Below are 43,070 nucleotides of genomic sequence, written 5' to 3'. Positions count from 1 at the left end.
ACGCTCATCGGCGGGCTGGGCACTTTTACCGGCCCGGTGCTGGGGGCTTTTATCGTGGTGATGCTGGAGAACAAGGTGGGCGAGTTCGGGCGCTTCCTGAGCAATGCGACCGGGGTGCAGTGGTTCCAGGTGCTGGGGGAGTCGGTCACGATCGTGATCGGGCTGATCTTCATCATCTGCGTGATGGCTTTCCGCCGCGGCATCGTGGGGGAGTTGATCTATCGCTTCAAAAGCAAGAAGGCGTAGCCGCCAGGCGGCCTGGTTTCCAGGCCGCTACTCAAAAGGGCGCTGCGAAAACGGCGCCCCTTTTTTATTCTTTCATTCGATGGTTGTTTGCAATGGAGGTTTCGGTTGCTGCCTCTTTGTGTGGTTGATCTTCTTGACACGCCGCTGGGCTGCATCCCAGGTTTTGTATCTCTGCCGGGACGGGCTGGGTGCTTGGCATTCTTGCGTAATGGTTACGGCTGGCGAAAGAGCTTGTGCGCTCGCCCGGCGCGGGCCGCCAGCCGGCCCGCTTGGGCATCGGGGCAGGTCTGGCCAACGGTGTCGTTGGGCCGATGGCAGGCTTCAATGGTGCAGCTTCCAACGGTCCGCCCATGAAAGGCTCATTCAGCAACGGTACATCCAAATTATGCATATGCCAATAGGCCACCAGGAGCCGGCCCACGACAAAAGAAACGACAAAGCGCCAAAACTTGGCATCCGTCTTAAGAACAACAACGCACCAGACTTGGCACACGCCTAAAGAAACCTCAGAGCATCAGGACCCGGCCCACATCAAAAGAAACGACAAAGCGCCAAGACCTGGCGCGCGTCAGAAGAACCACAACAAACCACGACCCGGCACAGGTCTAAAGCCCTCTGCCACGGCGCCGGCGGCGAAATTCCCAATTGCCGGATCGCAGGGGCGGTCGCTCGCGCGCGCTTGGCCGGTTCACAAGCGCACTCCGCTGGACGAGGTATCGCGCTACCCGATGGAACCCGGCGCTTGCAGGCCATTGCGCGAGGCGCCCGCCATCTTGAGCTCCACCCGCTCGAGCATGGTATGGGCCGAGTACCACAAATGCTTTTGCATTGCCGCGTAGGCGGCATCCTGATCGCCCGCCAGGATGGCCTCGGCAATCGCCTCGTGCTGTGTTATCGAATTCTTGATGAGCTGGCCCGTGCCTATGACTTGCCGAAGCAGCGTCATGAATACGGCCAGCTGATACCTGTCTATCAGTTCGCCGAGTTCGGGGTTGCCGCTGAGCTTGACGATGGCCTGGTGGAACTCGCGGTTGTGCGTAATGAAGGGCTGAATGTCCTGCTGGCGTTTGTGCTCCAGGCCCTGGTCGACGATGGCCTGGAAAAACTTGCGGTTGTCTCCTTCGTCTATCTTCGCGGCGGCCAGGCGCGCCGCCTGGCCTTCCAGCGCCTCGCGTATTTGAAACAGATGAATGATTTCGTCGGGCGACAGGCGCCGCACCAGCGCGCCGCGGTTGGGTATCAGCTGGACCAGCCTGTCGGCGGCCAGGCGCCGGAACGCCTCCCGGAGAGGGCCCCGGCTGACCCCCAGTTCCTCTATGAGATCGCGCGAAATGAGGCGCTGCCCGGGCGCGAGCGTGCCTTCGAGGATTTGTTCTTTGAGAACGGCCGCTATCCGTTCGACCATGTCACCGCTGCGTAGCACATTCTCCGCTTCCGGGGGACTTGTGATGTTTCGTCGACTGTTCATTGACTGGAAATTTCCGTGACAAATGTAGGGATATACTTTAATCTAAAAGTGTAGGACAAAAATTACGATACCTATTCAGGAGACAAAAAATGAATCTCAAGCCTTTTCTTGCAAAGGCGCTGTGCGGCCTTTTCCTGCCAGCCGTGCTGGCCGGCGGCAGCGCGCGCGCGACCAATTTGACGGTCACGCACTGGGCCGACGGCATGTATGGCACACCTTTCGCTGTCGCCCTGGAAAAAGGCTTTTTCAAGGACGCCGGGGTCAATGTTACGGGATTCATCACGTCTCAGGGCGGCGGAACGACGGTGCGCAATGCCCTGGCTTCGGATATTCCCTATGGCGAAGTCGCGCTTCCGGCCGCCATCGCCGCGATCAAGCAAGGCGTGCAGCTCACTATCGTTCATGGGGGCGTCCTCAGCCTGGCGGACAATGTCTGGGTGGCGAAAAAAGACTCGCCCTTGAGCACCATCATGGACCTGAAGGGCAAGAAGCTGGGCTACAGCAGCCCGAAGTCGGTGACTGACATGGTGTCGACGATGGCCTTGAGCAACCGGGGCATCCTGGCCGATGTGGACCGCAAGGCCGTGGGCAGCCTCAGCTCGGCCTATACGGCGTTGCGCGAGGGGGCCGTCGACGCCATTTACATGACCGAGCCGGTGTTCAGCCGGGAAAGGGACAACATCAAGATCGTCTTCAAGTCCGGCGACGAAATACCCAGGGCGACCCAGACCGTGGGCATCGTCCGCAGCGATTACCTGAAGAAGAATCCCGCGACCATCAAGGCCATTATCGAAGGGCGCCGCAAGGGAGTCGAGTATCTGTTGAAAAATCCCGAGGAATCCGGCGACATCCTGGCCAAGTACTACAAGATCGATCCCAAGATCGCCAAGCTGGCGATCAACGACATCCTGGCGTCGAAAGGGGATTACTGGAGCGCCGGGAAACTGGATTATGAAGGCATGAACGCCATGCTCAAGGGGCTGATCCTGGTCAAGGCGATAGAACCCGGGCCTTTCGACTGGGCGGCCATCGTGGACGAAAGCCTGCTGCCCGCCGACCAGCGCAGCAAGTAGGAAGCGCCATGGCGAGCCCCCTGAAAATGATCAAGCAAACTCCCGGTCCGGCGCCGTCCTGTAAAGCCCATGTCGCGGTCAAAGCGGCTACGAAAATATTCGCCGCCCGCGACGAGGGTCCGCCCCTGCATGCGCTCGGGCCTGTCTCGTTCGATTTGCGGCAAGGGGAGTTTTTCTCGGTGGTTGGGCCGTCGGGCTGCGGCAAGTCGACATTGCTGGACCTGGTCGCGGGCCTGAGTCCGCCCACTGATGGAAGCATCCATTTTGAAGGCGCGGAAATCAAGGGCCAGGTGCCCGACGGGGTCGCCGTGGTGTTCCAGGAGGATGCCAGCTTTCCATGGCTGTCGGTCTTCGATAATGCGGCATTCGGCGCGCGCCGCGCGGGCCTGGCCGAAAACGAGGTCAAGGAAAGGGTGGACCACGCGCTGGCCTTCATGGGCCTGGCCGGCTTTGCCCGGACCTATCCGTCGCAGCTCTCGGGCGGCATGCGGCAGCGGGTTTGCATAGCGCGCGCCATGGTCCTGCGCCCGCGCCTGATGCTGCTGGACGAGCCTTTCGGGGCGCTGGACCAGCAAACGCGCTTGCTGATGGGCGAGGAAACGCTCAAGCTATGGCGCGAAACAGGCTCCACGGTCATGCTGATCACCCATTCCATCGACGAGGCGGTGTTGCTGTCGGACCGCATAGGCACCATGTCGGCCCGCCCGGGCACCTTCATTGATATCGTCGAGACCGGCTGGAGCCGCGAGCGCGGCAGTGAAACGGCGATGGACCCGCGCTACGGAGCGCTGCAGTCGAAAATCTGGGGCTTGCTGCGCAGTGAATCGCTCAAAGCGCTCGGGGCCTGACCATGGACAGCGCAACGATCCTGCCTGCCGATATCCGCCGCCGGGGCCGGGCTGGCGCGGCGTCCAGGCACCGCGTCGCCCTATTGCGATGCGCGGTCATCTTGCTGAGCATCGTCCTGCTTGAGATTGCCAGCCGGCTGGCGTGGATAGACCCGATATCTTTCATCCCGCCGTCGGAAATGGCATGGAGCGCGTGGCGGCTTCTACAGGAGGGAAGCTACCAGGAGGATATGCTTCTAACGCTGTCATCCGCGGCGGTTTCCATATTGATGGCCACCTCGGTGGGCTTTCTATTCGGCCTCGCGCTGTTCAAGCTGCCGCGCTTGCGGCGGGTGATAGACCCGCTGCTGCTGTCGTATTACGCAGTTCCCATTTTCATTTTCTATCCCATGCTGATAGTCCTGTTCGGGCTGAACAGATGGCCCCTGATCGTGCTCGGCTTTCTGTTTGCGGTGGTGGCGATGGCGGTCAATACGCTCAACGGCCTGGAGCGCGTTCCGAAAGTCCTGCTGCGCACCGCGAGAATGCTGCGCATGGGGCGCGCCCAGGAAGTCTTCCTGATCACCCTGCCGGCCAGCCTGCCCTTTGTATTCACCGGCATCAAGCTCGCCATTGTGTATTCCTTCATCGCCATCATCGGCGGCGAGTTCCTGCTGTCGGGCGCCGGCTTCGGCTATCAGATCGCATTCGCCTACAACAATTTCGACAACCCGACGATGTATGGCCTGATGTTTTTGCTGCTGGCCTTCGTCGGCGCCGTCAACCTGGCGCTGCACGCCATGGAGCAGCGGCTCTACCAGCGCCGGGTGCTCAAGGAGCTTGCATGAACGCGCATGAGAAATTCCAGGCCGGCATCCGCGGCCGGGCAGGGCAGTCCCGCGGGATGGATGGCTTGCTGCTGGTCGGCGGAATCCTGCTGTTGTGGCAGATCGCCAGCTGGAGCCTGGGCGTCGAAGTCTTGCCCGGCCCTTGGCGCACTGTGGCGCAATTGCGGCGCGAATTCGGCGACCCGGATTTTGGCGCCCATCTGGCCGAAACCAGCAAGGCCTTCTTTTCCGCCTTGCTCATCGCGGTGGTGGGCGGCACCGCGATAGGCCTGATTTTGGGCGCCCGCCGGCTGGCTGGCGACGTGATGGAGCCGATACTGATCGCCCTGTATTCCATCCCCAAAATCGCCTTGTATCCCATCATCCTGCTGATGTTCGGCCTGGGCATTTCGGCAAAGGTGGCGTTCGGCGTGATTCACGGCATCATTCCCATCGTGATATTCACCATGACCGCGGTGCGCAACATCCGTCCGGTCTATCTGCGTTCCATCCAGGCGCACCGCCTGACGCCGTGGCAAGGGGCCTTGCATGTCCTGATTCCCGCGACGGTCCCCGAAATCGTCGCCGGGCTGCGCATCGGCTTTTCCCTGACCCTGCTCGGCACCCTGCTGGGGGAAATGTTCGCCTCGCAGCGCGGCATAGGCCACCTGCTGATGCTGGCCATAGACCGCAACAATGCGCCGGCCATCATGGCCCTGGCCTTGATGCTGTTCCTGTTCGCGACGGCGGCAAGCATCGGACTGCTGCAGTGGGACCGCCATTTGCGGCGCGGCAGCTAACCCCTTGGAAAAACACCATGGCCAATACTCTTTTCGACAAGATCTGGGACGCCCACGAAGTGGCGCTGCTTCCCGGCGGAACCAGCCTGCTGCATGTGGACCGGCATTTGATGCACGAGCTCACGGGCGTCGAGGCCATCAGGACACTGGAGCGCCGGCGCGCGGCCATACGCAACCCCGGGCTCACCTTCGCCACGCTCGACCACGTGACCTCCACCCGGCCCGGCAGGCGCGCGGGGGATGAGCCATGGAGCACGGCCATGGTCGACGCCTTGCGGCGCCAGGCGGCCGACAAGGGAATCCGGCTGTTCGATATCGACGACGGCCGGCAGGGCATTGTGCATGTCATCGGCCCCGAACTGGGCCTGACCCTGCCCGGGCTGTCGATCGTGTGCGCCGACAGCCACACCTGCACGCATGGCGCGTTCGGCGCTCTCGCGTGGGGCATAGGTTCGTCGGAACTGGTGCATGTCCTGGCCACCCAGACCATCAGGCAGACGCGCCCCAGGACGATGCGTGTCAACTTCGCGGGCGCGGCGGGACTGGGGCTCACCGCCAAGGACATGATTCTTCACCTGATAGGTCTGCTGGGCGCCTCTGCGGGCACCGGCTACGCGGTGGAGTATGCCGGCCCGGCGATCGCCGCCCTGGATATGGAGGCGCGCATGACGCTGTGCAACCTGTCCATCGAGCTGGGCGCAAAGATAGGCATGATCGCTCCCGACGAGACGACCTTGCGCTATGTGCAGGGGCGCGAGTTCGCGCCCACGGGGGCGGCGCTGGAGCAGGCCATGGCATATTGGCGCAGCCTGCCCTCCGATGCGGGCGCCGTGTTCGACATGGAGGTGGAGGTCGACATCAGCCAGGTCAAGCCGCAAGTCACCTGGGGGACCAGTCCGGAACAGGTGGTGGCGGTCGACGGGGTGGTTCCGGATCCCGGCGCGCAAGCCGACCCGCAGCAGCGCTCGAACCTGGCGAGCGCGCTCGCCTATATGCAATTGCGGCCCGGCCAGCGCATGGACCAGATCAGGATCGACCGGGTATTCATAGGCTCGTGCACGAATAGCCGGATTTCCGACCTCCAGGCCGCGGCGGCCGTGCTCAAGGGCCGCCACGTCGCCGCCGGCGTTACCGCCTGGGTGGTGCCCGGGTCGTCGCAAGTCAAGCGGCAGGCCGAGCGCGAAGGCTTGCACCAGGTTTTCCTGGATGCGGGCTTCGAATGGCGCGAGCCCGGCTGTTCCATGTGCGTGGGCGCGAACGGCGACATGGTGGCGCCCGGGCAGCGCTGCGTATCCACGTCGAACCGGAATTTCGTCGGGCGGCAGGGGCCCGGCGCCATGACCCATCTGGCAAGCCCGGCGGTCGCCGCCGCCAGCGCCGTCATGGGGCGGATAGCCTGTCCTGAAATGATGGGGGGCCCAGCATGAAAGCCTTCACGATCTGCGAGGGCCACGCCGCGGCCTTGATGCAGGACAATATCGATACGGACCAGATCATCCGCATCGAACGCATTGCGCAACTGGCGCGCGGCGAATTTGCGCCATGGGCCTTCGAGGTGTGGCGCTACCTGGACGACGGCGCCGAGAACCCGGCTTTTCCACTGAATGCCGAACCCCACCGGCATGCCAGGATCCTGATCAGCGGCGACAACTTCGGCTGCGGCAGTTCGCGGGAAATGGCGGTATGGGCCATCGAGGAATTCGGCATACGCTGCATTATCGCGCCGAGCTATGGCGACATTTTCTTCAACAACTGTCTGCAGAACGGCTTGTTGCCGATAACGCTGGCGCGCGGCCAGGTCGAACGGCTGGCGCTTGCGGCCACGTCCGGCGCGGTGTTCAAGGTGGACCTGCGGGCCTGCACGGTCGCGGCCGGCGCCGGTGGAGCGATTCGCTTCGAGCTGCCCGAGGCGCAGCGGCAGTCATTGCTGCTAGGCCAGGACGAGATCGACCAGACCCTGGCGCTCGAGCCGCGCATAGACGCATTCCAGGAACGGGACAGGGTGGCGCGGCCGTGGGTATACATGAAGCGCTGACCGCGCGGGATTATTTTTTGACGTGGCAATATCTAATCGATAAGGATGTACAGGCATGGCTGGAAACTCTAAAACTTTGAAAAGCCTTTTTGCGCAAAAGAAGCTGCTTGTCGCGCCGGGCATATTCGACATGATCTCTTTGAAGGTGGCGGACCAGCTCGGGTTCGACTGCCTTTACATGACGGGGTATGGCACGGTCGCTTCCTACCTGGGCCTGCCGGACGCGGGTATCGCGACATACACCGATATGGTCAACCGCGTGGGCGCATTCTGCGGCGCCACTTCGACGCCGATTATTTGCGACGGCGATACCGGTTACGGCGGTTTGTTGAATGTGGCGCATACCGTGGAGGGCTATATGCGCGCCGGGGCCGCCGGGATCCAGCTGGAAGACCAGGAATTCCCCAAGAAATGCGGCCATACCGCGGGGCGCAGGGTCATCCCCGCGCAGGATATGGTCAACAAAATCAAGGTCGCCAAGGACACGCGCGGCGACGCGAAGGATTTCCTGATCATCGCCCGCACGGATGCCCGAACTACTCACGGCCTGGACGAGGCTTTGAACCGGGCAGAACAATACCTTGCCGCTGGCGCGGACGTATTGTTCGTCGAGTCGCCGGAATCGAAGGACGAGCTGGCCGCCATCGGCAGGGCCTTCGATGTTCCCCTGATAGCCAATATGGTCGAGGGCGGGCGCACGCCCCAGCCTACCGCGCGCGAACTGCAGGACATGGGCTTCGCCCTGGCCATCCATCCAGGCCTGGGCTTTCTCGCCATGGGGCACGCGCTGCACAAGGCCTATTCGCACCTGAAAAGCGCAGGCGATTCGCTGGGCTATGACGAGATCGACGATTTCGAGGCGTTCAGCAAGCTGATCGGCTTCCAGAAAGTATGGGACTTCGACGCCAAGTACAGGAGCCTGGAGTCGCAGCGGTAAGCCGCAAACCTGTATTTCATGGCTGGCAGCCCAAGGCGATCGCAGTTTGTCATTTCTCCAGCACGCCATCGGCGAGGCGCTGCGCCAGGAAGTTCACCAGCGCGGCAACGCGCGGCGCCAATGTCCCCTGCTTGTAGAAGACCGCCCATACCGGCTGCCGCCATGGCAGCGTGGCGGCTTCCAGCACGGGCGCCAGCGCGCCGCGGGCCACGTCCTCGCGGGTAAGAAAGTCGGCCAGGCAGGCCACGCCGGCGTGAGCCAGGGCCAGGTGCCGCAAAGTCTCGCCGCTGGAGGCGGCGACTGCCGGCTGGACCGGCAGCCCGTCGCCGCTTTCGTGCGCCAATGGCCAGATATTCAAGGACGCCGGCGCGGTGAATCCCAGCAGCCTGTGGTTCGAAAGATCTTCTATCCCCAGCGGCGTGCCGTGGCGGGCCAGGTATTGCGGCGAAGCCAGCAGCTTGAGCGGGCTGCTCCCCAGGCGCCTGGCATTCAGCGTGGAATCGGCCAGGGGGCCGATGCGGATGGCCAGGTCCACGCGTTCCTCGATCAGGTCGATGACGGTTTCGCCGCTTATCATTTCCAGGCGCAGCAAAGGATAGCTGTCCATGAATTCCGCGGCCAGGGGAGCCAGCAGATGGTCCAGGACCGGGGTGGCGGCATTGACGCGCACCAGCCCCGACGGCTGTGAAAAGCAGGCCACCAACTGCTCTTCAGTGTCCTGCAGATCGGCCAGCAGCTTGCGCGCCCGCAAGAGCAGCCATTCGCCTTCCTCGGTGAGGTCCAGCCGCCGCGTGGTGCGCGTGATCAAGGCCATGCCCAACTGTGATTCCAGGCGCGACAGGGCGCGGCTCATGCCTGACGGAGTCTGGCCCAGGCGCTCGGCGGCGCCGGTGAACGAGCCCGTGTCGGACACGGCGACGAAGGCCAGCAGCGAGTCGATATTCAGCATTATTGACTCCGAGTCAAAAGTATATTGTAGACAAGCCGGTTTTTCTCCGGCCGCGCAGGCCCCACACTGCAAGGCATCTATTCTGCATACCGGAGAAAACCATGCCTCTTGCCTTATGGGCCCTGGCGCTGAGCGCCTTCGCCATAGGAACGACGGAGTTCGTCATCGTCGGCCTTATTCCCACCATCGCCGCCAGCCTAGGCGTATCCGTGCCTTCCGCCGGACTGCTGGTCAGCGTCTACGCCCTGGGCGTGGCGGTTGGCGCGCCGGTGCTGACGGCCTTGTCCAGCCGCGTGCCGCGCAAGCAGCTGTTATTGGCATTGATGGCCTTGTTCACCGTGGGCAACCTGGTCGCATGGATGGCGCCGGGCTACGCCGCCCTGATGGCGGCGCGGGTGCTGACCGGCCTGGCCCATGGCGTGTTCTTTTCCATAGGCTCGACCATCGCCACCGGGCTGGTGTCCAAGGACAAAGCCGCCAGCGCGATCGCCCTGATGTTCACCGGCCTCACGGTGGCGCTCGTGACCGGCGTGCCGCTGGGCACCTTCATCGGCCAGACTTTCGGCTGGCAAACCACCTTTCTCGCCGTGTCCTTGCTTGGCGTCATCGCGTTCGCCGGCAGCTGGATACTGGTGCCCGGCAATATCGCCAACAGCGCGCCGGCATCATTGCTGACCCAATTGGCGGTGCTCAAAAAGCCCAGGCTGCTGCTGGTCTACGCCATCACCACGCTGGGGTATGGCGGATCGTTCATCGCTTTCACCTATCTTGCGCCCATCCTGCAGGAGATAGCCGGCTTCTCGGCCTCCAGCGTCGGCCTCGTGATGCTGGTCTACGGGGTGTCGGTCGCCTTCGGCAATATCTGGGGCGGCAAGCTGGCGGACAAGAAAGGTCCCATCAGGGCGCTGCAAATCGTTTTCGCCCTGCTGGCCCTGGTGCTGCTGGCCCTGGCCTTTACCGCCACGAATCCGTGGCTGGCCGTGATAACGGTGCTGGCATGGGGCGCGGTCGCCTTCGGCAATGTGCCGGGCTTGCAGGTGTATGTGGTCCAGCAGGCCGAGCGCCACGCTCCGCAGGCTGTCGACGTGGCCTCCGGCCTGAACATCGCCGCCTTCAACGTCGGCATCGCCGGCGGCGCCTGGGCGGGCGGCCTGATCGTCGCGCATGCCGGCCTGCTGGCGACGCCATGGATAGGCGCGCTTGTCGTGCTCGGCGCCCTGGGCTTGACGACGCTGGCCGGCCGGCTCGACAGCGGCGGCGCCGCTGCGATGGCCCGGCCGGGCCTGGCTGCCGAGTCTCATTGATTGCTGTCATTTCCGCCCGCAAGAGCGGGTTCTTGAACCGTTCATTACAAGGCTTTACTCATGAATATTCCATCCATTGGATTAGGCACTTTCCGGCTGAAAGGCCAGCAGGTCATCGATTCGGTGCGCGCCGGACTGGAAGTCGGCTATCGGCATATCGATACCGCGCAGATATACGAAAACGAAGCGGATATCGGGCTGGCGCTGGCCGATAGCGCCGTGCCGCGGCGGGAGCTGTTCATCACCACCAAGATCTGGACCGGCAATCTGGCGGCCGACAAGCTGCTTCCCAGCCTAAAAGACAGCTTGAGGAAATTGCGCAAGGAGCAGGTCGATATGGCACTGATCCATTGGCCCGCGCCGCAGGATGCGCTGCCCGTCGCCGAATACATGGCGGCATTGCTGGAAGCAAAAGAGCAGGGCTTGACGCGCCTGATCGGTGTGTCCAATTTCACTATCGCCCATCTGGAGCGCGCCATCGCAGCCGTGGGCGCGCCAAATATTGCAAGCAACCAGATAGAGATCCACCCCTTTCTGCAGAACCGGAAAGTCGTCGACTTCGCCAAGAGCAAGGGTATCGGATTGACCGCCTATATGCCCCTGGCGTACGGCAAGGCGCTGGACGAGCCGCTGATCCAGGAAATCGCCGCCAGGCATAAGGCCACTGCCGCTCAAGTTGCCCTGGCCTGGCTGCTGCAGCAGGGGTTTGCCGTCATCCCTTCGTCAACCCGGCGCGAGAACCTGCAGGGCAACCTGGCCGCGCGCGCTTTGCATTTGCCTGACGAGGACATGGCGGCGATCGCCACGCTGGATCGCAACGAACGCCTCGCCAATCCCGATTTCGCGCCGGCCTGGGATTGAGCCTTCTGTGCTCGCGGGCGGCGGCTGGGGCCCTATCGCTTTAGATGTTCCTGAAAGAAGGCCAGGGTCCGCTTCTGGGCCAGGGCCGCCGATTGCGGATGGAATGAGCCGCGTTGTTCGCAGCCAAAGCCATGGCCAGCGCCCGGATAGGTATGGATGTCCACGCCCGGTTGCGCTGCCTGGATGAGCGCGATGTCCTGCGGCGGTATGGAGCCGTCTTCAAGCCCGAAGTGCATTTGCACTGGAATTTGCGGCGTTTCTTCGCGGGACTGGGCGATTCCGCCGCCATACCAGCATGACGAGGCGCTGAACCTCCGGCTGCGGCAGGCTGCCAGCCAGGCTATGGTGCCGCCCCAGCAATAGCCGACGATCCCAAGCTTGACGGCGGGCGCGAAAGCACTGGCTGCCGCCTCGATATCCAGCAAGGTTTCGCCTTCGGCGATCTTGCCGCGCAATTCCAGGCCGCGCTTGACATCCTCGGGAGTGTATCCAAGCTCGACGCCTGTTTCGGCGCGGTCGAAGAGTGCCGGGCAGATGACCCGATAGCCCTGCGCAGCGAATTGGTCCGCGACATTCCTCATGTGGCTGTTCACGCCGAATATTTCCTGCACCACGACAATGCCGGATTGCGCATCCTCCGGTCCTGCGACATACGCATTCAGTTTATGGCGGTCGGATGCTGTGAGTTGGATTTGCATGAGAGTCCTTTGTTTATGGCTTGTTGAAAAAGGAAATTGAATGGAAGATGGCGCCGTGCGCGGATAGCGGGGGCACCAGTGAAATCCAGCGGATGATGATTGCCCGCAAATTGCTCAAGGGCTGATCACATCAAGGGCCGATCGAATCCAGCCGGACGCCAAGCTTGCGGGTCCAGGCCAGGCCGTCGTCGGTATCGGCCCGCGGCTTGTATTCGCATCCGACCCAGCCATCGTAGCCCAGCTCATCCAGTTTTTCGAACAGGGCTTCGTAGCGCAGTTCGCCTTCATCCGGTTCGGCGCGGCTGGGCACGGCGGCGATCTGCACATGGCCGATACGCGGCAAATAGCGCGCCAGCCTGGTCAATACGTCGCCCTCGGTGACCCCCACGTGATAAGCATCGAACATGATGCGCACATTGGGCTTGCCGACGCGGTCCAGAACGGCGTCGGCCTGAGCCAGGGTGGAATAGAAGTAGCCGGGCGCATCGCGCGGGTTGAGGGGCTCGAGCAGCAGCGTCAGGCCATGCGCCGCCGCTTTGTCGGCGGCAAGCTTCAAGTTCCGCACAAAGGTGTCGGCTGGCGCGGCCGCCGGAGCGCCGGCCGCCGGAGCGCCGGCCGGTACTATGCCGGCCATGGCATGGATCGCGCGCGCCCCGCTGGCGATGCTCCAGTCTATGGCCTGGTCCACGGTCTGCTGGAACTCGGCCTCCCGGCCGGGCAGTGCGCCCAGCCCGGATTCGCCTTTCGCCGCGTCGCCTTTGCTGGTGTTGACGCCCAGCAGGGTCAGGCCCAGTTCGGCGCACAAGCCGCGCACTTCGGCGGCATCCGTATCGTAGGGCCAGTGCAGCTCGATGGCTTTGAACCCGGCCCGGGCCGCCGCCTTGATGCGTTCCGGCAGGGGGCGGTCGGGCCAGAGGAAGCCAAGATTGGCGGAAAATTTCGGCATTATTGCGGATCTCCTTTAAGCGCAGCGCTCAGGTCTGCTTTCAAGTCTTCGATATGTTCCACCCCCACCGACATGCGCACGAAGTTGGGTTCGATGCCGGCGGCCTGCATTTGCGCCTCGGTCATGGTGCCGGCCCACATGGCTGCGGTGTGGACCACGAGGGTTTCGACGCCGCCCAGGCTGACGGCGTGGGTGGCCAGCTTGAGCGCGGATACGAAGCGGCTGGTGGCTTCAAAGCCGCCTTTGATGGAAAACGCGATCACGGCGCCAAAGCCCGTCATCTGGCGCCGGGCCAATTCATGCTGCGGATGGCTCTGCAGGCCCGGATAAAACACCTGCTCGATCTTTGGCTGGGCTTGCAGCCACTGCGCCAACCCCAGCGCATTGGCATTGATGCGCTCCATGCGCAGCGCCAGTGTGCGCAAGCCGCGCAGCAGCAGCCATGCGTCCATGGGCGACAGCACCGCGCCCAGCGTGGTGTGCATGGTCCAGATGCGTTCAGCCAATTCCCTGCTGCAGCATACGGCGCCGGCCGTGATGTCGTGGTGGCCGCCGAAATACTTCGTGGCGCTGTGCACCACGATATCGATGCCCAGCGCATGCGGCTTCTGATTGAGCGGAGACGCGAAGGTGTTGTCGGCGACGGTGAGGATGCCGCGCGGCCGGGCCAGCTCGGCGACAGCCGCCAGGTCGGTAATGGAAAGCGTGGGATTGACCGGGGTCTCGACCATGATCAGCTTGGTCCCGGGCCGGATGGCGCCGGCAATCGCTTGCAGGTCGGTCTGGTCGACGATGGTCGAATGCACGCCGAATCTCGGCAGCACTTCTTCGAACAGCTTGGAGGTGCTCATGTAATGGCGCTGTTGCGCGATGACATGATCGCCCGCCGACAGCAGGCCCAATATGGTGGTGCTGATCGCGCCCATGCCCGAGCCCATCAACAGCGCGGTTTCGGTGCCTTCCAGTTCGGCCAGTATGGCTTCCACGCGCTTGTGCACGGGGTTGCCATAGCGCGTGTAGAAGCCGGGATGGCGCGGCGTGTTCGCCATGTCGGCGAATTCGTCGGCCGTCCCGGCCCGGAAGGTGGCGCTGTAGTGTATCGGCGCCACCACTGAAGCGTCGCTGGCCAGGCCGGCATCGCCATGCAGAACGGTGGTTTCGTCATGCCAGTTGCCGCCACTGGCGACCGATGCGGACTGCGCTACAACCTTCATTACCAGGCTCCGGAAGAATGCGGGCGGCTGACAGTAGCGGGCCTGCATTGAAAAGACGAAAGATGCCATGATACGACAGCGGTGCAGGAATATCGTTATGTTCGCGTCGGCCAGCGGAAAGGGGAATTTCCTGGAAACTAGGGATAACTATAGGGCGCCGTCTATTGCGTAATTTCATCAGGCCGTCATAATTATGAATTATTAATGATGGTTTACGGCGGGAGGCGCGCTTTGAGCACTCGTATTGTCCAGCAGGTGTTGTATCTGGAGGTCGCCGCCAGGCTGCGCGCCATGATCCAGTCGGGCGAGCTCACCTCCGGAGCCTGGATAGACGAAATCCGCCTGACCAAGGAGCTGGGCATTTCGCGCACGCCGCTGCGCGAGGCGCTCAAAGTGCTGGTCAACGAAGGCCTTATACGCCTGGAACCGCGCCGCGGCTGCTTTGTCAATGAACTGTCGGCGCGCGATCTGGACGATATCTTTCCGCTGATGGCGATGCTTGAAGGCCGTTGCGCCTACGAGGCCGCGCGCAAGGCCAGCGACCAGGATCTCAAGCGGCTGGAACCCCTGCACCAGCAGCTGCGCGCGCATGCCGCCGCAGGCGACCCCGACCAGTACTATGCCACGAACGCCTTGATACACGAGGCGGTGCAGGCCCTGGCCGATAACCATTGGCTATCGGACCTTATCGATAACCTGCGCCATGTGCTCAGCCTTTCCCGCCACAAAAGCCTGACCCTGCCGGGGCGCGTGCAGGAATCCTGCGCCGAGCACCTGGCTATTTTCGCCGCCCTCAAGGCGCGCGACTCCGAAGGCGCCGAGGCGCTGACGCGCAAGCATTTGATGCATCAGCTTGCCGCGCTGCACACGCTGTCCGGACAGGCTGCCCTGGCGTCAGGCGCGGCGAGTGCGGCGCATTCCAAAACCCAGGAGCTTGAATCATGACAGCGACGGATACATTGAAACAGGCGCCGGCAAACGCTGACGTGGATGAATCGAAACCCAATGAAACACAGGGCTTGATGGCCCGCCTGGGGCGCTGGCTGGACCGGGACCGCTGGCCCGTGCCGGCGGAAACCCAGACACTGTTCTCGGCGCGCATCACCGATGTGGCCGCCAACCGGCTCGCCAAGCAATGGAGCGTGCGCTATGGCGCGGCCGACGGCAAGGAACGCCGCGCCCTGCTGGCGGCATTGGCGCAGGCCAGCGCCGGCCTGGAGCCGCGCGGCGACCAGGGTTTGCGCCTGTTCCGCCGCCTGTACGCGCAGGCCGACAGCCTGCATCTGCTGGTCGAGCTGCGCGCCGATATGCTGCGCTGGCGCAATCAGGTGGCCGGCTTGACCGTGCTCGAACGCGAACTGGAAGGCCTGCTTTCCAGCTGGTTCGATGTGGGCATGCTTGAACTGCGGCCCATCACATGGGATTCGCCCGCCTCCCTGCTGGAAAAGCTGATCCAGTACGAAGCCGTGCACGAAATCCGCTCATGGGAAGAGTTGCGCCACAGGGTGGCGGACCATCGCCGCTGCTATGCTTTCTTCCATCCGCGCATGAACGATGTGCCGCTGATTTTCGTGGAGGTGGCCTTCGCGACGCAGATGGCCGACAATGTGCAGGTCCTGCTCGATCCCAAGGTGCCGGCTTCTGATTTGAACAAGGCGCGCTGGGCGATTTTCTATTCCATTTCCAATACGCAGCCCGGCTTGCGCGGCATCAGCTTCGGCAATTTCCTGCTCAAGCGGGTTGTCGACGAATTGCTGCGCGAGCTTCCCAAGCTCAAGTCCTTTGCCACGCTGTCGCCGATGCCGGGTTTCGTGGATTGGCTGGCCAAACAGGACGGCAAGGCCATGCAGGAGCTGCTGCACGACAAGGCCGACAAGCAGCAAGCGCTGGATGACGCATCGGCGGGACTGAAATGGGTCGAGCGGCTCCAGGCCGCCGCCAGCGGGACGGCATCCGAATCGGCGCAGCGCACGGGTTTGCGGCTGGCCGGGCTATATCTCAAAAGCATGAAGAATGGCCAGCCTGTCGATGTGGTGGCGCGCTTTCATCTGGGCAACGGCGCCCGCATCGAACGCGTGAACTGGGCGGCGGACCGCTCGGCCAAAGGCATTGCGCAGTCTTGCGGGATCATGGCCAATTATCTTTACGACCTGGAGCAGCTCGATGACAACCTGGCCCAGCTGGCGGCGGGCAAACCCAAGACCGGCCTGAATCTGCGATGGCTATAGTCCCGGAAGCCGATACAGGCGAGGGCCGGGTGCTGGTCGACTATGACGGCCCGATAGCCCTGGTGACCCTCAGCCACCCGGGGCGCTTGAACGCCATCAGCGTGTCCATGTGGCAGGCGCTCGCCAGCCTGTTCGCCGAGCTTTCCGGCAAGCGCGAACTGCGCTGCGTGGTATTGCGCGGCGAGGGCGGGAATTTCGCCGCCGGCGCCGATATCCGCGAGTTTCCGCGCGAACGCGCCGACCTGGCGGGGGTCATGCGCTATCACACGCAAGTGCTTGCGCCCGCCCTGGAAGCCATAGCGGCATGTGTGCATCCGGTGCTGGCCCAGATCGAAGGCGTGTGCGTGGGTGGCGGCCTTGAAATCGCCAGCCAGTGCGACCTGCGCATTGCCGCGAGCTCCGCGCGTTTCGGCGTTCCCATCAACCGCCTGGGCTTCCCCATGGCGCCTGGCGAAATGCGCGGCCTGCTGGCGCTGGCGGGCAGGGCGGCGACGCTGGAAATCCTGCTGGAAGGGCGGGTGTTCGGCGCCGAAGAAGCAATGTCCAAGGGCTTGCTGACGCGCGTGGTCCCCGACGTGGAAGTCGCTGCCGACGTCATGCGCGCAGCCCGTCGCCTGGCCAAGGGAGCGCCGCTCGCGGCGCGTATCAATAAACAGACGGTGGCGCGGCTGTGCGCACGGCCTGAAGCCTTGACCGAGGCCGAGCTTCGGGCTTTTTTCGATTATGCTGATAGCCGCGATCACCGCGAAGGTGTGAGGGCATTTCTGGCCGGCCAAGAGCCGCAATTTTCAGGAGATTGATTTGGACGGCAACGCCAATTTATATGCTTTGCTGGCGACGGGCTTTCCGGCAGACCGCAGCGCCATCGCCATCGAGACACCCGCGCGGTCCTATAGCTGGAACGATGTGGAAGAGCATAGCGCCCGATACGCCAACCTTTTGCGGGCGCTCGAGCTGCCCGCCGGGTCGCGCATCGCCGTCCAGGTCGAGAAGTCCCCCGAGGCCTTGATGCTGTATCTGGCCAGCGTGCGCGCCGGGCTGGTGTATCTGCCGCTCAATACCGCTTACCGCGAGCCGGAAGTGGAATATTTCCTGCGCGATGCCGAGCCCGCGGTGGTGGTATGCGATAGCGGGAATCAGGAATGGATAGCCAGGCTGGCCGAAAAGACCGGCACGGCGCATGTATATACGCTGGACGAGGAGGGCGACGGCAGCCTGGCGGTGGCCGCGGCAAGCCAGTCCGGCGAGTTCGCGACAGTGCGGAGCCTGCCCGATGACCTGGCGGCCATACTTTATACCTCGGGCACCACGGGGCGCAGCAAGGGCGCCATGCTGTCGCATCGCAATCTGTCGTCCAATGCCCAGGTCTTGAACGAATACTGGGGCTGGCGCGCCGATGACGTGCTCCTGCACATGCTGCCCATCTTCCATGTGCACGGCCTGTTCGTGGCCGCGCACGGCGCCCTGCTGGCGGGGGCCCGCATGATCTGGCTGCCAAGGCTGGATATCGAACAAGCGCTGCGCTACCTGCCGCAAAGCACGGTCATGATGGGCGTGCCCACCTATTATGTGCGCTTGCTCAATGATGCGCGCTTCACCCGCGAACTGTGCCGCAATATGCGCCTGTTCATTTCCGGCTCCGCGCCGCTGCTGAAGGAGACCTTCGACGAGTTCGAGGCGCGCATCGGCCAGCCCATACTCGAGCGCTACGGCATGAGCGAGACCGTCATGCTTACGTCCAACCCCTACGACGCCGCGCTGGGCGAGCGCATCGGCGGCACGGTGGGACAGCCCCTGCCGGGGGTCATGGTCAGGGTGGTCGACGACGCGGGAGCCGAATTGGGGGCGGGTGAAATCGGCAACGTGCAGGTGCGCGGGCCCAATGTTTTCTCGGGCTATTGGCGCATGCCTGAAAAAACCCGTGAAGAATTCACCGCCGACGGCTGGTTCCGCACCGGCGACGTCGGGCGCTGGGGCGGCGATGCCGCGCCCGCCAACTATCTGTCCATTGTGGGGCGCAGCAAGGATCTGATCATATCCGGCGGCTTCAATGTCTACCCCAAGGAAATCGAATTGCTGATCGACGACATGCCGGGGGTCGCCGAGTCGGCGGTCATCGGCGTGGCGCATCCCGATTTCGGCGAGGCGGTGGTGGCGGTCATCGTGCCCAAGGAGGGCGCGGCGCTCGATGCGGACGCCATGATGGCGGACTTGAAATCCAGGCTGGCCAATTTCAAGGTGCCGAAACGTATATATTTTGTAGATAGCTTGCCGCGCAACACGATGGGCAAGGTGCAGAAGAACATGCTGCGTACGCAGTATTCGTGAATCCGGGGTTCGCTTCGGGAAGTTGGCAGTGCCGGTGCTTGTGCCCCGCGCATCGCATGCGGGGATGTTTTATGAAGAAATCCATACGAACTTACAGATAAGAAATCAAGAGAGGAGACCTCATGAATAAACGTATTTTGTACTCGGCCGCGGCCGCGCTGTCGGCCATGGCTTTGAGCACGGCCGCCCATGCGGCATGGCCTGAACGCCCCATCACGATAGTGGTTCCCTTCCCGGCCGGCGGCGGAACGGATACCTTCGCCCGGCCGCTGGCTCACCAATTGGGCGAGCAATTGGGCAAAAGCGTGGTCATCGACAACAAGGGCGGCGCCGGCGGCACGCTGGGCGCCGGCGTGGCCGCGCGCGCCGCGCCCGATGGCTATACCTTTTTCATGGGAGGCGCGCACCATGTCGTTGCGCCATCGATCTACAAGAAGCTGAGCTACGACATCCAGAAAGACTTCGTTCCCGTGGCGATGCTGGCGCAGCCGCCGCAAGTCATCGTGGTCAATGCCACCAAACTGCCCGTCAAGGATATAAAGGAATTCCTCGAGCACGCCCGCGCCCACCCGGGACAGATCAACTTCGGTTCCGCCGGCATAGGCAGCACCCATCATCTGGCCGGCGAACTGTTTGCCTTGAAGACGGGGATAGCGCTTACCCATGTGCCCTATCAGGGCGCCGGCCCCATGCTGACGGGGCTGATCACGGGCCAGGTCGATGTCGCCTTCGACGGCCTGGGCTCTTCGGCCTCGCATATACGCGCCGGCAGCATCCGGCCGCTGGCGGTGGCGGCCGCCAAGCGCTCGCCGTCCCTGCCCGACGTTCCAACCGTGGCCGAGGCGGGTGTTCCCGACTACGAAGTATCCACATGGTATGCCATGTGGGCGCCGGCCGGCACCCCCCCGGCCATCGTCGACAGCATGGCGGCCGAATTGACCAAGGCCTTGAATGCGCCCAAGATCAAAGAGCTCTGGATCAGCAACGGCAGCGCCACGCCCAATCTGACGGGCGCGGATTTCGGCAAGTTCGTGGACAGCGAAATCACGCGCTGGGGCGGCGTGGTCAAGGAAGCGGGCGTAGAGCAGCAGTAAACGCCGGGCGGCGCGCCGCCTGGCGGGCGCCGGCCGTTTTACAGATAGGGGCTGGCAAGCCAGATGATCCTGTTGCGCAAGCGCTTGCGGAACGGGATCATGGCCAGGCCTTCGAGCGTTACCGCCTCGGCATGGGCGATTTCCCGGTCTATCAGGGCTTCGATTTCGCGGGCCGTGGCGCGGCTGTATATTTCCATGTCCAGTTCGAAATTCAATCGCAGGCTGCGCGGGTCCAGGTTGGATGAACCCACGTAGGACCAGGCCCCATCGATGGTGATCAGTTTGGAGTGGTTGAAATTGCCGTCGGCGCGCCATACCCGGCAGCCGTTGCGTATCACCTGGTCGAGCTGGGCCGTCATGGCATAGTTCACCAGGCGCAGGTTGTTGCGCCCCGGGATCACGATGTCCACCACTATGCCGCGGCGGGCGGCCGTGTTGATGGCGCCCAGCAGGATCTGGTCCGGCAGGAAATAGGGCGACTGTATGCGTATGTGGCGCTGCGCCACCGCGAAAGCCCCCAGCAGCATATTGTGCGTGCCCACCATATAGCGGTCGGGTCCCGAGCGTATGCAGCGCGCCGGCACGCGCGGCGACGCCGCTTGCCACTCGTCGCTGCACCATGTTTCATAGGGCAGCGCTTCTTTGGTGGTGAATTCCCAATCGTGGGCGAACACCGACATCAGCTGCAGCACCACGGGTCCTTCGACGCGAAAGTGCGTGTCGCTGGAGGTGTTGGCGCCGGCAACCGCCGTGACAAAACCGGCGCGTATATTCATGCCGCCGGTGAAGCCGACGCGGCCGTCGACCACGAGAATCTTGCGGTGGCTGCGCAGATTGGCGTAGGGCATGCGCAAGAATCCGAGCGGATTGGTCATGAACAGCGCGCAGGGTATGCGCCTCTTGCGCAACAGGCGGATGATGGACGGATGCGAATATTTCGAGCCTATGGCATCGATCAGCACCCGGATCTCGACGCCGCGATCCCGGGCGCTGGACAGCGCATCGACGACTTTGCGCCCTTCGCTGTCGTTATCGAAAATATAGGTCTGGAGCGCGATGGATTTTTTGGCGCCGTCGATGGCGGCTATCATTGCCGGATAGGTTTCGTCGCCGCCGGCGAGGGTCTGGATGTGGTTGCCGTCGCGCAGCGGAAAGCGGCTGATGCGGTCTCCCAGGACTTTCAGCGAGCCGAATTGCGGCCCGGCGACCTCGCTGACGTCCGCCAGCGGCGGATCGGGATTGCCGGAGTAGTCTTTCAGGCTCTTGTTGCGCTGCTCGGAAATATGATCGTGGCGTATGCGGTTGATGCCGGCAATCAGATATACGCAGGGCCCCAGCAGCGGCGACATCAGGATGACGCCCACCCATCCTATGGCCGCCCGCACATCGTTCTTGGTCATGGCCGCGTGCACCGCGGCCGTGCCGCCCACGGCCAGGCTCAATACAAACGCCAGATGCGGCCAATACTCCAGGAAAAGGGAATGCAAGGAAGTCATATTCAACGCCATAACAGAATCATTCTTTGCGGCCGCCTGGGCAGTGCCGGGCCGGCGTGCCCGCCATGGCCCGCGAAGGGCCATACCAGCTGCCAGTATATAGAAGATCGTTTATGCGTCCGCGGCGTCAGCGCCGCGAGGGCGGCGCAAGCTTACCCGGGCCGCTCGCGCAGGCTTTCATACCACTCGGGATTGGGCGCGCCCTGGCCGGCATATGCCTGGGCGCGCGAAGGCGCGCGCCATACTCCGCCGCCGATACCCGGCACCGGTTTGACGCCATACCAGAACCAGCGGCCGTCTTCATCCTGCGCGGCCCAATTCCAGCCTTCGGGGGCGCCGGACCAGTCGGGGCTATCGGAGCCGCCAGTCATGGGGCGGAACCGGCGCTTGCCTGTTCCGCCATGGCCGCGCACATGCAAAAAAGCCCACCGGAAGGCGGGCTCGATTCCAAGCTTTTCATTTTCGTTCCAATTTCCATGTCGTGGATAAAGCGGCTCCACGTAATGCGCTGGTCAGAAAGAAGATTTTGGGGTGACCGATGGGGCTCGAACCCACGACAACCGGAATCACAATCCGGGACTCTACCAACTGAGCTACGGCCACCACCGTAAGAGAAAAACATCAGCCAAAAAGTATAACACCGTCTGCTTGAAGGTTTGCTCTGGAAGAGAAGAAGAATTCTAGCATGAAGTGGGAAATAAGTTTTGCGCGCCGGCGCCGTCTTTAAAAAGAGAAACCGCAGGTAACCGAAGCCCCGCGCCGTGACGGTTTGAAACGTTTGGCGGTTGCGGCCTGGCGGCATTCCTCTACGATAAGGCTTCAGCAATCTTCAAAAAGGTTTTGACTGCCATGAAAACACTAAGCAAAACGCTTTTGATTGCAGCCCTTGTGGCTGCTCCTTTTGCCGCGGCGCAAGCCCGTGACCAGTCGGCCCACGAAGCCTGGATCGAGGCGCAGAAAATCGACGTCCAGCCCACGCTCAAGGTGACCGAGACGCAAATCCCGGCGGATTCCGCGACGGGCGCCTCGAGTTCGTCGACGACCGCGCCGGGCGGTACGGGCGCCAACGGTTCCATGTCCGAACCGCGCGCGCCTTCCAGCAACATGCCGTCGTCCTCCGGCGGCTATGCGCCGGCCGCCCCTTCCACCAATATGCCGCAGGAAGGGGGCGCGCCGGTCTACACCCAGCCCGGCGTCAACCCGGGCTCGGGCATGCGCAGCCAGTAAGGGCTAGAGCGACGCCGCGTTGAAGGTATCGCATTGCGCGGTGTCGCCGCTCTTGAAGCCGCGGGTGAGCCACCGCGCCCGCTGGCACATGGAACGCGTCCATTGGGGGGAAGGCTCCATTCCATTGTGATGAATGCGCCTGCCACGTACGCGCGGCCGCGCAATTGACCCTTCGATGCTCCAGCTTAGGTACGACGCAATCGGGCTGAACCGGATGCTCCGTCAGCCTGCGGCGAGTCGTTGATCGTTTTTTCGACCGCATCCAGATGGTCCAGCATGGCCTTGCGCGCCGCAGCCGGATCGCGGGATTGGATTGCTTCAAGGATGGCGTGGTGTTCAAAATGAACAGGTAAGCGGCGGCCCGCAGATATCGCTGTGGCGGTCTTGGACTCTTCTTCCAATAATCGCCGAAGCCCTGCGATTAGCTTTGCGAGCAAAGCGTTTCCGCTGCTGATTGCAATCTGCACGTGGAATTCGGCATCGAGCAGATTGCGCTTTTCTGGATCGCTCTCTGACTCCATGGTCGATAGCAATTTCGACAGACTCTGCATTTGCTGGTCCGTAGCACGGATGGCGGATTGCTCCGCGGAGGGCAGCTCAAGATATTTGCGTACTTGACTGAGGTCCGAGGTACGAAATCCGCCAAGAATCAAATCCGCGTTCACTTCGCTCGACGCAACGAAGTTACCGCTACCCGGACGCGAAGCGATCAGCCCAAGTACCTGCAGGCTGGTGATTGCCTCCCGAATGACTGGCCTGCTTACACCGAACGTTGTCGCCATTTCATTTTCCGAAGGCAGGCGGTCGTTTACCTTGAGCGCGCCTTGACGGATTGCCGCCAGCAGGCTGTCCCTGACTTGGTCAACGATCCGCGTTCGGCTGACTGCCGCGCCGGCTGCAACGCCCTTTAGCCATTCATTATCCATTTCATCCTTCCTTCTAAGGGTAAACCTTCAACCAAACTCATGGGCAATTGACCTATAATGAACCTGTAAGGCAGCTTTACTGCATGTCTATCTGATAAGTTTACCTTAAGGTTCTTACTCATGTACCGCATTTCAGCTCTTGAGACATTTATTGTCCGGCTTCCGTTCTCGCATGGCGGGCCCCCCACCGGCTTCGGGGGAGTGAATTGGGGCACGATCGACATGCTGCTCGTAAAGGTTACTTCAACCGACGGTATCGCAGGTTGGGGGGAGGCCTTCGGTTTCAACATTTGCCAGGCGACCCGCTACGTGGTCGACGGCATGATTGCGCCATTGCTCGTTGGGACGGACGTCACTGATGTGCCGGCAGTTACAGATGTGTTGCAGCGCAAGCTTCACTTGTTTGGCCGAAACGGGCCTGTGAACTACGGCATATCTGGCGTCGACATCGCCTTATGGGACTTGGCGGCAAAGACGCGCAAGGCGCCCCTCTCGGAATTGATACGTCAGGTCCATGGTGCTCCGCCGGCCTCAGAGTTGAAAGCCTATGCGAGCTTGCTGCGATATGGGGAGGTGGGTCCTCTCGCTTCCAACGTCGAGCGCTCTGTGGCGGCGGGTTACACAGCCGTCAAGGTGCATGAAACGGCTCTCCCTTGCATCGCAGCCGCTCGCCGCGCGATGCCGGCGCAATCTCCGTTGATGGTGGACGTGAACTGCCCATGGACGTTGCCAGAAGCCCAAACTGCGGCTGCGGCGATGCAGGACTACGGCATTCATTGGTTGGAGGAGCCGATCTGGCCTCCTGAAGATCAGCACGCTCAGCGCGAATTGCGATCGACAAGCAATGTTCCCATTGCGTTGGGTGAAAACGCTGGCAGCGTGGTTGATTTCAAGCGCATCGCGGAGGCCGGGGCGAGCGACTATCTGCAGCCCAGCGTCATCAAATGTGGAGGGATTTCGGCAATGCGCGAAATTGCGTCGATCTGCCAGGCAACCGGGGTGAAGTTCGCTCCTCATTCGCCTTACTTTGGCCCGGGCTTGCTTGCGACGCTGCATGTGTGCGCGGCGTTGGCTCCGGACGCTCTTATCGAGCGTCTCTATGTCGATTTGCCCGAAAATCTTTACGGCAACGTGCTTACGCCACGCAATGGAACGTTGCAAATTCCCGCTGGATCGGGGCTGGGACTAGACCCCGCGCTGGCAGTCATTGAAAAATACAGGGCTGATTGAACCAAATATGAAACTGATTGATTTCCGCGCTCGTCCGCCGACGACAGAATACCTTCGAGCTCTTGAACTGCCGCTTACCCAATCGGTCATGCGCAAGCTGGGTACTACAGCGCCAGCCTCGCGTACTTTGGCTGAATGGATAATTGAGCTGGATGATCAAGGGGTTGAGAAGGTTGTATTTGCCGGCAGGCAGTCGGCCAATACCGGCTCCAATGACGTCACCAACGAGTACGTCTCGGAGGCTGCGCACCGGTATCCCGGCCGAATCGTTGGACTGGCCGGGATCAATCCGTCGGGTGGCATGTCATCGGTTCGCGAAGTCGGGCGCGCCATCAACGAGTTGAAGCTGAGCGGTATTGCACTGGATCCTTTTGGCGGTTCGATGGCGCCGAACGATCGACGTCTCTATCCGATCTATTCAAAATGCGCCGAGCTCGAGGTGCCGGTGGTAGTGACGACAGGTCCTCTGCCATTTGCAGGCGCCAGGCTTGCTCACGGAAGTGTGGTCACCCTTGACGATGTCGCTTGCGATTTCCCCGAATTGACAATCGTGGTCGATCACACCGGTTGGCCTTGGGTCAACGAGGCGATTGCTCTGGCATTTCGCCATGAGAACGTCTACATCGATACGTCTTTCTATATGCATCTGCCTGGATGCGAACAGTTCGCGCATGCTGCCAACAGCATCATTCCAGACAAGCTGATTTTCGCGAGCGGCTACCCGGTCGTTCCAATTGCGAAGGCGTACGCAGATTTGTCCGCGCTTCCCTTCACGCCCGAGGCACTGGAAGCCGTACGTTATGGCAATGCCAAAAGACTCCTGAACAAGTTCGGCTGTTAAGGAGTGACCATGAGCAGACTGACCACATCCGAATGGTGGAATCGCACGATTCAAATCGTGGCGAACGATGCTGATTTTATCCAGCTTAGCAAACATCTTCAGCCCATCGAAGTCCGATTTGAGGTTGATGCTTTTCAGATCAACCTGCTCTTCCATCAGGGCACCCTGCATAGGGCGGATCACAATAATCATCATCTCACGGTCACCGGCCGCCACGAAGTATGGGAAGACCTGGTCGCCGGAAAGACCGTATGGGGGCAGGCCACCAATGTTCACTTGGGAAAGCTTGCCGTTCAAGGCGATGCATTAGCGGGTGTCTGGCTGACCCGTCCGATTTGGCAATTCTGGAGAGTAACGCGTGCACATCAACTCTGAGTCCCGCCATGGCCGCGAGGCGATTGGACGCTATGTCATGATCCGTGGCGTACGTGCATACTACGAGTGCGCAGGGCGGGGAGTTCCCATCCTCCTGCTGCACACCGCGGGAAGGGACGGGCGCCAGTGGCACCGAGTCATGGAAACCCTCGGTGATCGCTATCGACTTTATGCCCCAGATCTTCCTGGACATGGCAAGAGCTATCCGCTAGCCAGCCAACCTTGCCTCGACACGGTGGATCATATCGCCGAGTGGCTCCGGGAGTTCAGTGCCGCGGTAGGAATTGAGCAATTTGTGGTGATGGGGTGTTCCGTCGGCGGCAATCTGGCATTGCTCATGGCTGCCAAGTTCTCGGAGGTGCTCGCGGTCATCGCTCTGCAAGGCGCTGCCCGGACGCCGACTTTCACCGAGAAAACTCTTGAATTGTTCACGCACCCCCAGGTGAATTTGATGCACTCGAACATGGACTTTTCCATGAGCCTCGTGGGAAGCAAAGCGGACGACTTTGCACGGTCATTCTCCGAATGGGGTGTGCAGTCCATCACGCCGCTCGCCCAACAGGCTGACCTTCGCGCATATACAAGGTGCGATACGCGTGACGTATTGAACCGCGTCACTTGCCCGGTGCTGATCGCGCGAGGGACCGAAGACTGGCTGGTCACGTCCGAAATGGTGCAGGAGGCGCTTTATGCGCTTAACGGCACCAACCACACAGAGTTTCATGCGCTCAATGGTCTAGGTCATTTCCCGCATTTGGAAGCGCCTGAAGTGGTCAGCAAGATGACAGACGATTTTCTTGTAAAGCACCTCGCCCAGGACCAGTGCTCGGCAACCCTGTCGACGCCTGCCGCCTCAATTTAGCTCTCTTTAAAGGTTCGAAATGAAAAAATCCAGCTTCCTTCTGGCCCTGTTCGCCGTCTGCGCCAGCCTCGCGGGGCTAAACGTCCAAGCAGACGTAGCCAGCTATCCGTCCAAGCCCATCCGAATTCTGGTCGGCTATGTGCCGGGTGGGTCGACGGACGGTTTGGCACGCGCACTCGGCTTGGAGTTGAGCGAGAAACTAGCTCAACCTGTCATCGTCGTCAACCGGCCAGGCGGCCTGACGATACCAGTGGTGCAAGCGATGCTTCAGAGCCCGGCCGACGGTTACACGCTAGCCGTATTCGATAGTTCGACGGTTGCCATCAATCAATTTTTGTTTAAAAAACCGCCTTACGACGCTTCGAAGTTCACCACTATTTCGATGTTGGCCCAGAATCCCATGGGCATCATCGTCACGCCGTCTTATCCGGCAAAGACCGTTAACGAAGTGGTGGCGGATTTGCGTGCCAAGCCGGAGACCGCTTTCGCCTCGCCTGGCCCCGGGACAGTGATGCACCTGACGATGGAACTCTTTCGCAAGCGCGCCGATCTCGATCAGATGGTGCACGTGCCCTACAAGGGCGGCGCTCCGGCTCTGCAAGACATCATGGCAGGGCATGTGCCTATCGCCATGATGGATATCGCCTCGTCGGCGGCGCTGATAAAGGGAGGAAACGTCCGGCTTATCGCAGTAACGACCGACAAGCGGCTCGAGGCTTTCCCGGACGTGCCGACTATCGCGGAGGCAGCTTATCCAGGCTTTTCCTCCATCAGCTCCTACGCGTTATACGGCCCACCCGGGATCCCGCCGGCGATCGTGGAAAAAATCAATAGCGCAGTGAAGGACGCTATGGCCTCCCCCCGGATGAATACCTGGCTGACAGGCGTTTCGTTGCTTTCCACGTATTTACCGGCAGCAGAGACCAAGTCGGAAATCGAACGGGAGGCGATCAAGTATTCAAAAATCATCAAATCACTTGGCTTAAGCACAGACAACTGAATTCAATGAGTATTTCCCTGCAGGTCTTTGGCACGATCGCCAAACTGTCGCGCGTCAACTACTTTGGCCTGCCGGTGCGCACCAATTATCCTGGCCGGTTGATGCCTGAAGGCCTGGTTCGAGGCGATGATCAGGGTGCTTCCTGTATCGACCCGGCTTTCCATTGGAAAACGGCATCAGCGCTGAAGAAGTCAGGACAGTAAGCGAGTTTGCATCCTGCGGTGTTTTTTCAAAATAGCGGCTGCTTTTTTATCAAATGTCACGAAGGTTTCACCGCCAAGCGCGAGCCCTTCATTTGCAATTACGCCATCTGCAAAATCGCCCCCGGCGCGAAGCATTACAAGCCCGGTTTCAACCGCGCTGCGGTTTACCGCCACGCTATTGGCTTCCGTCAGGGCCTCAAGAGCGCCCGCTATAGTGTCGCTCGCCATCTTGTAGCCCCGTGAGAGCGTCCAAACGACCTCACATAGGACAGACAGGGGGATTGCGACTAGTGCGGCATCCTGCATCGTCTTACGAGCGATGGCGGCCTGATCTTTGTCATCATTCAGCAAGTAGCGTAGAACGACATTAGTATCGACTGTGATTTTCATTTATCGCCAGACCAGCCAGCTTGGGCAATCTCATTGATTTCGTCTATTGTCAGGATGATCCCATGTGGATTGTTGACGGCCAGGATCCCAAAAGCGTCGGCGATGTCGCGTCCTTCCGGTGCAGCCTGAATCACCGCCCGACCATCTGGCAGTGTATCGACATTGATTTTTTGTCCCGGCCGTATGCCAAGGTGCCTAAGCAAATCTTGCTTTAGGGTGACTTGCCCTTTTGCGGTCACAGTAAGCGTTGTCATGGTGAACCCCGGTTGTTGCATATATTTGGATGGTAAGGTAAGAATGCCTTACCGTCAAGCTTGCAACTCCTCGACTTGCTCGCTGCGGCGTGAGTAATGGTTTAATTTTATTGCCTATGGCGGTGGGGAACCTTAAACTCACCCTTCAAGAATGTTAGGATACGTCAAATGGCTCAATTCTTCGTCGTCCACCCCGAAAATCCCCAGGCTCGCCTGCTCAAACAGGCGGGCCAGCTGCTGGCCGATGGCGGCCTGGTCGCCGTGCCCACCGATTCCAGCTATGCCGTGGTTGCGCGCCTCGATGACAAAACCGCGGCCGAGGCCTTGCGCAGGCTGCGCGGCCTGGACGATCGCCACCATCTTACCTTGCTGTGCCGCGACCTCGCCGAGATCGGCCATTTCGCCCGGGTCGACAACCGGCAGTACCGTTTCCTGAAAATGGCGACGCCGGGGCCGTGGACCTTCATTCTGGAAGCCACGCGCGAAGTGCCGCGCCGGGTCTCCCATCCGTCGCGCAAGACCATAGGCATCAGGGTTCCCGACCACCGCGTGACGCTGGCCCTGCTCGAGGCCGCCGGCTCGCCGCTGATGTCGACCACGCTGATCCCGGACGGCGAAGATGATCCCATGAACGATGCGCAGGCCATCTTCGACCGTTACGCCAATCAGCTGTCCGCGGTCATCGACGGCGGCGCGTGCCCGCGCCAGCCGACCACGGTCATAGACTTGACCGGCGAGGCGCCGGAAATCATACGACGCGGCCAGGGCGACCTTTCCGCCCTGGGGCTGGATTAACGCCATATTGCTGGTTTACGGCCCACCACCAAATGAACCGCGCGCCGCGGCGCGCGGTTTCTTCCGCGGATATCTATGGAATCACTGATACAGACTATTACTGTTTACGCTTTGCCTGTCTTGTTCGGGATTACCTTGCATGAAGCGGCGCACGGCTACGTGGCCCGCATGTTCGGCGACCCCACCGCATGGCAGGCCGGCCGCATCAGCCTGAACCCCGTGCGCCATATCGACCCCATAGGCACTATCGTCGTGCCGCTGGTGCTTTTGTTCAGCACCAAATTGCTGGGCGGCGGCGGCTTGCTGTTTGGCTGGGCCAAGCCGGTGCCGGTGGACTGGAGCCGGCTGCGCCGACCCAAGCGCGACATGCTGTGGGTCGCGCTGGCCGGCCCGGGGTCGAATCTGGTCATGGCCATCATCTGGGCCATCGGCTTGCGCATCCTGGCTGAAACCGGCGCGGCGTCCACCGATTTCTGGGTGCAGATGACGATCGCCGGCATACAAGTGAATCTCATCCTGATGGCATTGAATCTGGTGCCCCTGCCGCCCCTGGACGGCGGACGCATCGTGTTCAGCCTGTTGCCCGACCGCATGGCCTGGCAATACTCCAGGATCGAGCCTTACGGCATCGTAATCCTGATAATCTTGATGCTGACCGGCGTTTTGTGGGCGCTGCTGCAGCCTTTGTTGGCGTTTGGGCAGTTAATTGTTAATTGGTTCTTATAATTTACGGTGCTTATCCGGTAAACTTGCGAGTTAATTCAGGCAAGTTCACCGTTTTGGTGAGTTCGAGGAGATCATTCCTATTATGGCAAGCACGGATTCTGCTATCACTATCCTTCAGGGCAGTATGGTCGCCCTGGTCACACCCATGCATCCCGATGGCAGCCTGGATTTCGACTCCTACCGGAAACTGATCGATTGGCACGCCGCCGAGGGTACGGATGCGTTGGTGGTGGTGGGCACGTCGGGCGAGTCGCCTACCGTCAGCGTCGACGAGCATGCTGAATTGATCAAAGTCGCCGTCGAGCATTCGGCCGGACGCCTGCCGGTCATCGCCGGGGTCGGGGGGAATTCCACAGCCGAAGCCATAGACCTTTCGCGGCATGCGAAGGCCGTGGGCGCGCACGCGGGCCTGTCGGTGGTGCCCTACTACAACAAGCCCAGCCAGGAAGGCCTGTATCAGCATTTCCGCAGCATTGCCGAAGCGGTCGACCTGCCGTCGGTGCTGTACAACGTGCCCGGCCGCACGGTGGCCGACATGTCCAACGACACGATCCTGCGCCTGGCCCAGGTGCCCGGCATCATCGGCGTCAAGGATGCCACCGGCGATATCGCGCGCGGCGCCTTGCTGATACGCGATGCGCCGGCCGATTTCGTCGTCGTCAGCGGCGACGACGCGACGGCGGCGGCCCTGATGCTGCTGGGCGGGCGCGGCAATATCTCGGTCACCGCCAACGTCGCGCCCAAGCTCATGCATCAGCTGTGCGTGGCGGCCGTCAGCGGGGACGCCGTTTTGACCCGCCAGCTCAATGCGCGCCTGGCCACATTGAACAAAGTGCTTTTCATTGAGTCCAACCCGATTCCTGTTAAATGGGCCGTTGCTGAAATGGGCCTGTCCAAGCTAGGCTATCGCTTACCTTTAACCTCCCTGCACGAGCAGTATCACGGCGTGGTGCGCAACTCGTTAAAAGAAGTAGGCTTGATCTAAATGATAAATATGCGTATGAACAAACGCTGTGCCGGTTTTGCGCTGGGCCTGGGGGCGCTGCTCCTGTCGGGCTGCTCGGCGGTGAACCAGATGATAGGCAACGAAGAATCCGTCGACTACAAAAGCACGGTCGCCGGCGAGCCCCTGAGCATCCCGCCCGACCTGACGCAAGCCAATCGCGACGCGCGCTTCCGCGCGCCCGAAGGCACCGCCACGCTGAGCCAGTATCAGCAAAGCCAGCAGGCCCAGAAGGATGCCGGCCCGGCCGACCGCGTGCTGCCGACGGCCAGCGGCGTGTCGGTCATGCGCGACGGCGATATCCGCTGGCTGGTGGTCGACAAGCCGGCCGAAACCGTCTACCCGCAAATCATCGATTTCTGGGGCGAGCAGGGCTTTACCATCCATTCGCAGGATCCGCGCGCGGGCTTGATGGAAACCGATTGGGCGGAAAACCGCGCCAAGATTCCCGAAGGCTGGATACGCACGGCGCTGGGCAGCGTCATCGACCAGATATTCGACAGCGGCGAGCGCGAGCGCTTCCGCACACGCGTCGAACGCGTCAACGGCAAGACCGAGATCTATATCAGCCATCAGCAAATGGTGGAAACACCCACGCCTGACGGCTCCGCCTTCAAGTGGGTGTTCGGCAAGGAAGATCCGGGCCTGAACGCGGCCATGCTGGCCCGCCTCATGGTGTTTCTGGGAACCGATGTCAAGAGCGCCCAAACGGCGGTGGCCCAGGCCGAGAAAGACACCGACGCGCCGCAGATCACCAAGATGCCTGAAGACCAGGCGGCGCTTACCGTGGGCGAGCCCTTCGACCGCGCATGGCGCCGCGTGGGCGTGGCGATCGACTCGGCCGGTTTTGCCGTCGAAGACCGCGACCGTTCCGCCGGCGATTACTTCATCCGCTACCTGGATAGCGACACGGGCGTGAAAATCGAGGAGCAGAACATCATTGGCCGGCTGTTCGGCTCCAAGAATACGGCCGCGGCGACCCCGTACCGCATTCATGTGGCCGAGCAGGGTTCTGGCTCGCTGGTGACAGTCCTTGACCAGAATGGCCAGGTTCAGAACAGCGACACCGCCAAGCGGATTATTTCGGTGTTGTCGACGCACATGGCGCCGAAGTAAGTTCTTGCGGGCCGATGCTGGCGCCAAACCATTGCAGTTTTGGCGCCAGCGCGGCCACCTCGCCGATCAGGAGCAGCGAGGGCGACTTGAAACCATGTCGCCTGGCCTGCGCCGTCAGCTCCTTCAGTTTGCCGTGCAGCACCCGCTGATTGCTGCGGGTGCCGTTTTCTATCAGCGCGAAAGGCGTATCCGCCGAACGCCCGTTGGCGATCAGGCGGTCGGGCAGCCAATCAAGCTGGCTGACTCCCATGTAGAACGCCAGGGTCTGCTTTTTCTGGGCCAATGAGGCCCAATCCTCGGCAGTCGTATCCTTGCTGAACTGCGCCGTGGTCAGGCGCAGCGACTGGGCGTGGTCGCGATGGGTCAGGGGTATGCCGGCATAGGCCGCACAGGCCATGGCGGCGGTGATGCCGGGCACGACTTCGTAGTCGATGCCTTGCTCGCGCAGGAATTCGAGCTCTTCGCCGCCGCGGCCGAACACAAAGGCGTCGCCGCCCTTGAGCCTGACCACGAACTGGCCCGCCCGCGCATGTTCCAGCATGAGCTGGTGTATGCGCGCCTGGGTGGCGTCATGATTCTCGCCCGGGCTCTTGCCGACGCAGATCTGCGTGGCGTCGCGGCGCGCCAGTTCCCTGATTTCGTTGCTGACCAGGCGGTCGTAAAGAATGATGTCGGCCTCGTTCAAGGCGCGCAAGGCATTCAAGGTGAGCAGGCCGGGGTCGCCCGGGCCGGCGCCCACCAGCGCGACCCTGCCTCGGGTCGAGCCCTGGGCTTGGCGCAATTCGTTTTCCAGGGCTTGTTCGGCGGCCTCGGGCAGTTGCTTGCGCAGGGCGCCCGCTACGGGACCGTCCAGCAGCCAGTCGTAGAATTCACGCCGGCGGCGCATGTCGGGCCGCGCCTGGCGTATGGCGGGACGATACCTGGCGGCCAGCGCCACCAGCGCGCCGAGGGAATGGTCGAACAGGGTTTCGATGCGCTCGCGCACCCGGCGCGCCAGCACGGGCGCATGCCCCGAGGACGAAATCGCGATCACCAGGGGCGAGCGGTCGACGATCGAGGGCACCTGGAAGCTGGACAGCCCGGGATCGTCGACCACGTTGATCAACAGGCGTTTTTCATTCGCCAGCGCGGCGACGCGGCGGTTGATTTCGCGATCATCGGTGGCGGCGATGACCAGCCAGACGCCTTCCAGGCATTCCGCCTGGAAGGCCAGTCCGGTGAATTCGATGGCGCCTTGCCCCTGCAACTCCCGCAGCCCGGGCGTGGCCTCGGGCGCGCAGACGGTGACCAGCGCGCCGGACGCCAGCAGGCTTTTGACTTTTCTTTCAGCGACGCTGCCGCCGCCCACGACCAGCACCCGACGGTCTTTCAGGTCGGCAAATAAGGGAAATAATCTCATCAGCTCAGGTTACGGCGTCCAGGACTATGGGTATCAGCCGTTGCGATGGAGCGGGTATGGCCTTGCTGCGGACCAGGAAGTCGCCAAATTTCTCGTCTGTCTCGCGATCTTTGGCATAGGCCCCGAACAAGGCGTCAAGCGTGCTCAGTATTTCGGGTTCGGCTATGTTTTCACGATACACGATATTCAGGCGTTCGCCGATAAAATCGGCTCCCAGGCGCAAATCGTAGCGTCCCAGCGCGCGCCCTACCAGCGCGATCTCGCCGAGATAAGGGCGCGAGCACCCGTTGGGGCAGCCCGAAAGGCGCAGCAGAATGGGGGCGTCGATCAGTCCGTGCTTGTCCAGCAGCGCTTCCAGCTTGGGCAGCAGAACGGGAGCATAGCGTTCGCTCTCGGCCATGGCCAGGCCACAGGTGGGCAAGGCGACACAGGCAATGCTGTGGCGCCGGATGCCGCTATGCTGGACATAGCCGTCCAGGCCGTACTGGGCCACCAGCTTGTCGATGCGGGCGCGGTCCTTCGGCGCCACATTGGCGATGACCAGGTTCTGGTTGCAGGTCAGGCGGAATTCGCCTTTGTGCACTTTGGCGATTTCGCGCACGCCGGTTTGCAGCAAGCCCCCGTCATGATCCCACAAGCGTCCCGAGTCGATATACAGCCCCAGGTGCCATTGCCCGTCTTCGCCCTTGGACCAGCCGTAGCGGTCGCCGTTCTGGTCGAAATGGTAGGGGCGTATGGGCTGAAGGGCGAAGCCGATGCGCTCTTCGAGCTGCGCCTTGAACCAGTCCAGGCCGCGGTGGTCTATGGTGTACTTGAGCCGCGCATGCTGGCGCTCGACGCGGTTGCCGTAATCGCGCTGCAGGGTCACCACCCCCTCGGCCACGGCAATCAGCTGTTCAGGCGGCACGAAGCCGATCAGGCTGCCCAGCCGGGCGTAGGTGCTGTCGTCGCCGTGTGTCGCGCCCATGCCGCCGCCTATCGCCACGTTAAAGCCCTGCAGCCGGCCATTTTCGATGATGGCGATCAGGCCGAGATCCTGCGCGAAAACATCGGCATCGTTGGTGGGCGGGATGACCAGCCCCATCTTGAATTTGCGCGGCAGATAGGTGTCGCCGTAGATCGGCTCTTCTTCGGGCTCGCCGGTGATTTTTTCGCCGTCCAGCCATATTTCATGGTAAGCCCGGGTGCGCGGTATGAAGTGGTCCGACAGTTTCTGCGTCCATTCCTGCACCAGTTGGTGCTGGCTGGAAAGCTGCGGGTTCACCGAGCTGACCACCTGCCGGTTCACGTCGCCACAGGCCGCTATGGTCGTGGCCATGGCGTTGTGTATGGCCTGCATGGCGGGCTTCAGATTGCGCTTGATGACGCCGTGCCACTGGAAGGTCTGCCGGGTGGTGATGCGCAGCCCGCGGCTGCAGTAGCTGCGGGCGAGTTCGTCGAACGCCAGCCACTGCGCCGGGCTGATCACGCCGCCCGGCAGGCGGGCGCGGATCATGAAGGAATAGGCCGGCTCCAGCTTCTGCTTGCGCCGTTCGTCGCGGATATCGCGGTCGTCCTGCTGATAGCTGCCATGGAACTTGAGCAGCTTGTTGTCGTCGTCGCTGATGGCGCCGGTGACCGGGTCATTCAGGCCTTCTTCGATGGTGCCGCGCAAATGGCGGCTGTCGGCTTTTACCTGTTCCAGGTGTGCGAGGGGGGTGTTGCTCATGAAAATCCTGATTAGTAAACGTCGCGGGCATAACGGCCTTGCGCGGCCAGGTCGTCCAGCCATTGCTTGGCCTGTGCTTCGTCCAGCCCGCCTTCTTCTTGCGCAATGCGCAGCAGGGCCTGGTGCACATCCTTGGCCATGCGGGTGGCGTCTCCGCACACATAGACGTGCGCGCCGCCCTGGATCCAGTCGTACAGTTCGGCGGCGCGTTCCAGCAGCCGGTGCTGGACATAGATTTTTTCGCCCTGGTCGCGCGAGAACGCCAGGTCCAGGCGGTCCAGGTCGCCATCCTTGAGGGCGCGCTGCCATTCGGTCTGATAGAGAAAGTCCGATGAGAAATGCGGATTGCCGAAGAACAGCCAGTTGCGGCCGCTGGCGCCGGCGGCGCTGCGTTCCTGCACGAAGGCGCGGAATGGCGCTATGCCGGTGCCCGGCCCTATCATGATCACGTCGCGGGAATTGTCGGCGGGCAGGCGGAAGCGCGGGTTCTCTTCGATGAAAATGGGCAGCTTGTCGCCTTCGGCAAGCCGGGTCAGGAAATTGGATGCCACGCCCCAGCGGTTTTCGCCTTCGTATTCGTAGGCGACATTGGCCAGCGTAAGGTGCACTTCGGCGTCGACGGCGGCCTGGCTCGAGGCAATCGAGTACATGCGCGGCGTCAGCGGACGCAGCGCCTTGACCAGGCCTTGCGCCGTCCATTTCGCCGGATATTCCTTGAGCACGTCTATCAGTTGCCGGGTGCCCAGGAATTCCTTCAGGGCGTCGAACGCATCGGCCTGCAGCAGCGCCTGCAAGGCTGCGCTCTGGGCCAATTCCGCATGCGCCGCCAGAAATGGCTTGGTCAATTGCGTAAGTTCACGGTGATGGGTCAGCCATTCTTTCAGGCTGCGCGACACCTTGTTGATTTCGACGGCTTCGCCGGCGTCCAGGCGCAAGGCCGCAAGCACGGCCTGGACCAGGGCTTCGGACTGGGTGGGCCACACGCCCAGCGCATCGCCAGGCTGGTAGCTCAGCTGGCTGCCTTCGAGCGAGATTTCCAGATGGCGCACATCTTTCTGGCTGTCCCGGCCCGTCACGGCCTGATTGAGCAGCAGTTCGGCGAGATAGGGCTGTTCGCGCGTAACCCTGGCGGCCTTGGGGTGCAGCGGCGTGACGCTGGCGCCGGGCGCCTCGGCCTGTTTCAGGGCCTTCTGGGCCACGGCTATGGTCGCATCCTGCCAGGGCAGCGCCACGGTTTCGATGTCCAGGTCGGCGGTGCCGAGGTCGTGGACGCGCTGGGCGCCGAGCTCGGCCAGCCGGGCGTCGATATTCTGCGCGATGCCGCAGAACAAGGGGTAGCTGGAATCGCCCAGCCCCAGCACCGCGTATTTGAGCTGAGGCAGCTTGGGAGCGCGGCGGCTGCTGAGGAATTCGACGAAGCCCAGCGAATCGTCGGGCGGCTCGCCTTCGCCCTGCGTGCTCATGACGATATACAGCAGATGCTCGTCTTTCAGTTCGCGGGTGGCGTAGCGGTCGGCGCGCAGCACGCGCGTATTCAGGCCCAGCGCGCCGGTGCGCTCGGCCAGCGATTCGGCAACGCGTTTGGCGTTGCCGGTTTGGCTGCCGTACACAATCGTAAGCTGCCGGGCGGCGTGGGTGGCGGCCACGGCGCTGATGGCGGGCGGGGCGCCGCGTCCTGCCTGTTTTCCTTGCGCCACCCCGGCAAAGTATCCGGAAAGCCAGCTCAAGGCATTGGATTCCAGGCCGTCCGTCAGTTCGGTAAGGAGTTTGTGTTTGGCTTCGGGAAGATAAGAAGGGGCCAGCATTGTATGCTCAAGTAATAACGAATGCTTATATTCTAAGAACCTTGAGGCCTGCGAGGAACGACAAGCTTCTTATTACCTAATTACTTATAAGCTTATAAGTACCGTGCGGCGATGTTTTCAGGCATATGGCGGCCGCCGGCGCCCGCCGCGCCCGCATTCAGTCCGGAATATAGTGCAGCCAGCCTTCCTGCAGCCATTCCGTCAGGACGCGTCTTTCCTCTTCCTTGAGCCTGGCGGCCGCCTGGCTCGCGCAGGCCAGCTCGCGTTCGTCGGCCAGCAGGCGCAGGCGCGGCGACGCCGGTATGGCGGCGACTTCGCCATTGATGAAGAGTTCCCTGTCGCGATACATGAGCCTGCTGCAGCGATCCAGCGCCAGCTTGCCCGAAACCGGCAAGCCGGCCGATAAGTCGAGATCCTCGCTGCTCGGTTCGAAATAGGCGTTGGGCGGAATATCGGTCAGCCATTGGCCCAGGAAGCGCGCCGCAAGCGTCTTGTCATAGCGGATTTTGGCAATGGCCTTGACCGCGGCCTCGACCAGGGAGTCGGGCAGGGCGGCCGGCGTGGCGGTCGCCGCCACGCCGGCGTCCTTGAACGTGGCCGACAGCGATGGACCCGGGATCACCGGGTTCGCATACAAGCCGCCGGTGTCGCCCAGATTGGCCAGGATCTGGTCATTGGCGGCTTCCAGCATGCCGCAGGCCAGCGTTGCCTGGGTGGGCGCGCGAAAGCCGATGGAAATCGTCATGCAATCGCCCACCGCCACGCCGTCGTGCGCGGCGTGGGGCGGCAAATACAGCATATCGCCCGGTTCCAGCAGGAACTCTTCCTCGGCCTGGAAGTTCTGGAGAATCTTCAGGGGCAGGCCGGGCTCCAGCGTCAGGTCTTTCTGCTGGCTGATGCGCCAGCGCCGCTGGCCGTGGGCCTGTAGCAAAAAAACATCATAGCTGTCGAAATGGGGCCCCACGCCGCCGCCGTCGGTGGCGATGCTGATCATGGCATCGTCCAGGCGCGCGTCTGAAATAAAGCGGAACCGGCGCATGAGCGCCGCTGTCGCGTCGTCGTGCAAATCGACGCTCTGCGCCAGCAGCGACCAATTCGGCTTGCCGGCCGCGGGCAGGCGCTTGAAGGGCCCGGTTTTCATGTTCCAGCCGCTTTCATCCCGCCAGATCAGGCGGGATTCGACTTCTTCGCGCTTGACCAGCTGTTTGATGTTGGCGATGGACAGGGAAGGCTTGAAGCCTGGAATGGCCTGGCGTATCAGCAGCGGCTTGCGCTGCCAGTAATGGCGCATGAAGTGCCGGGGCGTGATGCCGCCCAGGAGGGCGAGGGGCTGATCGATATTCATCAAAAGTAGTCTTTGCGCAGGCGGTACAGGATATCCAGGGCCTCACGGGGCGTGAGCTGGTCGGGGTCGATCTGCGCCAGCGCGGATTGTAGCGCCGAGGCCGATGCCGCCCCGACGGCGGCCTCCGCGAGCACGCCATCCGGCTGCTCTTGAGCGGCATATTCCTGATCCGCGGCCGCGGAAAACAAATCCAGCTGGGGCGTGGGCGCGCCTTGCGCTTCCAGGCGCGACAGTTCGCGGCTCGCATGGCGGATCACCGCGGCGGGCAGCCCGGCGCGCTGGGCCACCTGGATGCCGTAGCTGCGGCTGGCCGGCCCGGGCTGGACTTCATGCAGGAACACAATGCCGGATGATGACTCGGCCGCCGCCAAGTGCACGTTGGCCGCCGCCGGGGCCTCGCCGGGCAGGCGGGTGATCTCGAAATAATGCGTGGCGAACAGGGTCAGCGCCTGGTTGTGAGTCAGCAGCCGATAGGCAATGGCCCAGGCCAGGGCCAGGCCGTCATAGGTGGACGTGCCCCTGCCGATCTCGTCCATCAGCACCAGGCTTTGCGGCGTGCTGGCCGCCAGGATCGCGGCCGCCTCGGTCATTTCCATCATGAAGGTCGAGCGGCCGCCGGCCAGGTCATCGGCGGCGCCGATGCGGGTGAAAATCCGGTCGATCTGGCCTATGGTCGCCGCCGCGGCGGGCACGAAGCTGCCGATGCGGGCCAGCAGGGCGATCAGCGCGATCTGCCGCATATAGGTGGATTTGCCGCCCATGTTCGGGCCGGTGATCAGCAGCATGCGCCGCTGCGGGCCCAGTTCGCAGTCGTTGGGAGTAAATCGTTCGATGCTGCGTTCGACCACCGGATGGCGGCCCGCCTCGATGACGATTTGATTATCCCCGGATAGCCCGGGGGCGACCCAGTTGTTCATCTGCGCATGCTCGGCCAGCGCCGCCAGGGCGTCGACCTCGGCCAGGGCCGAGGCGCACTGCGACAGCGCCGGCGCATAAAGCGCGCATTCGTCCAGCAAGTTCTCGAACAGCCATTTCTCGCGCGTCAGGCTGCGGTCCTTGGCGGAGAGCACTTTGTCTTCCCAGGTCTTGAGCTCCGGGGTGATGTAGCGTTCGGCGCTTTTGAGTGTCTGGCGGCGGCGGTAGTCGGCCGGCACCTTGTCGGCCTGCCCGCGCGATACCTCTATATAAAAGCCGTGCACCCGGTTGAACTCGACGCGCAGGTTGGCGATGCCGGTGCGCTGGCGTTCCCGCGCTTCCAGCTCCAGCAGGAATTCGCCGCTGTCGCTGGCGAGGCGCCGCAGTTCGTCGAGCTCCTCATCGTAGCCGGCGGCGATCACGCCGCCCTCGCGCACCATCAGGGCCGGCTCCGGGTCGATGGCCCGGTGCAGCAGGTCGGCGATCTGGGGGTCTATATTGATACGCTGTATAAACGAAGCGAGCGTCGATTCGGCGTTGAAGGCCAGTTTCAGATGCCCGGATACGGCGGGCAGCAGCGCCAGGGCCTCGCGCAGGCTGGCCAGCTCGCGCGGGCGCACCGAGCGCAAGGCGATGCGCGTGGCGATGCGCTCCAGGTCGGGATAGCGGTCCAGCATCTGGCGCAGGCCGTCCAGCGGCGCTTCGGAATTCAGCGTGTCCTGACGGGGCGGGGCGGACAGAAACACCGAAATGACTTGCTGGCGCGCCAGGGCGGCGGCATTGTCGCGCAGCGGATTATGCAGCCAGCGGCGCAGCAGGCGGCTGCCCATCGGTGTTGCGCAATGGTCCAGGGTCGAAAACAGCGTGGGGCTGTCTTCGCCGCTGATCGTTTCGGTGAGTTCCAGGTTCTTGCGGGTGACCGGATCCAGCACCACGTATTCGCCCGCCTGGTCAACGCGTATGGTCTGGATGTGCGACAGCGCTTGTGTCTGCGTGCGGCTGACATATCGCAGCAGCGCGCCGGCCGCGCAACTGGCGACCGGCAAATCGGACAGGCCGAAGCTGGCCAGCGAGTCCACCGCAAAGTGCCGCTGCAGCACATCGCGCGCGCCATCGGCCTCGAAATGCCAGTCGGGAATGGCGCTGATGGCAATGCCGGCGCCGCTGCCGATGCGGCTGCTTTCGGCGCACACCAGTTCGGCCGGCCCTATGCGGTGCAACTCGGTGTCCATCATGTCCGGCGGGCACTCGCTGACCTTGAATTCGCCATTGGCCAGATTCATCCAGGCCAGGCCGGCGCGCTCGGCCTTGTTCACCCGCGCGGTCCACACCGCGGCTATCATGCGGTCGGCCTTGGTCGGCAGCAGCGCTTCATCGGTCAGCGTGCCGGGCGTGACGATGCGCATGATCTTGCGTTCCACCGGCCCCTTGCTGGCCGCCGGGTCGCCGATCTGCTCGCAAATGGCGACCGATACGCCCTGGGCCACCAGCCGCGCCAGATAGCCTTCCATGGCATGGAAGGGCACTCCCGCCATGGGGATGGGCGCGCCATTGGAAGAGCCGCGCTTGGTCAAGGTAAGGTTCAGCAGGCGCGCGCCGCGTTCGGCGTCGCCGTAGAACATCTCGTAGAAATCGCCCATGCGGTAGAACAGCAGATGCGAGCCGGCTTCGGCCTTCAGGCGAAGGTATTGCTGCATCATGGGGGTGTGGGTACTCAAGTCAGTTTCTGATTTACCCTTTGTTTTCATGTTTTTTTCCGCGTATTTCTTGGCTGTCCGAGGGTAACGCGCTTCGCTGGAAGAATGATTCAATCCTGACTACACCTATCAACATATAATGAAACCAACGCTTTCGGCGTAGCTTTATCCACAAGGCACGCATGCGCCGTAAAGCTGCTCAGGCCAAACGATACTTTAACATTGATGCTTGCCGGGGCCCGCGACTCGAGGTCGAGGTCGAGGCTGGCTGGCGGAGCATGCTTGCCCGCAGCTTCCAAGGACTCGTATAAGTTTCTGGTAGCCGGTGTAGTCCGCGATGATAGGCTTGCGGCTCTCCTCCAGATTCATCTCATGGTGTGGAAGGCCAAGTGTTGCATGTAACGAATTCGGCGGGTAAAATGTTGCATGTAACATCTGCGCCGGAGAACGACTATGCCAGCCACCTCTACCAATGAACGAGTACAAAAGTATCGCGATACCTTGCGCGCGTCCGGATTGCGCCTGGTGCAGCTATGGGTGCCCGATACCCGCAAGGCCGGATTTGACGAGGAGTGCCGCCGCCAGTCCCGGCGCATTGCCCAGGCTGAACGCAAGGATGCGAAACTGGATACCTTCATGGACAAGGCCTTGTCCGATGTGGATGGGTGGACCGAGTAAATGCGCGGCAATCTGATCACGATCGCCATGCAAGGCGGCTTGGGCAAACCGCGTCCGGCACTGGTAATCCAGTCGGATCGCTTCGATGCCCATCCTTCTGTCACCATCCTGCCTGTGACCAGCACCTTGATGGATGCGCCTCTGCTGCGCGTCACTGTGCAGCCCGAAGCCGGCAATGGCCTGCAAAAGCCGTCCCAGGTCATGGTCGACAAGATCATGACGGTCAAACGCGACAAGATCGGTGCGACCATCGGTCAGCTGGATGCCGATACGGTGGTCGAGGTGGAACGGCGGCTGGCACTCTTTCTGGGAATTGCGCGCTAGCCTGTGGCTGCAGGGCCGCTATCCGGGCGCGCAGCGCGTCGAGTATCCGACATCGTTGTAGGCAACTACGGATCGTCGCGCACGATCATCGGCAACTTGAGCTATCGCTGGTAGCATGCCGCGGCGGCCGCGATCGGGTAACCCCCGTCGCGGCGCTGCGAATGATGCGCAAGAGTTGGTTCAGGGGTTTCCGGCAGCGGCGATGTCGGGCAATGTAACGCGGGAACAGCGTTCGCTCATCCTCGCTTCAAGTACTGATACAGGGTTTCGCGGCTGATGCAGAACTCGCGCGCCAGCGCGGCCTTGGTTTCCCCCGCGTCGATCCGGACGCGCATCTGTTTTACCTGTTCATCCGAGAGGGATTTTTTCCGTCCCCGGTAGACGCCGCGCTGCTTGGCCAGCGCTATGCCTTCGCGCTGGCGCTCGCGGATCAGCGCGCGCTCGAATTCGGCGAAAGCTCCCATGACCGAAAGCATCAGGTTCGCCATGGGCGAATCCTGCCCGGTAAAGACCAGGTGTTCCTTGATGAATTCGACCCGTATGCCACGGCTGGTCAATCCATGGACTGTGCGCCTCAGGTCGTCGAGGTTGCGCGCCAGCCTGTCCATGCTGTGCACCACCAGGGTATCGCCCTGGCGCACGAAGGCCAGCATGGCCTTGAGTTCGGGCCGCTGCGTATCTTTGCCCGAGGCTTTATCGGTGAAGACGTGATCCAGGGGTACATCTTCGAGTTGCCGGTCCGGATTCTGGTCGAAGGTGCTGACCCGAACATAACCGACGCGCTGTCCGCGCATCAATGCCTTCTCCTTTGTCAGACTGGGATCTAAGACTTGGTCTTAAGGTTGTCAATAAATTGCGTTTATAGCCCTATTCTGACGACTATATTGGATTATTCTGACGTCTATTTAGGGTACACCCCA

Annotated in this window: 44 protein-coding genes, 1 tRNA gene and 1 pseudogene; 28 read left to right on the top strand and 18 right to left on the bottom strand. The window is 62.2% G+C overall.

The genetic code is table 11. From position 1 onward, the window contains the following. A pseudogene (locus tag BUB23_RS20670) lies at window positions 1-246 on the top strand (branched-chain amino acid ABC transporter permease); the annotation flags it as partial. Window positions 247-967: 721 nt separating this feature from the next. On the opposite strand, the gene BUB23_RS20665 reads toward BUB23_RS20670, so the two are convergent. Continuing rightward, complete coding sequence (locus BUB23_RS20665) at window positions 968-1,714, bottom strand: GntR family transcriptional regulator (protein WP_073107197.1); 747 nt, start codon at window positions 1,712-1,714, stop codon at window positions 968-970. Window positions 1,715-1,803: 89 nt separating this feature from the next. Between BUB23_RS20665 and BUB23_RS20660 the strand changes: the two genes are divergently transcribed. The 7 genes from BUB23_RS20660 to BUB23_RS20630 are packed head-to-tail and all read left to right on the top strand — an operon-like array spanning window position 1,804 to window position 8,213. Continuing rightward, entirely contained in the window at window positions 1,804-2,787 is a 984-nt protein-coding gene (locus BUB23_RS20660; RefSeq protein WP_073107195.1) for an ABC transporter substrate-binding protein, read from the top strand. Window positions 2,788-2,795: 8 nt separating this feature from the next. After that, the gene (locus tag BUB23_RS20655) at window positions 2,796-3,635 is read left to right on the top strand and encodes an ABC transporter ATP-binding protein (protein WP_084136170.1); all 840 of its coding nucleotides are present in this window, start codon (window positions 2,796-2,798) and stop codon (window positions 3,633-3,635) included. Between the two features lie 2 nt (window positions 3,636-3,637). Beyond that, entirely contained in the window at window positions 3,638-4,462 is an 825-nt protein-coding gene (locus BUB23_RS20650; RefSeq protein ID WP_084136169.1) for an ABC transporter permease, read from the top strand. Further along, window positions 4,459-5,241, top strand: coding sequence for an ABC transporter permease (locus tag BUB23_RS20645; RefSeq protein WP_245801343.1), 783 nt, complete (start codon window positions 4,459-4,461; stop codon window positions 5,239-5,241). The genes BUB23_RS20650 and BUB23_RS20645 overlap by 4 nt, the downstream gene beginning before the upstream one ends. Before the next feature lie 17 nt (window positions 5,242-5,258). Beyond that, on the top strand, window positions 5,259-6,668 hold the full coding sequence (leuC, locus tag BUB23_RS20640) for a 3-isopropylmalate dehydratase large subunit (RefSeq protein WP_073107192.1): 1,410 nt from the start codon (window positions 5,259-5,261) through the stop codon (window positions 6,666-6,668). Further along, complete coding sequence (leuD, locus tag BUB23_RS20635; RefSeq protein ID WP_073107190.1) at window positions 6,665-7,276, top strand: 3-isopropylmalate dehydratase small subunit; 612 nt, start codon at window positions 6,665-6,667, stop codon at window positions 7,274-7,276. Before leuC ends, leuD begins: the two co-directional genes overlap by 4 nt. A gap of 55 nt (window positions 7,277-7,331) precedes the next feature. Beyond that, complete coding sequence (locus BUB23_RS20630) at window positions 7,332-8,213, top strand: isocitrate lyase/PEP mutase family protein (protein ID WP_073107187.1); 882 nt, start codon at window positions 7,332-7,334, stop codon at window positions 8,211-8,213. A gap of 49 nt (window positions 8,214-8,262) precedes the next feature. Here BUB23_RS20630 and BUB23_RS20625 read toward each other — a convergent pair whose 3' ends face one another. Further along, window positions 8,263-9,162 (bottom strand): LysR family transcriptional regulator, encoded by a 900-nt coding sequence (locus tag BUB23_RS20625; RefSeq protein WP_073107185.1) that lies wholly within the window; start codon window positions 9,160-9,162, stop codon window positions 8,263-8,265. Between the two features lie 101 nt (window positions 9,163-9,263). Between BUB23_RS20625 and BUB23_RS20620 the strand changes: the two genes are divergently transcribed. Next, window positions 9,264-10,466 carry an MFS transporter gene (locus BUB23_RS20620; RefSeq protein WP_073107182.1) on the top strand — a complete coding sequence of 401 codons (1,203 nt, stop codon included), beginning with the start codon at window positions 9,264-9,266 and terminating at the stop codon, window positions 10,464-10,466. Window positions 10,467-10,526: 60 nt separating this feature from the next. Next, complete coding sequence (gene dkgB / locus BUB23_RS20615) at window positions 10,527-11,327, top strand: 2,5-didehydrogluconate reductase DkgB (RefSeq protein ID WP_073107181.1); 801 nt, start codon at window positions 10,527-10,529, stop codon at window positions 11,325-11,327. A 32-nt stretch (window positions 11,328-11,359) separates the two neighbouring features. On the opposite strand, the gene BUB23_RS20610 is transcribed toward dkgB, so the two are convergent. The 3 genes from BUB23_RS20610 to BUB23_RS20600 all read right to left on the bottom strand — a co-directional run bounded on the left by BUB23_RS20610 (window position 11,360) and on the right by BUB23_RS20600 (window position 14,185). Further along, complete coding sequence (locus BUB23_RS20610) at window positions 11,360-12,025, bottom strand: dienelactone hydrolase family protein (RefSeq protein WP_073107178.1); 666 nt, start codon at window positions 12,023-12,025, stop codon at window positions 11,360-11,362. A 130-nt stretch (window positions 12,026-12,155) separates the two neighbouring features. After that, window positions 12,156-12,971, bottom strand: coding sequence for a hydroxypyruvate isomerase family protein (locus BUB23_RS20605; RefSeq protein WP_073107176.1), 816 nt, complete (start codon window positions 12,969-12,971; stop codon window positions 12,156-12,158). Next, window positions 12,971-14,185, bottom strand: coding sequence for a trans-sulfuration enzyme family protein (locus tag BUB23_RS20600; RefSeq protein ID WP_073107174.1), 1,215 nt, complete (start codon window positions 14,183-14,185; stop codon window positions 12,971-12,973). The genes BUB23_RS20605 and BUB23_RS20600 overlap by 1 nt, the downstream gene beginning before the upstream one ends. Window positions 14,186-14,416: 231 nt before the next feature. On the opposite strand from BUB23_RS20600, the gene BUB23_RS20595 reads away from it, so the two are divergent. The 5 genes from BUB23_RS20595 to BUB23_RS20575 all read left to right on the top strand — a co-directional run bounded on the left by BUB23_RS20595 (window position 14,417) and on the right by BUB23_RS20575 (window position 19,835). Then, window positions 14,417-15,130, top strand: coding sequence for a GntR family transcriptional regulator (locus BUB23_RS20595; RefSeq protein ID WP_073107494.1), 714 nt, complete (start codon window positions 14,417-14,419; stop codon window positions 15,128-15,130). Beyond that, window positions 15,127-16,413 carry a malonyl-CoA decarboxylase domain-containing protein gene (locus tag BUB23_RS20590; protein WP_084136168.1) on the top strand — a complete coding sequence of 429 codons (1,287 nt, stop codon included), beginning with the start codon at window positions 15,127-15,129 and terminating at the stop codon, window positions 16,411-16,413. The genes BUB23_RS20595 and BUB23_RS20590 overlap by 4 nt, the downstream gene beginning before the upstream one ends. Then, entirely contained in the window at window positions 16,404-17,213 is an 810-nt protein-coding gene (locus tag BUB23_RS20585; protein WP_073107171.1) for an enoyl-CoA hydratase/isomerase family protein, read from the top strand. Before BUB23_RS20590 ends, BUB23_RS20585 begins: the two co-directional genes overlap by 10 nt. A gap of 1 nt (window position 17,214) precedes the next feature. Continuing rightward, on the top strand, window positions 17,215-18,741 hold the full coding sequence (locus BUB23_RS20580) for a malonate--CoA ligase (RefSeq protein ID WP_073107169.1): 1,527 nt from the start codon (window positions 17,215-17,217) through the stop codon (window positions 18,739-18,741). A gap of 167 nt (window positions 18,742-18,908) precedes the next feature. Next, complete coding sequence (locus tag BUB23_RS20575) at window positions 18,909-19,835, top strand: Bug family tripartite tricarboxylate transporter substrate binding protein (RefSeq protein ID WP_425439574.1); 927 nt, start codon at window positions 18,909-18,911, stop codon at window positions 19,833-19,835. 38 nt (window positions 19,836-19,873) lie between these two features. Here the strand turns inward: BUB23_RS20575 and BUB23_RS20570 are convergent, their stop codons facing one another. From BUB23_RS20570 to BUB23_RS20560, 3 genes are all read right to left on the bottom strand, one after another. Then, entirely contained in the window at window positions 19,874-21,331 is a 1,458-nt protein-coding gene (locus BUB23_RS20570) for a phospholipase D-like domain-containing protein (protein WP_073107491.1), read from the bottom strand. Window positions 21,332-21,483: 152 nt separating this feature from the next. Next, a complete protein-coding gene (locus tag BUB23_RS20565) occupies window positions 21,484-21,702 on the bottom strand; it encodes a hypothetical protein (protein ID WP_073107488.1) in 219 nt (72 codons plus the stop codon). 156 nt (window positions 21,703-21,858) lie between these two features. Beyond that, window positions 21,859-21,934 (bottom strand) — tRNA-His (locus tag BUB23_RS20560). A 270-nt stretch (window positions 21,935-22,204) separates the two neighbouring features. On the opposite strand from BUB23_RS20560, the gene BUB23_RS20555 reads away from it, so the two are divergent. Next, complete coding sequence (locus BUB23_RS20555) at window positions 22,205-22,558, top strand: hypothetical protein (RefSeq protein WP_073107164.1); 354 nt, start codon at window positions 22,205-22,207, stop codon at window positions 22,556-22,558. A 3-nt stretch (window positions 22,559-22,561) separates the two neighbouring features. Here BUB23_RS20555 and BUB23_RS27885 read toward each other — a convergent pair whose 3' ends face one another. Together BUB23_RS27885 and BUB23_RS20550 are read right to left on the bottom strand one after the other, a co-directional pair. After that, a complete protein-coding gene (locus BUB23_RS27885) occupies window positions 22,562-22,648 on the bottom strand; it encodes a neutral zinc metallopeptidase (RefSeq protein ID WP_425439572.1) in 87 nt (28 codons plus the stop codon). A 95-nt stretch (window positions 22,649-22,743) separates the two neighbouring features. Beyond that, the gene (locus tag BUB23_RS20550; RefSeq protein ID WP_073107162.1) at window positions 22,744-23,484 is read right to left on the bottom strand and encodes a FadR/GntR family transcriptional regulator; all 741 of its coding nucleotides are present in this window, start codon (window positions 23,482-23,484) and stop codon (window positions 22,744-22,746) included. Between the two features lie 120 nt (window positions 23,485-23,604). Between BUB23_RS20550 and BUB23_RS20545 the strand changes: the two genes are divergently transcribed. From BUB23_RS20545 to BUB23_RS20520, 6 genes are read left to right on the top strand one after another with little or no spacing between them, the layout of a single operon-like run. Beyond that, window positions 23,605-24,714 (top strand): mandelate racemase/muconate lactonizing enzyme family protein, encoded by a 1,110-nt coding sequence (locus BUB23_RS20545; protein ID WP_073107160.1) that lies wholly within the window; start codon window positions 23,605-23,607, stop codon window positions 24,712-24,714. A gap of 7 nt (window positions 24,715-24,721) precedes the next feature. Next, window positions 24,722-25,555 carry an amidohydrolase family protein gene (locus tag BUB23_RS20540; RefSeq protein WP_073107157.1) on the top strand — a complete coding sequence of 278 codons (834 nt, stop codon included), beginning with the start codon at window positions 24,722-24,724 and terminating at the stop codon, window positions 25,553-25,555. Between the two features lie 9 nt (window positions 25,556-25,564). Next, window positions 25,565-25,930 carry a hypothetical protein gene (locus BUB23_RS20535; RefSeq protein WP_073107155.1) on the top strand — a complete coding sequence of 122 codons (366 nt, stop codon included), beginning with the start codon at window positions 25,565-25,567 and terminating at the stop codon, window positions 25,928-25,930. Between the two features lie 37 nt (window positions 25,931-25,967). Beyond that, window positions 25,968-26,792, top strand: a complete 825-nt coding sequence (locus BUB23_RS20530) for an alpha/beta fold hydrolase (protein ID WP_073107152.1) — start codon at window positions 25,968-25,970, stop codon at window positions 26,790-26,792. Between the two features lie 19 nt (window positions 26,793-26,811). Beyond that, complete coding sequence (locus BUB23_RS20525) at window positions 26,812-27,792, top strand: Bug family tripartite tricarboxylate transporter substrate binding protein (RefSeq protein ID WP_073107149.1); 981 nt, start codon at window positions 26,812-26,814, stop codon at window positions 27,790-27,792. Window positions 27,793-27,797: 5 nt separating this feature from the next. Then, complete coding sequence (locus tag BUB23_RS20520) at window positions 27,798-27,995, top strand: hypothetical protein (RefSeq protein ID WP_073107147.1); 198 nt, start codon at window positions 27,798-27,800, stop codon at window positions 27,993-27,995. On the opposite strand, the gene BUB23_RS20515 is transcribed toward BUB23_RS20520, so the two are convergent. Continuing rightward, window positions 27,984-28,385, bottom strand: coding sequence for a type II toxin-antitoxin system VapC family toxin (locus BUB23_RS20515; protein ID WP_073107145.1), 402 nt, complete (start codon window positions 28,383-28,385; stop codon window positions 27,984-27,986). The genes BUB23_RS20520 and BUB23_RS20515 overlap by 12 nt on opposite strands. Continuing rightward, window positions 28,382-28,639 (bottom strand): AbrB/MazE/SpoVT family DNA-binding domain-containing protein, encoded by a 258-nt coding sequence (locus BUB23_RS20510; RefSeq protein ID WP_073107485.1) that lies wholly within the window; start codon window positions 28,637-28,639, stop codon window positions 28,382-28,384. The genes BUB23_RS20515 and BUB23_RS20510 overlap by 4 nt, the downstream gene beginning before the upstream one ends. Before the next feature lie 168 nt (window positions 28,640-28,807). Here BUB23_RS20510 and BUB23_RS20505 point away from each other — a divergent pair, with 168 nt between their 5' ends. The 4 genes from BUB23_RS20505 (at window position 28,808) to bamC (ending at window position 32,279) form a co-directional block, all read left to right on the top strand. Then, window positions 28,808-29,434, top strand: coding sequence for an L-threonylcarbamoyladenylate synthase (locus BUB23_RS20505; RefSeq protein ID WP_073107142.1), 627 nt, complete (start codon window positions 28,808-28,810; stop codon window positions 29,432-29,434). 75 nt (window positions 29,435-29,509) lie between these two features. Then, window positions 29,510-30,160: a site-2 protease family protein gene (locus tag BUB23_RS20500; RefSeq protein WP_073107139.1), complete on the top strand. Its 651-nt coding sequence runs from the start codon at window positions 29,510-29,512 to the stop codon at window positions 30,158-30,160. 82 nt (window positions 30,161-30,242) lie between these two features. Next, the gene (dapA, locus tag BUB23_RS20495) at window positions 30,243-31,145 is read left to right on the top strand and encodes a 4-hydroxy-tetrahydrodipicolinate synthase (protein WP_073107137.1); all 903 of its coding nucleotides are present in this window, start codon (window positions 30,243-30,245) and stop codon (window positions 31,143-31,145) included. Window positions 31,146-31,154: 9 nt separating this feature from the next. After that, window positions 31,155-32,279 carry an outer membrane protein assembly factor BamC gene (bamC, locus tag BUB23_RS20490; protein WP_178372365.1) on the top strand — a complete coding sequence of 375 codons (1,125 nt, stop codon included), beginning with the start codon at window positions 31,155-31,157 and terminating at the stop codon, window positions 32,277-32,279. Here bamC and cysG read toward each other — a convergent pair. From cysG to mutS, 5 genes are all read right to left on the bottom strand, one after another. Continuing rightward, a complete protein-coding gene (gene cysG / locus BUB23_RS20485; protein ID WP_073107134.1) occupies window positions 32,242-33,678 on the bottom strand; it encodes a siroheme synthase CysG in 1,437 nt (478 codons plus the stop codon). The two genes, bamC and cysG, sit on opposite strands and share 38 nt — an antisense overlap. A 4-nt stretch (window positions 33,679-33,682) precedes the next feature. After that, on the bottom strand, window positions 33,683-35,386 hold the full coding sequence (gene cysI / locus BUB23_RS20480) for an assimilatory sulfite reductase (NADPH) hemoprotein subunit (RefSeq protein WP_073107131.1): 1,704 nt from the start codon (window positions 35,384-35,386) through the stop codon (window positions 33,683-33,685). A gap of 11 nt (window positions 35,387-35,397) precedes the next feature. After that, a complete protein-coding gene (locus tag BUB23_RS20475) occupies window positions 35,398-37,191 on the bottom strand; it encodes an assimilatory sulfite reductase (NADPH) flavoprotein subunit (RefSeq protein ID WP_073107129.1) in 1,794 nt (597 codons plus the stop codon). A gap of 157 nt (window positions 37,192-37,348) precedes the next feature. After that, on the bottom strand, window positions 37,349-38,536 hold the full coding sequence (locus BUB23_RS20470) for a cupin domain-containing protein (protein WP_073107126.1): 1,188 nt from the start codon (window positions 38,534-38,536) through the stop codon (window positions 37,349-37,351). Further along, the gene (mutS, locus tag BUB23_RS20465; RefSeq protein WP_425439569.1) at window positions 38,536-41,199 is read right to left on the bottom strand and encodes a DNA mismatch repair protein MutS; all 2,664 of its coding nucleotides are present in this window, start codon (window positions 41,197-41,199) and stop codon (window positions 38,536-38,538) included. The genes BUB23_RS20470 and mutS overlap by 1 nt, the downstream gene beginning before the upstream one ends. Window positions 41,200-41,601: 402 nt before the next feature. On the opposite strand from mutS, the gene BUB23_RS20460 reads away from it, so the two are divergent. Together BUB23_RS20460 and BUB23_RS20455 are read left to right on the top strand one after the other, a co-directional pair. Beyond that, window positions 41,602-41,826 carry an antitoxin MazE family protein gene (locus BUB23_RS20460; RefSeq protein WP_073107121.1) on the top strand — a complete coding sequence of 75 codons (225 nt, stop codon included), beginning with the start codon at window positions 41,602-41,604 and terminating at the stop codon, window positions 41,824-41,826. Further along, window positions 41,827-42,150 carry a type II toxin-antitoxin system PemK/MazF family toxin gene (locus tag BUB23_RS20455; protein ID WP_073107118.1) on the top strand — a complete coding sequence of 108 codons (324 nt, stop codon included), beginning with the start codon at window positions 41,827-41,829 and terminating at the stop codon, window positions 42,148-42,150. It begins immediately after the preceding gene. A gap of 236 nt (window positions 42,151-42,386) precedes the next feature. On the opposite strand, the gene BUB23_RS20450 is transcribed toward BUB23_RS20455, so the two are convergent. Next, entirely contained in the window at window positions 42,387-42,944 is a 558-nt protein-coding gene (locus BUB23_RS20450; protein ID WP_073107116.1) for a recombinase family protein, read from the bottom strand. Window positions 42,945-43,070: the final 126 nt, after the last annotated feature.

Source organism: Pollutimonas bauzanensis, assembly GCF_900129885.1.
GTDB classification, from domain to species: Bacteria; Pseudomonadota; Gammaproteobacteria; order Burkholderiales; family Burkholderiaceae_B; genus Pollutimonas; species Pollutimonas bauzanensis.
Note: the sequence above shows the minus strand (reverse complement) of the source record. Positions and strands in the feature narration are given on the sequence as shown.

Excerpts from the sequence above, each read along its gene's own strand:
- cysG (WP_073107134.1), bottom strand. The coding sequence starts at position 33,678 with ATGAGATTATTTCCCTTATTTGCCGACCTGAAAGACCGTCGGGTGCTG.
- leuD (WP_073107190.1), top strand. The coding sequence starts at position 6,665 with ATGAAAGCCTTCACGATCTGCGAGGGCCACGCCGCGGCCTTGATGCAG.
- BUB23_RS20565 (WP_073107488.1), bottom strand. The coding sequence starts at position 21,702 with ATGACTGGCGGCTCCGATAGCCCCGACTGGTCCGGCGCCCCCGAAGGC.
- BUB23_RS20590 (WP_084136168.1), top strand. The coding sequence starts at position 15,127 with ATGACAGCGACGGATACATTGAAACAGGCGCCGGCAAACGCTGACGTG.
- BUB23_RS20630 (WP_073107187.1), top strand. The coding sequence starts at position 7,332 with ATGGCTGGAAACTCTAAAACTTTGAAAAGCCTTTTTGCGCAAAAGAAG.
- BUB23_RS20510 (WP_073107485.1), bottom strand. The coding sequence starts at position 28,639 with ATGACAACGCTTACTGTGACCGCAAAAGGGCAAGTCACCCTAAAGCAA.
- BUB23_RS20500 (WP_073107139.1), top strand. The coding sequence starts at position 29,510 with ATGGAATCACTGATACAGACTATTACTGTTTACGCTTTGCCTGTCTTG.
- BUB23_RS20525 (WP_073107149.1), top strand. The coding sequence starts at position 26,812 with ATGAAAAAATCCAGCTTCCTTCTGGCCCTGTTCGCCGTCTGCGCCAGC.
- BUB23_RS20605 (WP_073107176.1), bottom strand. The coding sequence starts at position 12,971 with ATGCCGAAATTTTCCGCCAATCTTGGCTTCCTCTGGCCCGACCGCCCC.
- BUB23_RS20470 (WP_073107126.1), bottom strand. The coding sequence starts at position 38,536 with ATGAATATCGATCAGCCCCTCGCCCTCCTGGGCGGCATCACGCCCCGG.
- BUB23_RS20570 (WP_073107491.1), bottom strand. The coding sequence starts at position 21,331 with ATGACTTCCTTGCATTCCCTTTTCCTGGAGTATTGGCCGCATCTGGCG.
- BUB23_RS20530 (WP_073107152.1), top strand. The coding sequence starts at position 25,968 with ATGATCCGTGGCGTACGTGCATACTACGAGTGCGCAGGGCGGGGAGTT.
- BUB23_RS20575 (WP_425439574.1), top strand. The coding sequence starts at position 18,909 with ATGGCTTTGAGCACGGCCGCCCATGCGGCATGGCCTGAACGCCCCATC.
- BUB23_RS20585 (WP_073107171.1), top strand. The coding sequence starts at position 16,404 with ATGGCTATAGTCCCGGAAGCCGATACAGGCGAGGGCCGGGTGCTGGTC.
- mutS (WP_425439569.1), bottom strand. The coding sequence starts at position 41,199 with ATGAAAACAAAGGGTAAATCAGAAACTGACTTGAGTACCCACACCCCC.
- BUB23_RS20600 (WP_073107174.1), bottom strand. The coding sequence starts at position 14,185 with ATGAAGGTTGTAGCGCAGTCCGCATCGGTCGCCAGTGGCGGCAACTGG.
- BUB23_RS20535 (WP_073107155.1), top strand. The coding sequence starts at position 25,565 with ATGAGCAGACTGACCACATCCGAATGGTGGAATCGCACGATTCAAATC.
- BUB23_RS20620 (WP_073107182.1), top strand. The coding sequence starts at position 9,264 with ATGCCTCTTGCCTTATGGGCCCTGGCGCTGAGCGCCTTCGCCATAGGA.
- BUB23_RS20540 (WP_073107157.1), top strand. The coding sequence starts at position 24,722 with ATGAAACTGATTGATTTCCGCGCTCGTCCGCCGACGACAGAATACCTT.
- BUB23_RS20520 (WP_073107147.1), top strand. The coding sequence starts at position 27,798 with ATGAGTATTTCCCTGCAGGTCTTTGGCACGATCGCCAAACTGTCGCGC.
- BUB23_RS20655 (WP_084136170.1), top strand. The coding sequence starts at position 2,796 with ATGGCGAGCCCCCTGAAAATGATCAAGCAAACTCCCGGTCCGGCGCCG.
- BUB23_RS20545 (WP_073107160.1), top strand. The coding sequence starts at position 23,605 with ATGTACCGCATTTCAGCTCTTGAGACATTTATTGTCCGGCTTCCGTTC.
- BUB23_RS20515 (WP_073107145.1), bottom strand. The coding sequence starts at position 28,385 with ATGAAAATCACAGTCGATACTAATGTCGTTCTACGCTACTTGCTGAAT.
- cysI (WP_073107131.1), bottom strand. The coding sequence starts at position 35,386 with ATGAGCAACACCCCCCTCGCACACCTGGAACAGGTAAAAGCCGACAGC.
- BUB23_RS20460 (WP_073107121.1), top strand. The coding sequence starts at position 41,602 with ATGCCAGCCACCTCTACCAATGAACGAGTACAAAAGTATCGCGATACC.
- BUB23_RS20665 (WP_073107197.1), bottom strand. The coding sequence starts at position 1,714 with ATGAACAGTCGACGAAACATCACAAGTCCCCCGGAAGCGGAGAATGTG.
- BUB23_RS20610 (WP_073107178.1), bottom strand. The coding sequence starts at position 12,025 with ATGCAAATCCAACTCACAGCATCCGACCGCCATAAACTGAATGCGTAT.
- BUB23_RS20550 (WP_073107162.1), bottom strand. The coding sequence starts at position 23,484 with ATGGATAATGAATGGCTAAAGGGCGTTGCAGCCGGCGCGGCAGTCAGC.
- BUB23_RS20450 (WP_073107116.1), bottom strand. The coding sequence starts at position 42,944 with ATGCGCGGACAGCGCGTCGGTTATGTTCGGGTCAGCACCTTCGACCAG.
- BUB23_RS20475 (WP_073107129.1), bottom strand. The coding sequence starts at position 37,191 with ATGCTGGCCCCTTCTTATCTTCCCGAAGCCAAACACAAACTCCTTACC.
- BUB23_RS20660 (WP_073107195.1), top strand. The coding sequence starts at position 1,804 with ATGAATCTCAAGCCTTTTCTTGCAAAGGCGCTGTGCGGCCTTTTCCTG.
- dapA (WP_073107137.1), top strand. The coding sequence starts at position 30,243 with ATGGCAAGCACGGATTCTGCTATCACTATCCTTCAGGGCAGTATGGTC.
- leuC (WP_073107192.1), top strand. The coding sequence starts at position 5,259 with ATGGCCAATACTCTTTTCGACAAGATCTGGGACGCCCACGAAGTGGCG.
- bamC (WP_178372365.1), top strand. The coding sequence starts at position 31,155 with ATGCGTATGAACAAACGCTGTGCCGGTTTTGCGCTGGGCCTGGGGGCG.
- BUB23_RS20505 (WP_073107142.1), top strand. The coding sequence starts at position 28,808 with ATGGCTCAATTCTTCGTCGTCCACCCCGAAAATCCCCAGGCTCGCCTG.
- BUB23_RS27885 (WP_425439572.1), bottom strand. The coding sequence starts at position 22,648 with ATGTGCCAGCGGGCGCGGTGGCTCACCCGCGGCTTCAAGAGCGGCGAC.
- BUB23_RS20455 (WP_073107118.1), top strand. The coding sequence starts at position 41,827 with ATGCGCGGCAATCTGATCACGATCGCCATGCAAGGCGGCTTGGGCAAA.
- dkgB (WP_073107181.1), top strand. The coding sequence starts at position 10,527 with ATGAATATTCCATCCATTGGATTAGGCACTTTCCGGCTGAAAGGCCAG.
- BUB23_RS20625 (WP_073107185.1), bottom strand. The coding sequence starts at position 9,162 with ATGCTGAATATCGACTCGCTGCTGGCCTTCGTCGCCGTGTCCGACACG.
- BUB23_RS20650 (WP_084136169.1), top strand. The coding sequence starts at position 3,638 with ATGGACAGCGCAACGATCCTGCCTGCCGATATCCGCCGCCGGGGCCGG.
- BUB23_RS20645 (WP_245801343.1), top strand. The coding sequence starts at position 4,459 with ATGAACGCGCATGAGAAATTCCAGGCCGGCATCCGCGGCCGGGCAGGG.